We start from the raw sequence: 55,937 nt of genomic DNA, 5'->3' as shown, positions 1-55,937 counted from the left end.
AAGCTGGTGGACGAGGCGCTGGCGGCCAAGGAAAAGGAAATCATGCAGGTTTGAGGAGCCGGGGCCGACGCATGCGCGACGCTCAGGAGAGCCGCCCGGAACCGCCCGTCCACGTGGCCATCATCATGGACGGGAACGGCCGCTGGGCGAAGGCGCGGGGCCTGCCGCGCACCGCGGGGCACCGCAAGGGGGTGGACGCCGTGCGCCGCGCGGTCGAGGCGGCGCGCGAGCTCGGGCTCGGCTATCTGACCATCTTCAGCTTCTCGTCGGAGAACTGGCGCCGGCCGGACGACGAGGTGAGCGAACTGATGGGTCTGCTGCGCTACTACCTGCGCAGCGAGATCGCCGAGCTGCACAAGGCCGGGGTGCGCCTGCGCGTCGTCGGCGACCGCGCCCGGCTGGCCGCGGACATCGTCGGCCTGATCGAGAACGCCGAGGACCTGACCAGGTCCAACACCGCCCTGACGCTGGTCGTCGCCCTCAACTACGGGGCGCGGCAGGAGATCGTCGACGCCGCCCGCCGGCTGGCCGAGGACGCCGCCGCGGGGCGGCTCGACCCCGCCGCCATCGACGCCGCGGCGGTGTCGGGACGTCTCTACACCCACGACATTCCCGATCCCGACCTGATCGTCCGGACCAGCGGCGAGCAGCGGCTCAGCAACTTCCTTCTGTGGCAGTCGGCCTACGCGGAGCTGGTGTTCCTGGACACGCTCTGGCCCGATTTCACGAAGCGCGACCTGGAGGTGGCCATTGACGAGTTCCACCGGCGGGAACGCCGGTTCGGCGCCGCCACCGCCGGCTCCCGGTAAGGCCGGCGACCTCAAGGTCCGCGCCGTCTCGGCGCTGGTCCTCGGGCCGGTGGTGCTGGTCGCCGTGTGGGCCGGCGGCTGGGTGCTGAAGGCCCTGCTGGCGGCCACGGCGGTGGTGTCCCTGTGGGAATGGGTGCGCATGGTGGCGGCGGACCGGCGCGCGGTGACGGGGCCGTCCGCGGTGGCCGCGCTCGTCGCGGTGCTGGCCGTGCACGTCGCGGCCGGCCCGCTGCTGGCGCTGCTGGCCGCCTTCGCGCTGGCCGGGGTGGTGACCGCCACCGCGGGCATGGGCCGCTGGCTGGCCGGCTTCGGCGTCCCCTACGTCGCGGCGGGGGTGCTGGCGCTGGATTGGCTGCGCGACTCGCCCACCGCCGGGCTCGGCCTGTTCCTGTTCGTGCTGCTCGCGGTGTGGGCCACCGACATCGGTGCGTACGCCGCGGGCCGGGCCATCGGCGGCCCGAAGCTGGCGCCGCGGATCAGCCCGAAGAAGACCTGGGCCGGGCTGGTCGGCGGGGTGGCCGCCGCCGCCCTGGTGGGGCTGGCGGTGGCGCTGGCGGCCGGCGCGGCCGCCCCGCCGCTGGCCGCTCTGGCCGGTGGCTGCACGGCGGTCGTGGCCCAGGCCGGCGACCTGTTCGAATCCGCCGTGAAGCGACGGTTCGACGTCAAGGACAGCGGCCAGCTCATTCCCGGGCATGGCGGGCTGCTCGACCGCATCGACGGGCTCCTGGTCGCGGCCCCGGTGCTGGCGCTCTTCCATGCGACGGTGGGACTGTGGGTGCAATGGTGGTGAATCCGGCGGTGCGGCGCGATGAGCCCCGCCGCGTGACGGTCCTGGGCTCGACCGGGTCGGTGGGGACCCAGACCATCGACCTGATCGCGCGCGACCCCGACGCCTTCGCCGTCGAGGCGCTGACCGCCCATCGCAACGTCGACCTGCTGGCGCAGCAGGCGCGCCGCCTCGGCGCCCGCCTCGCCGTGGTGGCCGATCCCGACGCCTACCGGGCCTTGAAGGCGGCGCTGTCGGGCAGCGGGGTCGCGGCCGCCGCCGGGCCGGAGGCGGTGGCCGAGGCGGCGTCGCGCCCGGCCGACTGGGTGATGGCGGCGATCGTCGGCGCCGCCGGCCTGGCGCCGGTGCTGGCGGCGGTGCGGCGCGGCGCCTGCGTGGCCTTCGCCAACAAGGAGGTGCTGGTGTGCGCCGGCGCCGTGATGATGGACGAGGTGCGGGCCCACGGCGCCACCCTGCTGCCGGTCGACAGCGAGCACAACGCCATCTACCAGTGCTTCGACTTCGCCCGCCCCGACCGGGTGCGCCGGCTGATCCTCACCGCGTCGGGCGGTCCGTTCCGCACCCTGGACCGGGCGGCCATGGCGGCGGCGACCCCGGCCCAGGCGGTGGCCCACCCGACCTGGGACATGGGCGCCAAGATCTCGGTCGACAGCGCCACCATGATGAACAAGGGGCTGGAGATCGTCGAAGCCCATTTCCTGTTCGCCATGCCCGAGGAGCGCATCGACGTGCTGGTCCATCCGCAGTCGGTGATCCACTCCCTGGTGGAGTACGTGGACGGGTCGGTGCTTGCCCAGCTCGGCACGCCGGACATGCGCACGCCCATCGCCCACACCCTGGCCTGGCCCGACCGGATGGCCACGCCGGCCCGCCGACTCGACCTGGTGGAGGCGGCGACGCTCACCTTCGAAGCGCCGGATCCCCAGCGTTTCCCGGCCCTGGGGCTGGCCCGGGCGGCCTTGCAAAGCGGGGGGGCCGCTCCTACTATTCTCAGTGCCGCCAACGAGGTGGCGGTGGCGGCGTTTCTCGCGGGCCGTGTCGGCTTCCTCGACATCGCGCGGATCGTCGAGGACACGCTGGCGGCGCTGCCGCACACGGCGCCCGCCGGTCTCGCCGACGTCCTCGACGCGGACGCGCAGGCGCGGCGGTGCGCGGCCGATCGCGTGGGCGGGTGAGCGGCAGCCCTGATCGGCAACCCTGAACGGCAACCGCGGGCCCACCCCGGCGGGCCGGCGGACAAGGCGGACGGTTGATGGACTTCCTGGGCGGTTTCGGCATCTCGGTCTTCGCGTTTCTCATCGTCCTCTCGGTGCTCGTGTTCGTTCACGAGTTCGGCCACTACTACATCGCCCGGCGCAACGGGGTGCGGGTGGAGGTGTTCTCCATCGGGTTCGGTCCGGAGCTGTTCGGCTGGTTCGACCGGGCCGGCACGCGGTGGAAGTTCAGCGCGCTTCCCCTGGGCGGCTACGTGAAGATGTTCGGCGACGCCGATCCCGCCAGCACCCCCGGCGCCGACCTGCCGGCGATGACACCGGAGGAGCGGGCGGTGTCGTTCCACCACAAGCGGGTGGGGCAGCGCGCCGCGGTGGTCGCCGCCGGTCCGATGGCCAACTTCGTCTTCTCGCTGGTGGCGCTGACGATCCTGTTCGCCACCGCCGGCCAGCCCTTCACCCCGCCCGAGGTGGGCGGGGTGCAGGAGGGCAGCGCCGCCGAGGAGGCCGGGCTGCTGCCGGGCGACGTGATCGTCGCCATCGATGGCACCGGCATCCAGCGCTTCGAGGAGATCCGCCAGATCGTCTCGATCAAGCCGGACCAGCCGCTGCGGATCAGCGTCGAGCGCGACGGTGCCGAGCGCGCCGTGACCGTCACCCCCAAGGCCACCGAGCTGACCGACCGATTCGGGAACGTCCACCGCATCGGCCTGCTCGGCATCACCCGGGCGAGCACCGAGAACGTGCGCCATGATCCCGTCACCGCGGCGTGGCAGGCGGGCCGGGAGATCGTCGGCATGATCAGCGGCACCTTCACCGCGGTGGGCCAGATGATCGACGGGTCGCGGGGCACCGAGGAGCTGGGCGGTCCGCTGCGCATCGCCCAGATGTCGGGAGAGGTGGCGCAGAACGGTGGCTACGCGCTGATCTGGTTCATGGCCTTCCTGTCGGTCAACCTCGGCCTCATCAACCTCTTCCCGATCCCCATGCTGGACGGCGGCCATCTCCTGTTCTACGCCATCGAGGCGACGCGTGGCCGGCCGCTCGGTGCCCGGGCGCAAGAATACGGTTTCCGCATCGGGTTGGCTCTGGTATTAACGCTCATGGTCTTCGCCACGTGGAACGATCTGGTTCAACTCCGCGTGGTCGACTTCTTCAAGGGACTCGTTTCCTAAATAATCGTCAGAAGCCAGGGGGCGTGCTTTGCGGGTGTCGTCGAATGTTCTGGCGCTCGGCCTGATGGCCGGCTGCGCCATGACAACGGTAACTGTTGCCTTGGCGCAGACGGGGAGCACGATCACCGGTGGGCCGATGCCGGCCCCCGGTGCCCAGCCGGCCATCGAGATCGCCCAGGCCACGCCCGGCGGAACGATCCGGGAGATCCGTGTCGAGGGCAGCCAGCGCATCGAGCCCGCGACCGTGCGCTCCTACCTGACGGTGCAGCCGGGCGACCCCTTCAGCCCGGACCGCCTGGACGAGTCGCTGAAGTCGCTGTTCGCGACCGGCCTGTTCTCGGACATCCAGCTGCTGCGGCGCGGCGACTCCCTGGTCGTCCAGGTCGCGGAGAACCCGATCATCAACCGGATCGCCTTCGAGGGGAACCGGCGGGTCGAGGACGAGAACCTGCAGTCGGAGATCCAGCTCCGGCCGCGCCAGGTCTACACGCGCACCCGCGTGCAGAACGACGTGCAGCGGGTCATCGACATCTACCGGCGCCAGGGGCGGTTCGCCGCGACGGTGGAGCCGAAGATCATCGAGCTCGACCAGAACCGGGTGGATCTGGTGTTCGAGATCGAGGAGGGGCCGCGCACCGGCGTCCGCTCGATCAGCTTCGTCGGCAACGAGGCGTTCAGCGACGGCTCGCTGCGCGAGGAAGTGCTGACCAAGGAGACCGCCTTCTGGCGTTTCCTCACCTCCGACGACAACTACGATCCCGACCGCTTGACCTACGACCGCGAGCTGCTGCGGCGGTTCTACCTGCGCGAGGGCTACGCGGACTTCCGGGTGGTGTCGGCGGTGGCGGAACTGACGCCCGACCGCGAGGACTTCTTCATCACCTTCACCATCGAGGAGGGTGAGCGCTACAAGTTCGGGACCGTCGATGTCCGCACCAACCTGCGCGGACTCGATCCCGAGCAGTTGCGCGGGGTGGTGTCGACCGAGGAAGGCGAGTGGTACGACGCCGGCGAGGTCGAGAAGACCATCGCCGCCCTGAGCGACGCCGCCGGCGACCTGCAATACGCGTTCGTCGACGTCCGGCCGCGGGTGCAGCGCAATCGCGACGAGAACACCATCGATGTGGTCTACGAGATCGGCGAGGGCCCCCGCGTCTTCGTGGAGCGCGTGGACATCGCCGGCAACGTGCGCACGCTGGACAAGGTGATCCGGCGCGAGATGATGCTGGCCGAGGGGGATCCGTTCAACACCACCAAGCTGCGCCGCTCCGAGCAGCGCATCAAGGACCTCGGCTTCTTCGAGCGGGTGCAGGTGACGACCCAGCAGGGCTCGGCGCCGGACCGCTCGGTGGTGAACATCGAGGTGGCCGAGCAGTCCACCGGCGAAATCGCCATCGGCGCCGGCTTCTCGACCACCGACGGCATCCTCGGCGACTTCTCGATCCGCGAGCGCAACCTGCTGGGCCGCGGCCAGGATCTGCGCTTCGGCGCCACCTTGTCGTCGCGCCGCCAGGAGTACGACATCAGCTTCACCGAGCCGTACTTCCTCGACCGCGACCTCCAGGCCGGCATCGATCTGTTCCGCACCACCCGGGACTATCAGGACGAGGCGTCGTACGACGAGAAGAACACCGGCTTCGCGTTGCGCACCGGCTTCCCGCTGACCGAGTACCTGCGCCAGCGCGTCTATTACCAGCTCCAGTCCACGGAGATCGACGATGTCCCCAGCGACGCCTCGATCTACATCCGCGACCAGGAGGGCGCGCGCACCAACTCGCTGATCGGCCAGGAGCTGACCTACGACCGCCGCAACAGCCGGCTGACCCCGACCGACGGCTATTTCGGCCGCCTGTCCACCGACGTCTCCGGCCTTGGCGGCACCACCCGGTTCGTCCGCGCGCGGCTGGCCGGCGGCTACTATCTGCCGCTGAGCGACGACGACAAATGGGTGGTCAGCGCCACCGGCGAAATCGGCATCATCCACGACTTCAAGGACGAGGACGTGTTCCTCGCCGATCGGTTCTTCATGGGTGGCGACACGCTGCGCGGCTTCGAAACCGCCGGCGTCGGTCCGCGCGATCTGAGGACCGACGACGCGCTGGGCGGCACCCGCTACTACCGCGGGTCGCTGGAGATGACCTTCCCGCTCGGCGTGCCGGAGGAGTTCGGTCTGAAGGCCCACGCCTTCACCGATTTCGGCAGCGTCGGCGGCAGCGTCGTGGACGGCGACCCCAACGTGGCCACCGACGCCACCGTCCGCGTGTCGGTGGGTGCCGGCGTCTCCTGGCGGTCGCCCTTCGGGCCGATTCGCATCGATGTCGGCCTGCCGGTGGTCAAGGAAGAGTACGACAAGAAAGAGATCTTCCGTTTCAGCTTCGGAACCAGGTTCTAAACCCATGACCTTCAAATCCACCGCCGGCGCGACCGCCGCGGGCAAGACGATGTCGGCGCTGCTCGCCGCGACCACCATGGCCGGCGGCGTCGCCGTCGCCCTGGCGATCGCCGGCCCGGCCGCCGCCCAGCAGGCCGCGCCGGCCGCGTCCGCCGCCCCCGCGGACGCCACGGCCCCGCTGCCCACGCCCATCATCGGCGTGCTGGACGTGCAGAAGATCCTGCAGGAATCCTCGGCCGCCAAGGGCATCCAGCAGGCGGTCGAGACGCAGCGCGACACCTACCAGAAGGAGATCGCGTCGCTCGAGGAGAAGCTGCGGAACGCCGAGGCCGAGCTGCGCAAGCAGCAGACCGTGCTGGCGCCCGACGCGTTCGCCGCCAAGCGCCGGGATTTCGAGAAGCAGGTGTCGGAGGTGCAGCGCACCGTCCAGGCGCGCAAGCGCACCCTCGACACCGTGCTGAACGAGGCGATGGGGCAGGTCCAGAAGACCATGTACCAGATCATGATGGACGTCGCCGGCAACCGCGGCATCAACGTCGTGGTGCCGCGCCAGTCGGTGCTGATCTTCGAGCCCAAGCTGGATCTCACCGCGACGGTGCTGAGCCAGCTGAACGAGAAGCTGCCCAAGGTCGCGGTCAGCATTCCCAAGCAGTAAGGCGCCGTCCCCGGCGCCGGCGTGCGATGGTCAGGGCCCCGGCGCCGGCCACGGCCGTCGCCGTGGCATCGGCCGTTCCCGCGGGCCCGTGACGATTGATCCGGTGCGGGAAATGGGGCAAAAGGGGCCGGACGTCCGTGGCCGGACCGGGACGTCGGCGTGGTGAACAGCGGACGGACGGACGATGGACGTGGCGGCAGAGAACGGATCGGAAGGCGGCGCGGACAACCCCAACAAGGTTGCCGACATGGACGTCTTGCGGGTGATGCAGATGATCCCGCACCGCTACCCCATGCTGATGATCGATCGGGTGGTCGACATCGTGCTGAACGAGACCGCCGTCGGCATCAAGAACGTCACCATCAACGAGCCGTTCTTCGCCGGCCATTTCCCGTCGCGGCCGGTGATGCCGGGGGTGCTGATCATCGAGGCGATGGCCCAGACCGCCGCCGTGCTGGTGGTGTCGACCCTTGGCAGCAACGCCGAGGGCAAGCTGGTCTATTTCATGACCATCGACGAGGCGCGGTTCCGCAAGCCGGTGATGCCCGGCGACCAGCTCCACATCCACGTGGCCAAGCAGCGCAACCGCGGGAACGTGTGGAAGTTCAAGGGCGAAGCCAAGGTGAACGGCGTCCTGGTGGCGGAGGCGACCTATTCCGCCATGATCCTGGACGAGAAATGACCGTTTCCATTCACCCCAGCGCCATCGTCGACCCCGCGGCCAGCCTCGGCGCGGGCGTCAGCGTCGGTCCGTTCTGCACGGTCGGTCCCGACGTCGCGTTGGGTGACGGGGTCCGCCTGGTGTCCCACGTCGCCGTCGACGGGCGCACCCGGATCGGCGAGGGGACGGTCGTCTACCCCTTCGCCTCCATCGGCCATCCGCCCCAGGACCTCAAGTACCGCGGCGAGCCCTCGGAGCTGATCGTCGGCCGCTTCAACCAGATCCGCGAAAGCGTCACCATGAATCCCGGCACCGAGGGTGGCGGCATGGTGACCCGGGTCGGCGACCACTGCCTGTTCATGGTGGGCGCCCACGTCGCCCATGACTGCCTGGTCGGCGACCGGGTCATCATGGCCAACAACGCCACCCTGGCCGGGCATGTGGTGGTCGGCGACCACGCCATCCTGGGCGGCCTGTCGGCGATCCACCAGTTCGTGCGCATCGGCCCCCACGCCATGATCGGCGGCATGTCCGGCGTCGAGAACGACGTCATCCCCTACGGCCTGGTGATGGGCGAGCGGGCCCGGCTGGCCGGCCTGAACCTGGTGGGCCTGGAGCGGCGCGGCTTCGCCAAGGACGAGATCCGGGCCCTGCGCGGCGCCTACAAGGCCCTTTTCACCGCGACCGGCGACACCTTCGCCGGCCGCCTGGACGAGGTGGCGGCCAGCTTCGGCGAGGCCGCACTGGTCGTCCAGATGCTGGAGTTCATCCGCACCAAGGCGTCGCGCCCCCTGCTTCAGCCCCGCCAGGACGGGGCCTGACCGGCGCCGCGCGGCTCGGCCGTCATGGGCGATCCCGCTCGGACCCTCGGAATCCTGGCCGGTGGCGGAGTGCTTCCGGCGCGGTTGGCCGCCGCGGTGCGCGGTGCCGGCCGCGCGGTGTTCGTCGTCGCGTTCGAGGGGCACACGGACCCGGCGTCGGTGCACGGCGTTCCCCACCTGTGGAGCCGGTTCGGCGCGGCCGGTTCGATCATCGCCCGGCTGCGCGACGAGGGCGTCGGCGACCTGGTGTTCGCCGGCCCGGTGCGCCGCCCGTCCCTGGGCGAGCTGCTGCCGGATTGGCGGACCGCCCGCTTCCTCGCCCGGGTCGGTGCCAAGGCGTTCGGGGACGACGGGCTGTTGCGGGCGGTGACCCGGGAGCTGGAGGACGAGGGATTCCGGGTGGTCGGCCTGCACGAGATCCTCGGCGACCTGCTGACGCCGCCCGGCGCCCTCGGCGCCCGGCACCCCGACGACGACGCATGGCGCGACATCGCCCGTGGCGTGGAGGTGGCGCGGGGCCTCGGTGCCCTGGACGTCGGCCAGGGCTGCATCGTCCAGCACGGCATCGTCCTCGCCGTGGAGGCGATCGAGGGCACCGATGCGATGATCGAGCGGGCCGGCCCGTTGCATCGCAGCGGCCGCGGAGGGATTCTCGTGAAGATGCGCAAACCCCAGCAGGACCGCCGACTCGATCTGCCGACCATCGGCACGGCGACGGTTGTCAACGCGGCGTCCGCCGGCCTCGCCGGAATCGCCGTCGAAGCCGGCGGCAGCCTGGTCGTCGACCGCGCCGCGGTGGCCATTGAGGCGGACCGGCTCGGCCTCTTCGTGGTCGGCGTGGACGCGCCGCCATGACCGATGCCGCGCGGTCCGGGCCGCTGGTCTACCTCATGGCGGGTGAGCCCTCGGGCGACGCCCTGGGGGCACGCCTGATGGCCGCCCTGAAGCGTCTGACCGGCGGGCGCGTCCGCTTCGCCGGCATCGGCGGCGAGCGCATGGCCGCCGAGGGACTCGAGTCCCTGGTCCCCCAGGCGGAGCTCGCCCTGTTCGGGGTGGTGGAGCTTCTGCCGCAGCTTCCCAACCTGATGCGGCGCCTCGGCCAGACCACGGCCGACGTGCTCCGGCTGAGGCCCGACGTGGTGGTCAGCATCGACTCGCCCGGGTTCACCGTGCGCGTCGCCCAGCGGGTGCGGGCGGCGGCGCCGGCGATCCCGCTGATCCATTACGTGGCGCCCACGGTGTGGGCGTGGAAGCCGGGCCGGGCCGCCAAATACGCCGCGATCTACGACCATCTGCTGGCGATCCTCCCCTTCGAGCCGCCGTATTTCGAGCAGGCCGGGCTCGCCTGCACCTTCGTCGGCCACTCCGTCGTCGAGGGTGGCGCCGGGCGAGGCGACGCCGCGGCGTTCCGTGCCCTCCATGGGCTCGCGCCGGACGAGCGTCTGGTCTGCGTGCTGCCGGGCAGCCGGCGTGGCGAGGTCTCCCGGCTGCTGCCGGATTTTCGCGGCACGCTGGAGCGGCTGCTGCCGGCGCACCCCGGTCTGGTGGCGGTGGTGCCGACGGTCGCCAACGTGCGGGATCGGGTCGCGGCGGCGGTTGCCGACTGGCCGCTGCGCACCGTCGTGGTGGAGGGCGAGGCCGAGAAGCACGACGCCTTCGCCGCCGCGGAGGTCGCGCTGGCGGCCTCCGGCACCGTGGCGCTGGAGCTCGCCCTGGCCGGCCTGCCCGCGGTGATCGCGTACCGCCTCAACCCGCTGACGGTGGCGCTGTACCGCCGGCTGATCAAGATCAAGTATGCCAACCTGGTCAACCTGATGCTCGACCGCATGCTGGTCCCCGAGCTGTTGCAGGAGGAGTGCCGCGCCGATCGCCTGGCGGCGGCGCTCGGCCGCCTGCTCGACGATCCGGAGGCGCGGCGGGACCAGGTGGAGGGCGTGGCCGAGGTGGCCCGTTGGCTGGGCCGCGGCGGCACCCCGCCCAGCGAGCGCGCCGCCCGCGTCGTCCTCGACGTGGCGGCGAAGACCCGAAGAGAAGGAGACAGAGAATGAGCGAGGCCACCGGAGAGTTCCGGCTCCTGCACACCATGCTGCGGGTGCTCGACCTGGAGAAGTCCCTGGACTTCTACACCCGCCTGCTCGGCATGACCCTGCTGCGCAAGTCCGATTTCGAAGGCGGGCGCTTCACCCTGGCGTTCGTCGGCTATGGCCCGGAGTCCGACACGGCGGTGCTGGAGCTGACCCACAACTGGGACCAGACCGAGCCCTACGACATCGGCACCGCCTACGGCCACATCGCGCTGGGCGTTCCCGACATCCACACGACCTGCGCGCGGCTGGCGGCGGAGGGCGTGAAGATCCCGCGGCCGCCGGGTCCGATGAAGCACGGCTCCACCGTCATCGCCTTCATCGAGGACCCCGACGGCTACAAGGTGGAGCTGATCGAGCGGGCCTGATCGGGCGTCGTCCGGATCGCGCCACCGCTCCCGCATCCCCCGCGCCCGGCACGGGCCGGGGGCGCGGGTCAGTCCTCGCCGGCCTGGGGGGAGCGGGCGCCGGTGACGATGGTGCTGCGCCGGCGCGTTTCGCGCTCCAGGATGTAGAGGCCGCTGAGGGCGACGATGCCGGCGCCGATGGCCGCCGGCAGGGAGGGCAGCTCCCCCCAGATCAACCACCCGAACAGCGCCGCCCACAGCAGCGAGGTGTAGTTGAAGGGCGCGATGGTGGAGGCCGGGGCCAGCGAGTAGGCCCGTGTCAGGAAGAGCTGGGAGCACCCGCCCACCAGGCCGGTCAGCGCCAGCAGCCCGAGCTCGCCCCAGCTCGGCGTCACCCAGGCGAAGGGCAGGGTGGCGGCGGAGAACAGGGTGGTCAGCGCCGTGAAGTAGAAGACGATGGTGTTGGGCGGCTCGGTCCGGCTCAACTGGCGGATCGCCACCATCGCCAGCGCCTGGCCGAAGGCCGCGGCGATCGCCACCACCGCACCCAGCTCCAGCATGGCGCCGCTGGGCCGGAGGATGATGAGCACGCCAACGAAGCCGACGGCCACCGCGCTCCAGCGGTGGATGCCCACCTTCTCGCCCAGCAGCGGCACCGACAGGGCGGTGAGGAACAGCGGCGTGGTGAAGTTCAGGGCGGTGGCGTCGGCCAGGGGCAGCAGGGCGAACGACCAGAAGATCAGCAGCATGGCCGTCAGGCCGATGGCCGAGCGCCAGACGTGGCCCCAAGGATGCGCGGTGCGGAGCGAGCGCCAGCCGCCATTCACCGACACGGCGAGGACGACGGGGATCAGCGCGAAGGCGTTGCGGAAGAAGCTCACCTCGGTCACCGGGAAGGTGGCCGTCAGGGTCTTCACCAGCACGTTGATGATCGCGAACAGGAACACCGACGCCAGCACCATGGCGATGCCCTGGGCGGCGTTGTCGGTTCTTTGGAAGGGGGCGGTCGGGACGGTCACGGGCGGAACGTTAGCAAACGCCGCCGCCCGCGTCACCGGAGGGTGGTCGCACCGGCCATGCCGCACCGGTATGGCACCGATGCGGCGGTGCAGCAACGGGTCAGCGCAGGGTGAGCATCGCCTTGATCTCGCCCTCGGCGGCCAGCCAGTGCTCCATGTCGCGCCCCTCCGGCGAGCCGGACTGCTGCCACAGCTCGTAGGCGCGCTCCTGCACCATGCGGGTCTGCTCGCCGCGCAGCAGGCCTTCGGCGATGTGCATGTCGACGCGGGCCAGGGCGATCAGCTTGGCCGCCTCGATCTCGCCGCTGCCGGCCTCCAGCGTGGTCGAGGACGCGAACTGCGCCAGGTGGACGAGGTTGTCGCGGACCTCCTCGGGCAGGGTGCAGCGCTCGGACTGGACGATGGTCTTGATGGCGATCCAGAGCTTCAGATTGTGATCGAGGGCGAGGTTGACCTTGGCGGGTGTGTCCGCCTCGATCAGCATCGTCGCCGCCTGCATCAGCGCCAGGGCGTCCTGCTCCGGCGAGGTGAAGTTGCTGCGCAGGATGGCTTCCGCGCCGGCTTCGGTGGTGGCGGTGTCGACGGTGTCGGCGGTGGCGGTCTTGCGCTTGGCCATGTGCTGTCCCCTGCTCGTCGGCGTGGCGTCGGACCGTCCGGGGCCATCCCGGCGGACGTCGCACAATATTGCGCCCAGCAATAGACCGTGCCGTGCTTAAAAAACAGTAAAGAGGAGAGTAGTGCGGCGGCGAACACTGACGCCTCTGCCGCCCTTCACCAGCCGGTGACCGCGCCGAAGGGGAGGCGGAAGGTGAAGCTGAACACGTTGTCACCGGCCCGCGGCTCGACGCTGTCGCCGGCCGGCACGATGCGGCTGTAGCCCAGGGCGACGCGGGCGTCATTGGCGAACTCGTAGCCGAGTTCGAGCTGGGACCGCACTTGCAGGTTGCCGTCGGGCTCGGTGGGCGAGAGCGGGACGTAGCCGGCCCCGATGCTGGGCGTGAAGGTGAAGGACCCGAGCGGGACGTCGAGCAGCAGGCCGCCGGTGCTGGCCAGCTGCCCGTCGACGCCGGGTTGGGCGGTCAGCCAGGGCTTCAGCGTGGCGTAGGGGGCGAGCCAGGGAAGCAGCGCGCCGCCGATCCGGAACTTGTCGTGGAGCCCGCCGATGGCGTCGACGCGGTCCGGCGGCGCCGCCTCCGGCGACAGGCTGCCGAGGCGCCACGCGCTCCGCGTCGCGCCGCCCGCCCTCGGCACGCCATCGTCCTGCAGCGTCATCGCGTGCACCGGCGCCGCGGCCGCCACGGCGCCGCACAGCGCCGCCGCGACGAGCGCGGCGCGGGAGGACGGGGCCAGGTGAAGGGCCGGACGGCGATGACTCACGTCACGAGACTCCCGTACGCGGGGGGCGGAGCTGTCGAGCGCCCCACTATGCGCCAGAAACCTTACTACAAGTTCAACATGATAAGGGGTGCGCGTGGGACTTTCGCAAGTCCCGCCGCGCACCCCTCGGAGGTAGCAATCCCGCGCCGCGCCGCGCGGCCGCCGGACTCAGCCGAAGAAGCCGATGCGCTGGGTGAGCGCGGACCCGGTGCGCAGCACCAGCTCGGCCAGCCCGGTCATCGGCCGGAAGATCCGCTCGTTCTCCTGGCGGTAGTCCTGCCCCTCGTCGCCGACATAGGTGGCGGACTCGCCGAAGTCGTCGTCGTCCAGGGCCAGGTCGGCGGTCGCCGGGAAGATGACCTTGAGCTGCTCCACCGCCGTCGAGACGTCCAGGTGGAGGATGCGGTTCACCAGCTGGTCGCGGGTGGTCTGGTGCTGGCTGGAGAACTCCGGGATGCGGGTCGCCAGACGGAAGATCTCGTGGATCAACGCCAGCCGCACCGCGTGGAGGAGGCGCATGCCGGTGCGGGTGCGCTCGCTCACCAGCGCCGCGCAGCCCGGGCCGGTGCGCTCCAGCCCGTCGCGCAGGATGGTGAAATCGCGGTAAAGCTTGCGGTAGACGCGGAGCTGGCGCTGGTGCGTCGGGTTGTCCTCGAGATGGCCGGCGAGCTGGCGCATCTCCTCCGCCTGGGCGGCGGTGTCGGCGCGCGCCGCCAGGGTCAGCCACAGCCCGGGGTCGAGGGTGTCGATGTAGGCCTTCAGCGCCGCCGGGTCGGCGATGCCGAACCCGTACTCCACCACCCCCATCAGGCCCCGGAACCGCCGCGACCGGCCGTAGAGCGACGCGAAGTGGTCGGGGTCCTTCTCGATCGCCGCGCCGACGCCGCCGACCGTGTTGGCGGGCAGGCCGAGCTGCTGGAGGATGGCGTTGTGCGGAATCGCGCGGATCTGCGACACCGACTGCTGGTCGATGTTCTCGGCGGCGCTGTCGTACTGGCGCTTGAAGGCGCGGCTGCCCGACGGGTACAGCAGGTTGGCGCCGAACGCCGACACCAGCACCGCGTAGTTCGGGTCCTCGACCAGCGACACCTGGAATTCCTTCACCGTCGTGAAGAACTCGGTGATGTAGTCGTTGTCGTCGTAGAACGGGTCGTCGCGGCTGCCGGCGCGCTGGCCCAGCATGTATTCGACGATGCGGGTCACCGCGGTGAAGGCGGTGGTCTCGGTGGTGAAGTAGAGGAAGCCGTCGCCGCCCTGGAAGCTGGTCTCCTGCTTGAAGGACACGCCCTGGTCGGCCAGCGCCTGCAGCCAGGCCGGCGGCGCGGTGTAGGCGATGCGGTCCTCGAAGGAGCCGGGATGGGTGCCGCGGCCGATCGACTCGCCGTGGGTGTCGAAGATCACCAGCTGCACGCCGCTCAGCCCGTGCTTGCTGAACAGGCGGGCGACGCGGTTGCGCAGCCGCTCGATGGAGGCCGACGCCGGGGTTTGCCCGAGATAGCGTCCGGCGTCGGAGTAGCCGGTCTGGATGCACAGCCGGCCGCGCTTCTGGACGTAGGTCTTGAAGTGCGGGTTGTCGAGCAGGCTGTCGATCACCCGGCTGCCGACCTCCAGCGCCCGCTCCGTCTCGAACAGCGGCGAGATGTCGAGGCGGTCGTCGATGCCGAAGACCTTGGCGTAGTAGAGCGCCGTCAGCACCGTGAACGCGGTCTCGCTCTCGGCGATGAGGAAGCGGATCGGCGTCGACGCGTCGGCGTATTTCAGCATCTGCGCCACCACCATGAACAGGCGCTTGGCCGAGGTGCGCTCGACGATCAGGGAGCCGAAATTGATGGAGGTGGGCGTCACCTTGTCGAGCAGCTGCGTCAGCGCGTTGAGGTAGGACTGGCGGTAGCGCGGGTCGTCCGGCGCCGAGCTCAGCCCGACCGCCTTGCGGATGGCGTTGTGGAGCTGGGTCGAGTTGATGCGCACGTGGGTGTGGGCCTGGCCCAGCCCGTAATTGGCCATCTCGGCCCGCAGCACGCACAGCCGGACCACCAGCGGGGAGGCCTTCGGCCCCTGCTGCCCCAGCAGCCGGATCGCCCGGTTGACCCGCTCGATGAGCTGCCCGGCGTCGACCAGGCGGAACGCCTGGTCGTCGTGCATGCGCTTGGCGATGCGCTGGATGTTGCGGTAGGCGTCGGCCTGCTCGGGGTCGTGGGTGGCGAACACCTGCAGCTCGTCGGTCACCTCGTGGTTGGCCAGCACGAGGCGGGATTCGATCTGCTCCAGCGTGTGGCGAAGCTCCTCGTCCCCCGGCGCCGCGGCGCGCACCGCCTGGAGTTCGCCCAGATAGTGGCGCAGCTGCAGGGACTGCACCTTCAGGCGCTTGTGCAGGGTGTCGGTCCACTTGATGTCGGACCGCCCGTCGATGTCGTAGCCGACCCAGCTCGCCACCGTCAGCAGCTTGGGCGTCAGCTCGCACCAGCGCTCCGGGTAGACCTCCGCCGCCACGGCGAAGACGATGCCGTAGAGGCGGCGCAGGGCGCGCCCCACGTTGTCCAGCGCCATCAGCGACAGCTCGTGCTCGCGCTTCAACGAGATGCCGGCGTCGGGGCGGTGCTCGGAATCGACGATGCGGGCGACCAGCGCGGCCCGCTCGTCCAGCGTCAGCACCGTTCCCTCGGTGGTGCGGCCGGTGGCCAGGCAGGCCACCGCGTTCATCAGCGCGCCCGACAGGTTGAAGGTGGGGTGGGCCGTCATGACGATGCCGAACACCTCCCGCTCCACGGTGTCGCGGAAGGTGTCGAAGGGCACCGGCGTCTCGGCGCCGTCCGGCAGCGCCAGGGCGCGGATCAGGCCGCGCAGGCGGTCGGCGTTGGCCTCGGGGTCGGTGTCGCCCAGCTTGGCGGCGAACCGCTCGGCCCGGTCCAGCAGCCCTTCGGCCGACAGGTACTGGATGAGCTGCTCCAGCTTGCCGAAGTCCAGCGATCCCGCGGCGAGGCGGCGGGTGATCTCCAGCGACAGGTGCAGGACGGGGTTGCTGAAGGGGTCCTCGTCGCTCTCCCGGACGAAGCGGTCCAGGCACTCCGTCAGGTCGCCGGCGCACTGGGCGGCGTCGAATCCCGCGCTGCCGGGGAAGCGGGCCGCGCTGGTCAGCAGCGGCGCCACCGTCGGCAGCAGGTCGGCGGAGGTCGGCCCGGGACCGGCCGTCGGACCGGCCGTCGCACCCGCCGCACCCGTATCGGCCGCGCTCGACGCCTTGGCCGCGGCGGCGTGGCGCGCACGCGCATCACGGGGGCGGGCGGGCTTGATATCGGCGTCGGTCATAGACACGGTCCCCCAGCGGAGTGGATAAGCCCCTGGAGCATGTGATTCGTTCGCACGGGGTGTCAACCGCTGGATGGTGCAGTGCGGAACTTATCCCATTCGGCGGGATGCCCGGGCTTGCGGGTTTCCGGACGGCCGGGTGGTGGCGCGCCGGCGTGCCGTTTGCTCCTTTGCGCGGACGGCGGCGCCCGGCTACAGTCGCGGTGTCTGTCCGGGGGTGCGCATGGATCTCGAACTCTGGCTGGTGTACGTGGCCGCGGCGGTCGGGCTGGCGGTGACCCCCGGCCCCAACGGCCTGCTGTCGCTGACCCACGGCGTCCGGTTCGGCTTGGCGCGAACGGTGGCGACGGCGCTCGGCGGGGTGTGCGGCTTCCTGGTGCTGGTGGCGGCCTCCCTGGCCGGGCTGGGCGTGCTGCTGGCGGCTTCGGAGCAGGCCTTCACCGTGGTCAAGTGGCTTGGCGCCGCCTATCTGGTGTTCCTCGGGGTGCGCCTGTGGCGGGCGCCGCCGCCGGCCGTCACCGCCGCCGCCGGCGGGCGCGGGGCGGCGGACGGCGGCCACCCGCGGCGGCTGTTCGCCCAGGGCTTCCTGGTCGCCGTCTCCAACCCCAAGGCACTGATCTTCTTCGCCGCCTTTCTTCCCCAGTTCATGGACCCGGCGGCCCCGTTCTGGGTGCAGTTTGCCGTGCTCGGCGGCACCTTCGGGGTGGTCGAGTTCGCGTACGAGCTGGTGCTGGCCGGTGCGGCGCAGCGGCTGGCCCCGTGGCTCGGCCGAAACGGGCGCTGGTTCAACCGGCTGACCGGATCGACCTTCATCGGCATCGGCGGCCTGCTGGCGACCGCCAGCCGCGGCTAGGAGCACGCCGACCGTGACCAGGAGCGCGACGGACAGGAGCGAGAAGGAGAAGATGCTGGCCGGTGAGCTGTACCGGGCGGTCGGCCCGGAGATCGCCGCCGACGCCGCCCGCGCCGACCGCCTGCTGCGGGCCTACAACGCCACCGGGATGGACGAGCCCGAGCACCGCCGCCGGCTGCTGGCCGAGCTGTTCGGGGCGGTGGGCGAGGACGTGGTGATCCGGCCGCCGTTCCACTGTGACTACGGCTACAACATCCGCGTTGGGCGCGGCGTGTTCATGAACTTCGGCTGCGTCCTGCTCGACGTCGTCGGCATTGAGATCGGCGAGGGCACGCAGATCGGGCCGGCGGTGCAGATCTACACCGCCGACCACCCGCGGGATGCCGAGCTGCGCCGCCAGGGCTTCGAGAGCGGTGTGCCGGTGCGCATCGGCCGCAACGTGTGGATCGGTGGCGGGGCCATCGTGCTGCCCGGGGTCACCGTGGGCGACGACGCGGTGATCGGCGCCGGCAGCGTGGTGACCCGCGACGTTCCGGCCGGCGCCACCGTCGCCGGCAACCCGGCCCGGGTCCGCCAGCGGCCCGAGGGCGGCGCCTGACCCGGCAACGCAGGACGGAGGGGGCACCGTGATCGGCAGCGGCGGCGGCACGGGGGACGGCGCGGCCCGCGCCACGGACGACGGCGCGGCGCGCGCCACGGGGGACGGCGACCAGAGCGCCGTCCTGGCGTTTCTGGGGGACCCCGGCAGCCACGGCGGCGCGCCGGTCGACCGCATCGACACCCACGGCGCCGTCGTCTTCCTGGCCGGCCCGTTCGCCTACAAGCTGAAGCGGGCGGTGCGGTTCCCCTACATGGACTTCTCGACGCGCGCGGCCCGCCGTGCGGCCTGCGAGGCGGAGCTGCGCCTGAACCGCCGCACCGCGCCGGGGCTCTACCGCGCGGTGGAGCCGGTGGTGCGACGCGCCGACGGCACCCTGGCGCTGGGCGGTGTCGGCGAGGCGGTGGACTGGGTTGTGGTGATGCGCCGCTTCGACGGCGACGCGCTGTTCGACCGCCTGGCCGAACGCGGCGCCCTCCGGGCCGACGTGATGCGGCGCCTGGCCGAGGCGGTGGCGGCGTTCCACGGCGCCGCGGCGCCGCGGCGCGACGGCGGCGGCGCGGCGGCGATGGCGGCGGTGGTCGACGGCAACATCGCGGAGCTGGAGGGGAATCCCGGTCTGTTCGCCCCGGCCGTGGTGGCGCGGCTGGCCGGGCGGACGCGGGCGGCGCTGGACCGCCAGGCCCGGCGCCTCGACCGCCGCCGCGACGCCGGGCTGGTCCGCCACTGTCACGGCGACCTGCACCTGCGCAACATCGTCCTCGACGACGGCCGGCCGACCCTGTTCGACGGCATCGAGTTCGACGAGGGCCTGGCCGTGGTCGACGTCTTCTACGACCTCGCCTTCCTGCTGATGGATCTGGAGCACCGCGGCCTTCGCGGCCTCGCCAACACGGTGCTCAACCGCTACGTCGAGGTCACCGGCGACCTCGACGGGCTGGCGCTGCTGCCCCTGTTCGTGTCGGTGCGGGCGGCGGTGCGCGCCAAGGTCGATGCGGCGGCGGCGGCGGCCCAGGCGGACGGGGCGGGGGCCGCCGGGATGCGCGCCGCCGCCGTCTCCTATCTCGACCACGCGGTGGCGGCGCTGGCGCCGCCGCCGCCGCTGCTGGTGGCGGTGGGCGGGCTGTCCGGGACCGGGAAGACCACCGTCGCCCGCGCCCTGGCGCCCGGCCTGGGGGCGGCGCCGGGAGCGGTGGTGCTGCGCAGCGACGTGGTTCGCAAGCGCCTGTGCGGCGTGGCGGAGACGGTGCGGCTGGCGGCGGACGCCTACGCCCCGGCGGTCACCGGCCGGGTGTACGAGGCCCTCGCCCGCGACGCGGCGACGGCCCTGGCGGCGGGCCACGCGGTGCTGGCGGACGCGGTCTACGCACGGCCCGAGGAGCGGCAGGCCATCGAGGCGGTCGCCGCCGCCGCCGGGGTGCCGTTCCGCGGCGTCTGGCTGGAGGCGCCGGCGGCGGCGCGGGCGGCCCGCGTCGACGCCCGCACGGCCGACGCCTCCGACGCCACCGCCGCGGTGGTGCGGCGCCAGGACGCCTACGACGTCGGCCGCGTGGACTGGGCGCGGGTCGACGCCGGGGGTACCCCCGAGGCGGTCGTGGCGGCGGCCCGCGAAACCCTGTCCCAAGCCTTTCGCAGCGGACACCGGGCCGGCGGCGGGCGTATGATCGAGGGGAGTGATGGGGGCGCCCGGGCGCCCGGACCTGCGAGCGCAGGTGCCAACGAAGAAAGGGCCAGCCCGCGACGGCCCTGGGAGGAATGACCGTGACTCTCAAGACGATCCTGGTGCCGCTGGCCGGCGCCGACACCGATGCGGTGGCGCTGTCCATGGCGATGACGGTCGCAAAGCGCTTCGACGCCCATGTCGACGCGCTGTTCGTCAAGCTCGACCCGCGCGACGCCGTGCCGATGCTGGGTGAAGGGATGTCCGGCGCGATGGTGGACGAGATCATGCGCGCCGCCGAGGGCGAGGCGAACAGCCACCTCGCCGCCGCCCGCCGCGCCTTCGACGCGGCCGTGCAGGCCGCCGGCCTGCCGACCCGCGACGCCCCGCCGGCCGGTCCCGGCGCCTCGGCGCGCTGGCGCGAGGTGGTCGGCCGCGTCGAGGAGGAGGTGCCCCGCGAGGGCCGCCTCAGCGACCTTCTGGTGTTCGCCCACACCGTTCTGGACACCGACGGGCAGGCGCTGGCGACGGTGGAATCGGCGCTCCTGGCCTCGGCCCGTCCGTTGCTTCTGGCGCCCGCGGCACCGACCGGCCCGGTCGGTGACTCCGTGGCGCTGGCCTGGAACGGCAACACCGAGGCGGCGCGCGCCGTGGCCGGTGCGATGCCGTTCCTGCGCAAGGCCGGGACGGTCCACGTGCTGACCGCCGAAACCGCGGTCACCGACGCCGCGACGGGTCGTCGCATCAGCGAGTATTTGTCTTGGCACGGGATTTCTTCCCGTCTTACGATTGTGCCATCGGGTTCGGAACCGGTCGGCCAGTCGCTGATGAACAAGGCGGCGGAGGTCGGGGCGGACCTGATGGTCATGGGCGGGTACGGTCACAGCCGGATGCGCGAGATGATCCTCGGCGGCGTGACCCGCCACGTCCTCAACCACGCCGGCCTGCCGGTGCTGATGGCCCATTGATCCGGTCACCTCGGCCTGCGCCAAGCGGGTCATGGCCGGGCAGGCCGCCGACGAGGGGCGACAGGGACGCGGACCCCGCGTCCCACCCGCTCGGCGACCCGCGGCGCCTTTGGACGTCGCCCGTACGCGGTCGGCACGTTCCCGGGAGGAACGCTGCGATGCTGACCATCGATGACTGCATTGGTCTGAGCGGCCTGAGCGAAGCCGAGATCGACGCCATCGCCGAGCACGAGCACGTGCCGGAAATGCTGGCCGTCGAGCTGGGCTGTTGCCTCCTCGCGAGCGCGGCGGGACAGCGGTGCATCGCCGCCTTCATCCGCGACGACATCATGCGCGCCTGCCGGCACGGCGATCCCGGCCACGCGCGGGACCTGGCGGCCGTGCTGAGCGGCTTCCTGGCCGATCACCCCGGGCTGTTCGCGCGCCGGAATCCCGGTGCCTGACGGCGCGCCGGAGGGAGGAGACGGCCATGGCGTTGAAGACGATCCGCCTGGAACTGGCGCGCACCCGCGACCACCCGGCGGGCAGCGCCGAGCACGGCTACGAGTTCACCGCCCCGCTGACCGCCGACGGACGGTTCGACCCGGAGGAGTGGCGCGGCGTGCGCCAGAAATGCCTGGTCCGGCGGTTCTGGCGCGGCGAGCCGCCGGTGAGCGGTCGGCTCGTCCACCGTGGCAGCCGCTGGGCGTTCCACTACGACGGCGACGGCGACGCGGAGGAGGCGGATGAGCCGATCTTCCGATTCGACCGCCACGTCTTCTCCGTCGGCGACTATGTGACGATCACCGAGCACGACGGCGAGCAACGCACCTTCCGCGTCGCCAGCGTGCGGTAGGCCCGCGGCGCGTCAGTCCTGGGCCCGCCGGCGCACCTCCTCGCGCGCCCATTCGCCGATCGCGGCGAGGAGGCGCTCGAGGCGCGGCCGCACCTCCGCCGCCCGCTCGTCGCGGAAGCGGAAGGGCGGCGCCTCGTCCATGTAGGTGTGCTGCGCCAGTTCGAGCTGCACGGCGTGGATGCCGTCCGCCGGGCGGCCGTAGCGACGGGTGATGTAGCCGCCCTTGAAGCGGCCGTTGAGGACGCTGGTGTGGCGCTCGGAGACGCTGAGCACGTTCATCATGCGGGCGGCCAGCGTGGGGGCCGCGCTGGCGCCGTCGGCGGTGCCCACGGAGAAGTCAGGCAAGGTGCCGTCGAAGAATCGCGGGACGGCGGAACGGATGGAATGGGCCTCGAACAGAACGGCGATGCCATGCCGCTCGCGCACCGCGGCCAGCGCCCGGGCGAGCTGGTCATGGTAGGGGCGCCAGTAGAGGTCAACCCGGCGCTGCACCTCCGCGGCGTCCGGTGCCGCGCCCGGCGGGTAGAGCGGCCGGTGGTCGAAGGTGGTGAGGGGGCACAACTCCGTGTTGTCGGCGCCGTCGTACAGCGCGGTGCCGGAGGGGTCCCGGTTGAGGTCGACCACGGACCGCGAGCAGGTCGCGGTGAGATAGCCGATGCCCAGGGCGGGCGCGAAGTGATAGAGGCGGTCGAGGTGCCAATCGGTGTCCGCGAGCGCCAGCGCGCCATCCGTCATGGCCGCGGCGACGTCCGTCGGAATCCCCGTGCCGACATGGGGAATGCTGAGGAGCACCGGCGTCTCGCCGGGCTGGAACCGGAATGTCTCCATGGCGTCGACCTCGCCGCGGCCGGGTGGATGCCGCACTGCGGGACTATGGGAAGGGGACCGTTCGGCGTCAAACCATATTACGGATTTGTTATACCGCATGGCGGGAGATATGCACGTCACGGTTGATTTACCGCCAGCGCACGCCGTGGCTTGTGTGCAATGCACACACAGCTGTGGATTGATGTCATTCCTGCCCGTATAGTCCGGCCTCACGTTTCCCCTGGTGGTGTGCCGACTCGTGCCGTTCGATCCCTTGTCGCTGTCCCTGCTCGGTCTCGTTCTCCTCGTGGCCGGCGTGTGCGCCGGCGTCCTCGCCGGGTTGCTGGGCGTTGGTGGCGGGATCGTCATCGTGCCCGTGCTGTTCCATCTGCTGGGCCTCATCGGGGTCGAGGAGCAGGTGAAGATGCACCTCGCGGTGGGCACGTCCCTGGCCTCGATCATACCGACCTCCATCATGTCGGTCCGCTCCCACCTGCGGAGGGACGCGGTGGACCACGATCTGCTGCGGTCCTGGGCGCCCTGGGTGGCGGTCGGGGTGCTGGTGGGCACGGTGCTGGCCGGTTCGGTGCGCGGCACGGTGCTGACCGGGGTGTTCGCGGTGGTGGCCCTGGCGGTTGCGGTGCACATGGCCTTCACGACCGACGCGACGCGGCTGTCGGCCGACCCGCCGCGCGGCTGGCTGAAGGGGCTGACCGCCGCGGTCATCGGCACGTTCTCGGCGATGATGGGAATCGGCGGCGGCACGCTGACGGTGCCGACGCTGGTCCTGTGCAACTACCCCATCCGCCGCGCGGTCGGCACCTCCGCGGCACTTGGTCTCATCATCGCCGTGCCCGGCACCATCGGCTTCGTGGTCGCCGGGCTCGGCGTCGCGGACCGGCCACCGCTGTCGCTGGGCTATGTCAGCCTGTTGGGATTGCTGATGATCGCGCCCGTCAGCATGGCCGCGGCGCCGCTCGGCGCGCGGCTCGCGCACGCCATCGACCCGCGCTGGCTGCGCCGCGCCTTCGCCTTCTTCCTCGCCGTCACCTCGGCTCGTATGTTCTATGGCCTGTTGACGTAGGCCCCGGCGTTCGGAACAATCCCGACCAAAATCAGAACCGTCGCAGGACGGCGTGTCGGCGGACGACCGGAAGGCAAGACCCGCGGCGCAGCGGGCAGCCCCCTTCCAAGGCGTTCGTGGAACCCCGTGGGAGGCGTGTTCATGACGACCCGACGACACCTGCTCTTGCCGCTGGCGTTGGCGCCGGTCGCCGGCTGGGCCCTCTGGTCCAGCGGCTCCAGCGAGCCGACGCACCCGTTCAGCCGCTTCCATCTGCCCGTCGACGACCTCACCGCCCTGTGGCGGGAGCTGTCGCAGGTCCACATCAGCCATGCCGCCGCGGCGCCGGAGTTTCCGGCGCAGGTCCGGGAGCTCGAGGGACGGACCGTGCGGCTGCGCGGCTTCATGGTCCCCCTGGAGGAGAGCGGACGGCACAGCCGCTTCATCCTCGCCGCCAACCCCATCGGCTGCCCCGCCTGCGAACGGCCGAGCCCGGCCACCATGCTGCACGTCCGGGCCCGTCAGCCGCTGCCCGACACCCGGCAGCCGCTGGTGCTGTCCGGCACCCTCCGGCTGATGCCGACCGAGGGCATCTTCTACCACCTGGAACAGGCCGACCTCTCCTTCGCCTGAGCCGCCGCGCCCGCCGGGTCAGCCGCCGCGCCGGAGATAGGCCCGTGGCGGCGCGCCCAGCACGCGCTTGAACATGGTCGTGAACGCCGCGGGGTTGTCGTAGCCGAGGTCGAGCGCCACGGTGGTGACGGCCTCGCCCGCCACCAGGCGCGGCAGGGCTGCTGCCAGACAGGCCCGCTGCCGCCATTCGACGAAGCTGAGGCCGGTCTGCTGCCGGAAGCGGCGGGTGAAGGCGCGCCGGCTCACGCCCAGCGGCGCGCACCACTGGTCGATGGAGTGGTGGACCAGCGGATGCCCCAGGAAGCGCCGGCACCGTTCGGCCAATGCGGCGTCCGCCGGCATGGGCAGGGCCAGGGGCAGCTCGGTCAGCTGGTGCATCTCGTGACGGATGAGCGCCATCAGCGCGCCGGCGTGGCTGTCCGGCGGGTGGTCCGCCGGCACCTCCAGCGCCTTGAGGATCAGGCCGCGCAGCAGGGGCGGCAGGTCGACGACGACGCACCGGCCGGGCATGCCCCCGGCATGGGCCGGATCGAGGTAGAGGATGGCGGCGCGCACGGCACCGCTCATCCGGACCTCGTGGACGACGCCCGGGGGAATCCACAGCCCGTGCTGCGGCGGCATGATCCACCGCCCCTCCGGCGTCGCGAGCACGAGCACGCCCGTGGCGCCGAAGATGAGCTGCCCGCGGCGGTGCTGATGGGCGGACAGCACGCAGCCGTCGGGATAGTCGCGGCCCAGGGCGATGAGCGGGCGCGCCACGGAGTCGACCTCGTCGATGGGGACGTGCTGCGCCATGGCCCGATCTCGTAGGACATGGGCCCGACCGCGGTGGCGGGCCCGGATGGCCGACCGTAACCTCCGGATCCGAGAGGCGCAACGCCACCGGTGCCGGGGACGAAGACCGGCGCCGCGTGGCCCCGGCGAGAAAAGGCCCGACCCACCGTGAATCCCTCCACCACCGGCCGGCCCGCCGCCGGTCCCCCGGGGTACGCCATTCTGGCGGCCCTCGGCCTGACCCACCTGGTGAACGACCTCCTGCAATCGCTGCTGCCGGCGCTGTACCCGGTGCTGAAGGACGGGATGGGCCTCAGCTTCGCGCAGCTCGGCCTGCTCACCCTCGCGTACCAGTGCACGGCATGCGTGCTGCAGCCGGTGATCGGTCATCTTGCCGACCGCCGGCCGACACCGGGCTGGCTGCCCCTGGGGATGCTGGCGTCGCTGTTCGGCCTGCTGGCCCTGGCCGCCGCGCCGGGATTCCCGGCGCTGCTGGCCGGCGCCGTGCTGCTCGGTTTCGGATCGGCCGTCTTCCATCCCGAGGCCTCGCGGCTGGTGCGCCGGGCGGCGGGCGGCGCCCAGGGGCTGGCCCAGTCGCTGTTCCAGGTCGGGGGCAACGCCGGAGCGGCGCTCGGTCCGCTGGCCGCCGCGCTGGTGGTCGCGCCCTTCGGCAAGGGCAGCGTCGCCTGGTTCGGCCTGGCGGCGCTGGCCGCCGCCCTGGCCCTGGTGGCGCTGGCCCGCGGCCCGGCGGCGGCGGCCGGCGGCAGGGGGGGCGGCAGGGGGGGCGGCAGGAATGGCGGGAGGGGCGCCACCCCGGCCGCCGGGCACCCCGTCCGGCGCCGCCGGCCGGGGGGCGGTCGGGCGATGACCGTGCTGACGGTGCTGATCTTCTCGAAATACGTCTATCTCGCCAGCATCGGCAGCTACTACACCTTCTTCCTGATCGACCGTTTCGCGCTGGACACCGGCGCGGCGCAGATGTGTCTGTTCGTCTTCTTCGCCGCGGTGGCGTCGGGCACGGTGCTCGGCGGTGCGCTCGGCGACCGGATCGGACGGCGCCGGGTGATCTGGGTCTCGATCCTCGGCGTGCTCCCGTTCACCGTGGCGCTGCCCCATGTCGGCCTGGCGGCGACGGTGGCGCTCAGCGCCGTCGTCGGGCTGGCTCTGGCCTCCGCCTTTCCGGCCATCGTGGTCTACGCCCAGGACCTCATGCCGGACCGGGTCGGCATGGTGTCCGGTCTGTTCTTCGGCCTGGCCTTCGGCGCCGGCGGCATCGGCGCCGCCGGTCTCGGCCTGCTGGCCGACCGGCTGGGGATCGAGGCGGTGTTCGCCGTCTGCTCGGTGCTGCCGGCGCTGGGCCTGCTGGCCGCCCTGCTGCCCGACGAGGACGGCGCCGTGGCCTGGGCGATGCCGGGGCCGTCCTAAGCGGGTGTTCCGACCTCCGCCCACCCATGGGCGGGCTCGGAACACCTGCAAAACCATGGAGTCCGCAGGTTTCGCCGGGCCGGGCCAGTGGCCCGATCCGGCGAAACCGGCTTAGCGCGGGGTGGCGATGCGGCCGGAGCGGTTGAGCACCTTGGCCAGGGACTCCAGCCGCCGCTGCACGACCTCGCCGTCCAGGGTGCCGGCGTCGTCGGGCAGGGTCAGCACCAGCGCCTCGTCGGACAGCCGCAGCGTCGTCCGCTGCAGCAGCGCGGCCGCCCCGCCGGTCAGGGTGTGGGCCAGGCGCAGCGACAGGCCCAGCACATGGGCCTTGAGGGCCTGGGCGTCGGACAGCAGGCCGCGCACCGCGCCGGCACCGGCCGGCAGCTCCAGCGATCCGACGTAGCGGGCGTACACGGCCAGGGCCATGAACACCCGTTCGGCGTGGTCGATGCCGGGGAAGGGAAAGCGCAGGATGCGCAGGAACGCGTGCTCGGCCCGGTAGTCCGGGTGCTCGGCCCAGCCCAGGTCCGACAGCAGGCAGGCGGCGTGGCGCAGGCGCTGGGCCCCCTGGTCCTCGCCGGCGAACAGGCCGGCGGTCCAGCTCGCCAGCAGGGCGGCGTCGCCGAACCGGCCGTAGCGGAGCGACCAGTCCTCGCAGGCGGCGAGCAGGGGATCCCGGCGCTGCACGTCGGGGGCCAGCAGGCCGTAGAGGTGCCCCTCGCGCAGGCCGTAGGCCGAGAACACCACCGCGCCCGGCGTCACCGCGCGCAAGAGCCGCTCGAACACCAGGGCGGCGTAGGGCAGGGTGTCGATTCGCCGCCGCGACCCGGTGCTCATCTTCTCCAGCGACGACCGGCTCTGGCGCGCGATCAGCGCGGCGAAGTCGCGCATCTCGTCGCCGGCGACGGTGTAGTGATGGATGATGTGCAGGGGATGGCCGGTCTGCTCCATGTGGAGCTTGGCCAGGGCCCGCCAGCTGCCGCCCACCGGGTGGAATGTGCGGCCCTTGACCGTGGGCAGCCACTCCAGGCCGTCGAGGTGCTGGTCGATGGTCCGGGTCAGGCCGCCGTTGCGCCCGGTCGTGCTCTCCATCAGCCGCAACGGACCGAGCGGCAGCGTGACCTGGCGGCCCATCACGCCGGCGTCGAGCCCGACCAGCTCCAGGCTGCCGCCGCCGAGGTCGCCGACCAGCCCGTCGGCCGCCGGCGTGCCCGAGAGCACGCCCATGGCCGCGGTGCGGGCCTCCTCCTCGCCGCTGATGACCCGCATCGCCAGGCCGGTGCGCTCGCGCACGGCGTCCACGAAGGCCGGGCCGTCGGACGCGTCGCGCACCGCGGCGGTGGCGATCACGTCGAGCCGGCCGACGTGCATGCCGCGGGCGAGCTGGTGGAAGCGCAGCAGGTTCTGCAGCGCCTGGGTGACGCCCGCGGGGTTGAGGCGCCCCGTCTTCTCCACCCCGCGGCCGAGGCCGCACAGGACCTTCTCGTTGAAGATCGGCAGCGGCGTCCGCTTCAGCCCGTCGTAGACGACGAGCCGGATGGAGTTCGAGCCGATGTCGATGACGGCGATGCGGTCCGACCCGTCGGCCGCAGCGTCGTCACCCGTGCCAATGGTCATGCGTCAGGACACCGTCTTGAGACGCAGGCGCGGCGGCGTGCGCTTGGCGGTCAGCGCTGAGCCGCGGCCCGACATGCTGGGGTTGGTCATGAAGTAGTTGTGGACGTTGAAGGCGTCCGGCCCCGCCTCGGCGCGGGTGTACACGCCGTCGGGCCCCAGCGTCCAGGACTGCGCGTCGTCCTTGAGGTTGGCCACCATGATCTGGTCGAGGACCTGTTCGTGCACCGTCGGGTTCTCCAGGGGCACCAGGGTCTCGATGCGGCGGTCGAGGTTGCGGGGCATCCAGTCGGCCGAGGAGATGTAGACCTTGGCGTGCGGGCTGGGCAGGGCGTGGCCGTTGGCGAAGCAGACGATGCGGCTGTGCTCCAGGAAGCGGCCGATGATGCTGCGCACGCGGATGTTCTCCGACAGGCCCTTGATTCCCGGGCGCAGGCAGCAGATGCCGCGGATCACCAGATCCACCTGCACGCCCTTGCGCGAGGCGTCGTAGAGCTTGTCGATGATCTCCGGGTCGACCAGGGAGTTCAGCTTGACCCAAATCTGCGCGGGCCGGCCGGCCTCGGCGTGGGCGATCTCGGCGTTGATGTGGCGCATGAGCTGCTGGCGCAGGGTGATCGGCGCGATGGCGATCTTCTCCAGCACCTTCGGCGTGGCGTATCCCGTCATGAAGTTGAACATCACGCCCGCGTCGTGGCACAGCGCCGGGTCGCAGGTGAAGAAGGACAGGTCGGTGTAGATCTTGGCCGTGATCGGGTGGTAGTTGCCGGTGCCGAAATGCACGTAGGAGCGCAGCGCCTTGTTCTCGCGGCGCACCACCAGCGACACCTTGGCATGGGTCTTGAGGTCGACGAAGCCGTAGACGACCTGGGCGCCGGCGCGTTCCAGCGCGCGGGCCCAGGAGATGTTGGCCTCCTCGTCGAAGCGGGCCTTCAGCTCCACCAGCGCGGTGACCGACTTCCCGGCTTCCGCCGCCTCCACCAGCGCGGCGACGATCGGCGAGTCCTTGCTGGTGCGGTAGAGCGTCTGCTTGATCGCCACCACCTGGGGGTCGCGCGCCGCCTGGCGCAGGAACTGCACCACCACGTCGAAGCTCTCGTAGGGGTGATGCACCACGATGTCCTTGTGGCGGATCGCCGCGAAGCAATCGCCGCCGAAGTCGCGGATGCGCTCGGGGAAGCGGGCGTTGAAGGGCCTGAACACCAGATCGGGCCGCTCGTCGACGATCAGCTGCTTGGTGTCGGACAGGCCGATCAGCCCGTCCAGCACGAACACGTCGTCGGTGTTGACGTGGAGCTGGTTGCGCAGGAACTCGCGCAGGTCGGCGGCCATGCCGTTGTCCACGGCGAGCCGGATCACGCTGCCGCGGCGCCGGCGCTTCAGCGCGCTCTCGAAGGTGCGGACCAGGTCCTCGGCCTCTTCCTCGATCTCGATCTCGCTGTCGCGCAGGATGCGGAACACGCCGTTGGCCTTGAGCTGGAACGGCGGGAACAGGCGGTCGATGTAGGTGAGGACCGTCTTCTCGAGCTGGATGAAGCGGATGTCCGAGCCGGGCAGGCGGATGAACCGCTCGAGCTGGGACGGCAGCGGAAGCAGCGCATCGAGGTGGGTGCCCTTGACCGGGTCGTGCAGCTGCAGCGCCAGCGAGAATCCCAGATTGGGGATGAAGGGGAAGGGGTGGGCCGGGTCGACGGCGATCGGCGTGAGGATCGGGAAGATGTCGTCGAGGAACTTGGCTTCCAGCCAGTCGCGCTCGGCGTCGGTCAGCTCGTCCGGTTCGACGACGGCGATGCCGGCCTCGCGCAGCGCCTCGCGCAGGACGCGCCACATGGACTGCTGGTCCTGCATCAGGTCGATGATGCGCTGGTTGACGGCGTTGAGCTGCTGCGCCGGCGTCAGCCCCTCTGGGGTCGGCGAGGTGACGCCTGCGGCGACCTGCCCCTTCAGGCCGGCGACGCGGACCATGTAGAACTCGTCGAGGTTGCTGGCCGAGATCGAGAGGAAACGCAGGCGTTCCAGAATCGGGTGATTGGGGTTGGCCGCCTCCCCAAGGACCCGCTGGTTGAAGGCGAGCCACGAGATCTCGCGATTGATGAAGCGGTCGGCCGAGGTCGGCTCGATCTGCGGCGCGTCGATGTCCTGGAGGGCGGTCACGGCAGCCTCGCTGCTGGTTCGGAAATGGGATATGCGTCGGAACGGGCGCGGATGTTAACCCATGTCCGTGACGTTTTGGGGACTCCCGTGCTGCCCCCGCGTGGTGACGCGCGCATGCGCCACACCCGCACCGATCCGGAGCGCCGACCATGAAGACCCTCTACCTCCTGCGCCACGCGAAATCCTCCTGGGACGAGCCGGGCCTGGCCGACCACGACCGTCCGCTGGCGCCACGCGGGCGCATGGCGGCGCCGCTGGTCGGCCGCCACCTGCAGGGCCGCGCCATGCGTCCGGAGCGGATTCTGTGCTCGACCGCCCGGCGCGCCGTCGAGACGGCGGAGCTCGTCGCCGGGGCGCTCGGCGGCGACCTGCCGCTCGACCTGGAACATGGGCTGTATCTCTGTGGTTCCCAGGCCTTGCTGGACCGGCTGCGGACCGTTCCGACGGGGACGGCGTCGCTGATGCTGGTGGCCCACAACCCCGACCTGCACGCGCTGGCGACCCTGCTGGCCGGCTCCGGCGCGGCCGCCGACATGGCCGCGCTGCGGGACAAGTTCCCGACCGCGGCGTGCGCCGCCCTTGCCCTGGACGTCCCGGACTGGGCCGCGCTGGAGGGCGGGACCGGGCGATTGATTGCGTTCGTACGGCCGCGCACGCTGGCCTGAGCCGGCGGAGTGGAGTATGTGAGCCCGTGTGTTGCCGGCGACCGAGGAGACCGCCTTGTCGAGCGATCCGATCTCGAGCGCTCCCCCGTCGGGCGAATCCGTGCCGACCGAGCCCGTGGCGGGCGCGGTGGCCGCGGCGAACGTCCGGACCGGGGAGACCGGCCGGCCACCCGGCGCGGTGGCCCGGGAGGTCGAGCTGAGGCTGCTCCTCGACCCCGCCGACCTGCCCCGCGTCGCCACCCTTGCGCTGCTGCGGGACGGTGCCGAGGGGCCGCCGGCCACCCGGCGCCTGCGCACCGTCTACTTCGACACCGCCGACCACCGCCTGTTCGAGCGCGGCATCGCCTTGCGGGTGCGCGACGAGGACGGGTGCCGCATCCAGGGGCTGAAGACCGTGAACGCCGGCGGCCCCGGCGACTCCGCGGCCATCGCCGTGCGCCGCGAGTGGGAGTGGCCGTTGGACCCCCGGGGCGCGGGGCCGGACCTCGGCCTGCTGTCCACCGGGGACGCCGCGACGCTGGTGCCGGCCGACGCCCGCACCGGGCTGCGCCCGCTCTTCGAGACCGACGTCCGGCGCACCGTGTTCGTGCTGCGCCCCGATCCGCTGACCGCCGTGGAGGTCGCCATCGACGACGGGGCGATCCGCGCCGAGCGGGGCGACATCGCGATCAGCGAGGTCGAACTGGAGCTGCGCTCCGGTCCGGTCGGACGCCTGTTCGACCTGGCGCTGCGGTTGCAGGCCGCCGTGCCCGTGCGCATCGCCACCGAGAGCAAGGCCGAGCTGGGCTACCGCCTGGTCGCCGGGCGGCGACCGGCGGCGGCCGAGGAGGAGCCCCTGGCGCTCTCGCCCCTGACGACCGTCGGCGACGCCTTCCGCCATGTCGTTCGCCATGCCCTGCGCCAGATCCTCGCCAACGAGGCGTGCGCCCTTGCCGACGCCGACCCGGTCGCGGTGCACCGCATCCGGGTCGCCCTGCGGCGGCTGCGCACGGCGCTGCGGCTGTTTTCCGGAGTCATCGCATCGGGCGAGGAGGCGCGGCTGCGCGCCGAGACGCGCTGGCTGTCCGACCACCTTCGGGACCTGCGGGCGTGGGACGTGGCGCTGGGCTGCGCCGTCGTCCCCCTGGCGGCGGCCGACCGCCCGCCGCCAGGGCTGGCGGCGCTGGAGGCGGCGGTGCGCGCGGCGCGCCGCGGGCCGGTGGAGAAGGCTGCCGCGGCGTTGCTCGCGCCGCGCAGCACGGCGCTCGTCCTGGCGCTCGGGGCGTGGCTGGAGGAGGGGCGCTGGCACGGCGCCGCCGACGCCGCGGGCCGCGCCGCGCTGGAGCGGCCGATGGCGGATCTGGCCGGCCCCTGGCTGGGCGCCCGGCACGAACGGGCCCGCAAGGCCGGCAAGGGCGCCGACCCGTCGTCCGGGGTGGCCGGGGAACGCCTGCGCCGCCGGCTGCGGCGGCTGCGCTACACCGTCGGCTTCTTCCGCGGCCTCTACGCCGCGCCCGCGGTCCGTGCCTACGCCGAGCCCCTGGACGCCGTCCTCGCCGCCCTCGACGCCCGCCACGACGCGGCGGTGGCCCGCAAGGTGCTCTCCCGTCTTGCCCCGGGCCGTGAGGCGGACGACGCGCTCGCGGCGGCGGTGCGCCGTCTCGACCGGGACTCGGCGCGCCAGCGCAAGGGGTTCGCCGTGGTGTGGAAGGCGTTCCGGGAGGCGCCGGCGTTCTGGGGGTGACACCCCCCGTCCGACGCGCCGCGCCGGGCGGCGCTCCAGCCCGACGCGCCGGGCGGCGCGTCAGCCCGCCTTGAGCCGCCGCGCGGCGTCGAGCGCGGCGTAGGTCAGCACCGCGTCGGCGCCGGCGCGCTTGAACCCCACCAGGGTTTCCATCATCGCCGCCTCGTAGTCCAGCCAGCCGTTGGCGGCCGCGGCCCTGAGCATCGCGTACTCGCCCGACGTGTGGTAGGCGAAGGTCGGCGCGGCGAAGCTCTCCTTCACCCGCCGGACGATGTCGAGATAGGGAAGCCCCGGCTTCACCATGACCATGTCCGCCCCTTCCTGGAGGTCGAGCATCACCTCGCGGAGCGCCTCGTCGCTGTTGCCGGCGTCCATCTGGTAGGTGCGCTTGTCGCCTTTCAGGAATCCGCCGGAGTTCACCGCGTCGCGGAACGGCCCGTAGAAGGCCGAGGCGTATTTGGCGGCGTAGGCGCAGATCCGGACGAGGTCGTGCCCCTGGGCGTCGAGGTGGTCGCGGATGGCGCCGATGCGGCCGTCCATCATGTCGGAGGGGGCGACGATGTCGGCCCCGGCCTCGGCCTGGGACAGCGCCTGGCGCGCCAGCACCTCGACCGTGTCGTCGTTGACGATGCGGCCGTCGCGCAGCAGGCCGTCGTGGCCATGGCTGGTGTAGGGGTCGAGGGCGACGTCGCCCAGCACCCCGACCCCCGGCACCGCCGCCTTCACGGCGCGGATCGCCCGGTTCATGAGGTTCCCGGGGTTGTAGGATTCCGCGCCGTCCAGCGACTTCTTCGTCGCCGGCACCACCGGGAACAGGGCGACGCACGGGATGCCCAGGTCACCGGCCTGGGCGACCGCCTCGACCAGGCGGTCGATGGTCATCCGCTCGACGCCGGGCATCGAGGCGACCGGCTCGCGGCGGTTCTCGCCCTCGATCGCGAAGACCGGCCAGATCAGGTCGTCGACGCTCAGGCGGTGTTCGGCGACGAGGCGGCGGGTCCAGGCGTCGGCGCGGTTGCGGCGCAGGCGGGCGCGCGGGAAGGCGCCGGTCGTCGGATGGGCGGGGGAGGTCATCGTGCGGGCTTCGTCGGCTGCGGAAATGAAGTGGCCGGATCCTACGCCCATTGCCCGCGTCGGCTCAAGGCGCTGCGGCCCTGCGGAATCCCGTGTCCTGCGCCGTCAGAACCCAGCGGAGCCCGTCGCGCCGGTAGCGGCTGAGCAGGCCGCCGGTGAAGGCCGCACCCTCCCAGGAGCGCACCTCGAAGGCGATGTCCGGCGGGTCGATGGCGATCAGGTTGTAGGCGTTGGCCTCGTTGCGCAGACGGGTGGAGGTGGCGGTCGACGCCTGCGCCACCAGGATCGAGCGCGCCACCTGGGTGTGGAAACTCATGATGTCGCCCGAATAGGCGCGGTGGAGATGGCCGGCCAGCATCAGGTCGACGCCGCTGGCCTCGAGGGTCGAGAGGGCGAGACGGTGGCGGCCGACCAGCCGGGTGCCCGGGGCGTCGGGCGGCGGCAGGAACGGGTGGTGGGTGAAGAGGACCTTGAACACCGACGGGGGAAGGTCGCGGAACACCTCGTCGACCCGGGCGATCTGCGCCTTGTTGACGCGGCCATGCGAGAAGTCGAGGATCACCGAGCGCGCCGTGTTGAGGCCGAGCACGGCGATCTCGTCGTCGACGTGCAGCGGGCTGAGATCATGGGAGATGTACCGCTTGTAGTAGCGGAACGGATCGGTGAAGCGTCGAAGCACGTTGTACACGGGAATGTCATGGTTTCCCGGCACCACCAGATAGGGGAACGGCAGGCGCTGCAGGAACGTCCGGGCCTCCTCGAAATGACGGCGCTGCGCGCGCTGCACCAGGTCGCCGGAGATCACGACCAGGTCCGGCTTCTGCTCCATCAGGTCGCCGATCAGGCCGTCGACGACCGCCGGGTTGATGCGGCCGAAGTGCAGGTCGGAAATGTGGGCCAGGATCTTCATGACGGGCGTCCTCGGCGGCTCGTTGGCGTGGGCAGGGCGGTGGCGTCTGCCGGAGCCGCCACGGTTCCGTTCCTGGGCATCACAACTCGCCGGGCCGCCGGCGGTTCCCGGCGCAAGCGCGGCCGTACCGGCGGGAGCGGAGCGGTGGCGCCGTGCCTGGGAAGATGTGCGCGGCCGGTCGGCACGGCAAGCAACCGTGCGCGCGCCGGAGTCGGGGCGCCGAATCCTCCCGATTCGCCCGGTCATGCCACCAGGACAGGACATGACGAAACCGAAACGTTCGTAAGCCTCGATGGGTTTGGCGGTTCTCGGCCGGGATCGCCGCGGGGAATGGGCAGCATTATGTCCAATGGGTGACACATGGTCACAGAAAGCGGCTTTTTTCGGCATTAATGGGATGATTGCCGGCCAATGATCGGTTAATCTGTTCTTAAGGTGCCCGCATGGCCCCCTCACGGGGCTTGCCTACGGCGTGGGGGCCTTAGGTACGAGCCAAAGGAGACCGCGGTGCGCAAACCCTATTACGAGAGCATTCTTCTGATCGAGCGGCTTCACCGCCACTTTCTCGAGGTGTTGAAGACGGAATTGGATCGCCTGGGCATCCAGGATATCAACAACGTGCAGAGCCTCATCCTCTACAACATCGGTGAGGACGAGATGACCGTCGGCGAGTTGACGGCGCGAGGCTATTATCTCGGTTCCAACGTGTCATACAACGTGAAGAAGATGGTCGAGAACGGCTATCTCGGTCAGGAGCGCTCGCCCCACGACCGCCGGTCGGTGCGGGTCCGCCTGTCCGACAAGGGCCTCGACCTGCGCGAGAAGATCAGCCAGATGTTCGAGCGCCACCTCCAGGCGCTGGAGAAGGCCGGTTTCTCCGACGAGGAGCTGGTCAAGGCCAACGATACGATGCGCAAGCTCGAGCGCTTCTGGTCGGCGTCGCTCGACTACAGCGGGTTTCCGCTGACCTCCGCCGCCTGACGGCGGCCCGAAACCCGGTCTCCTTATCTCCGCCCGGCCGCATCATCGCCGGTTCCCCGCGCGCGCCACGGGCGGCGCGGGGATGGCTCGCCAGACGGCGGCAGTCATCAGACCGCGTTGGACGTGGAGAACCCCGTCCCCTTCCGGCTCTCCGGCCGTCCCTCACCCGTCCACCACCCCGCCTGCTCCCCGCCCCGCCGGTCGACCGCCGCGTCCCGGGCAAGAGTCCCGTCCGCTCTGCCGGTGGCGTGCCGTTCGGCGCCACCCGGCCGCCGGCGACGGATGGCCCGGCCGCATGACTTGTTGATCGGTCTGCTGAACAGTATAGAATACAAACTGTGGAGGGGGCCTCGATCGGCGGCGCGCGCGGTGCCGCCGGGCGTGTGGTGGGCCGATGGGACCGGACGCAGCGTTCGGGGAGGGCGATGGCCGACGACGTCATCCTGGAGACGCGGGCGCTGACGAAGGAGTTCCGCGGCTTCGTTGCGGTGCGCAACGTGGACCTGCGGGTGCGGCGCGGCACCATCCATGCCTTGATCGGCCCCAACGGGGCCGGCAAGACGACCGTTTTCAACCTTCTGACCAAGTTCCTCCAGCCGACCGGCGGGCGCATCGTCTATCGCGGCCGCGACATCACGGCCATGCGGCCGGCCGACGTGGCGCGCCTGGGGATCGTCCGCTCGTTCCAGATCTCCGCGGTGTTCGCCCATCTCACGCTGCTGGAGAACGTGCGGGTGGCGCTGCAGCGGCCGCTCGGCACCTCGTTCCATTTCTGGACCCCGGAGCGGGCGCTGACCGCGCTCGACGGGCGCGCGCTGGAGCTGCTCGACGCGGTCGGCCTGGCGGACCATGCCGGGTCCCTGGCGGCCGAGCTGCCCTACGGGCGCAAGCGGGCCCTGGAGATCGCGACGACGCTGGCCCTGGAGCCGGAGATGCTGCTGCTGGACGAGCCGATGGCGGGCATGGGGCACGAAGACATCGGGCGGATCGCCGCGCTGGTCCGGGCGGTGGCGCGCGACCGCACCATTCTGATGGTCGAGCACAACCTGAGCGTCGTCGCCGACCTGTCCGACACCATCACCGTGCTGGCGCGCGGCGAGGTCCTGGCGGAGGGACCCTACGCCGTGGTGTCCCGCGATCCCCGGGTGATGGAGGCCTACATGGGGACCGACGCCGCCAGCTCCCCCGCCGCCAGTTCGCCCACCGCCGGCCCCGACGCAGGGGAGGCGGCCCGTGCCTGATGCCGTCCGGGACTCCGCCGCGGTGACCGGGGAGGCGATGCTGGAGGTGGCGGACCTCCACGCATGGTATGGCGAATCCCACGTCCTGCACGGCGTCAGCCTGGCCATTCCCCGGGGTGAGGTGGTGACCCTTCTGGGGCGGAACGGCGCCGGCAAGACCACCGCGTTGCGCTCGATCATGGGCATCGTTCCCCGCCGCCAGGGGACGATCCGGATGGAGGGCCGGGAAACCATCGCCCTGCCGCCGCACCGCATCGCCCGCCTCGGCCTCGGCTTCGTGCCGGAGGAGCGCGGCATCTTCGCCAGCCTGGACGTGGAGGAGAACCTGCTGCTGCCGCCCAGGCTGCGCGACGGCGGCATGGACCTGGAGGAGATCCTCGGGCTGTTTCCCAATCTGCGCGAACGCCGCCGCAGCCAGGGCACGCGCCTGTCCGGTGGCGAGCAGCAGATGCTGGCGATCGCGCGCATCCTGCGCACCGGGGCGACCCTGCTTCTGCTCGACGAGCCGACCGAAGGATTGGCCCCGGTGATCGTCCAGCAGATCGGCGCCCTCATCCGCGCGCTCAAGGCGAAGGGATTCACCATTCTCCTGGTCGAACAGAACTTCCGTTTCGCCGCGACGCTGGCCGACCGCCACTACGTCATGGAGGACGGGCGCATCGTCGACATGATCCCGAACGACGCGCTGGCGGCCAACATGGGCCGCCTGCACGAGCGCCTCGGGGTGTGAGGGCCGCGCCGGCCGGGACGCGACCCCGGGGCACCCGGGTCGACGCCAGCCGGATCGGCGCCAACAGATCAACGGCACGCACGCCAACAGGATTCAGGGAGGACAGGACATGATCGCACGCATACTGGCGGGGGCCGCGCTGGCCGCGCTGTCGGCCGGCGCCGCTCAGGCGCAGGTGTCCGGAGACGTGGTGAGGATCGGCGTGCTGAACGACCGCTCCGGCCTCTACGCCGACCTGGGCGGCGAAGGGTCGGCGGTGGCCGCCCGCATGGCCGCGGAGGAGATGGGCGGCAAGGTCGCCGGCAAGCCGGTGGAGGTGGTGGTCGCCGACCATCAGAACAAGGCCGACATCGGGTCCAACATCGCCCGGCAATGGATCGACCGCGACGGGGTGGACGTCATCGCCGACGTCCCCAACTCCGGCGTCGCCCTCGCGGTGCAGGAAGTCACCCGGGACAAGAAGCGGATCTTCCTGGTGTCCGGCGCGGCCACCGCGGCGCTGTCCGGCAAGTCCTGCTCGCCCTACGGCTTCCACTGGGCCTACGACACCACCGCGCTGGCCCGCGGCACCGGCAACGCCATGGTCAAGGAAGGCGGCAAGACCTGGTTCTTCCTGACCGCCGACTACGCCTTCGGCCATCAGCTCGAGGCCGACACGGCGGCCGTGGTGACGGCCAACGGGGGCGAGGTCGTGGGCACCGTGCGCCACCCGCTGAGCACCCAGGACTTCTCCTCCTTCCTCCTCCAGGCGCAGGGGTCGGGCGCCAACGTGATCGGCCTCGCCAACGCCGGCGGCGACACCATCAACTCGATCAAGCAGGCCTCGGAATTCGGCATCACCCAGGCCGGCCAGCAGCTCGCCGGCCTGCTCCTCTTCCTCACCGACGTCCACGCGCTGAGCCTGGAGAAGGCGCAGGGGCTGATGCTCACCACCGGGTTCTACTGGGACATGGACGACCAGACCCGGGCGTGGTCGACCAAGTTCGAGGCGACGACCGGCGCCAAGCCGACCATGGTGCAGGCCGGCGTCTATTCCGCGGTCAAACACTACCTGAAGGCCGTGGAGGCCGCCGGAACCGACGACGCCGACGCCGTCGCCAAGCAGATGCGGACGCTGCCGGTCAGCGACATGTTCGCCCGCAACGCCAAGATCCTGCCCAACGGGCGGATGATCCACGACATGTATCTGGCCCGGGTGAAGGCGCCCTCGGCCTCCACGGGGGCCTGGGACTACTACGAGATCGTCCGCACCATCCCCGGCGCGGACGCCTACGCCTCGGCCGCCGAAAGCGGCTGCCCGCTGGTCGCCGGCGCCCAATAGGCCGCCTGTTCCCCCGCATCCGGCCGGCCGGCCGGATGCGGGGCTCCTTCATGACCCGGGGAGGCGCCGACCGTGTTCGCCCAGATCTTCGGCATTCCGCCGCAGGTGCTGTTCGGGCAGCTTCTGCTCGGGCTCATCAACGGCTCGTTCTACGCCCTGCTGAGCCTCGGGCTGGCGGTCATCTTCGGCATGCTGAACGTCATCAACTTCGCCCATGGCGCCCTCTACATGCTGGGCGCCTTCGTGGCGTGGCTGTTGCTGACCTACGCCGGGATCGGCTATTGGCCCTCGCTCCTGCTGGCCCCGCTCATCGTCGGCGCCTTCGGCATTGTCCTGGAAAAGACGATGCTGAGCCGGCTCTACAAGCTCGACCACCTCTACGGCCTGCTGCTGACCTTCGGGCTGGCACTGATCGTCGAGGGCATGTTCCGCCACTGGTACGGCGTGTCGGGGCAGCCGTATCCGATTCCCGCCGCCCTCCAGGGCGGGCAGAACCTCGGCTTCATGTTCCTGCCCAACTACCGCGCCTGGGTGGTGGTGGCCTCGGCGCTGGTCTGCCTGGGCACCTGGTTCGTGATCGAGCGCACCCGACTCGGCGCCTATCTGCGCGCCGCCACCGAGAACCCGGTGCTGGTCCAGGCCTTCGGCATCAACGTGCCGGTGATGATCACCCTGACCTACGGCTTCGGGGTGGCGCTGGCCGGCTTCGCCGGGGTCCTGGCGGCGCCGATCTATTCGGTCAACCCGCTGATGGGGGCCAACCTCATCATCGTTGTCTTCGCCGTGGTGGTGATCGGCGGCATGGGCTCGATCCTGGGTGCCGTGGTCACCGGGTTCGGCCTCGGCATCCTGGAGGGCCTGACCAAGGTCTTCTACCCCGAGGCCTCCAACATCGTCATCTTCGTGGTGATGATCGTCGTCCTGCTGATCCGCCCGGCGGGACTGTTCGGACGCGAGAGGTAGCATGGTGACCCAGACCGAAGCGGTGCAGCGGATGGCCGGCGGGCGCAGGGCGGCGGGGCCGGCGCTGCGCTGGCTGGGCGGGGCGGCGCTGCTGGCGCTGCTGCTGGCGGCCCCGTTCCTGCTCTACCCCGTGTTCGTGATGAAGGTGCTGTGCTTCGCGCTGTTCGCCTGCGCCTTCAACCTGCTGATCGGCTTCGCCGGGCTGCTGTCCTTCGGCCATGCGGCGTTCTTCGGCGGGGCGGCCTACGTCAGCGCCCACGCCGTGAAGGTGTGGGGTCTGACGCCGGAGCTGGGCATCCTGCTGGGCACGGCGGCGGCGGCGGCGTTGGGGCTGGTGTTCGGCTGGATCGCCATCCGCCGTCAGGGCATCTATTTCGCCATGATCACCCTGGCGCTGGCCCAGATGGTCTTCTTCCTGGCCCTTCAGCTTCCGTTCACCGGCGGCGAGGACGGCATCCAGGCGGTGCCGCGTGGCCATCTGTTCGGGGTGATCGACCTCAACGCGCCGCTGGCCATGTACTACACGGTGCTGGCGGTGTTCCTGACCGGCTTTGCGGTGGTGTGGCGCACCGTTCACTCGCCCTTCGGCCAGGTGCTCAAGGCGATCCGCGAGAACGAGGCCCGGGCGGTGTCGCTGGGCTATCGGGTGGAGCAGCACAAGCTCCTGGCCTTCGTGCTCTCGGCGGCCCTGGCCGGGCTGGCCGGGGCCACCAAGGCGCTGGTGTTCCAGCTGGCCAGCCTGACCGACGTGACGTGGCAGATGTCGGGCGAGGTGGTGCTGATGACCCTGCTGGGCGGCATGGGCACGCTGTTCGGGCCGGCGGTCGGCGCGACCCTGGTGGTCACGCTGCAGAACTACCTCGCGGCGACCCAATGGCCGGTCACCGTGGTGATCGGCGCCATCTTCGTGGTCTGCGTGCTGCTGTTCCGCCGCGGCATCGTCGGTGAGATCGCCCACCGGCTGGGGGCGCGAACGACGTGAGGGCGGCGCCGCGTCACCGCGCCGCGGTGTCCGCGCACAAGGTGGCGATGGCCCGGTGCAGATCGGCGTAGTGGCGGAACACGGCGCGCTCGGCGTCGCTCGCCGCCGGCTCGGGGGCGTAGAGCACGCACCGGATGCCGGCGGCGGTCGCCGCCTGCAGGCCGACGTCGCTGTCCTCCACCACCACGCAGTCGCCGGGGCTGACGCCCATGCCGGCGGCGGCGGCCAGGAACAGGGCGGGGTCCGGCTTCCACCTGCCGACCTCGTAGGCGCTGTAGACGCGGTCGCCGAAGTGGTGGCGCAGCCCCGTCGACTCCAGCGCCGCCTCGATCTTGGTGCGCGGCGCGTTGGAGGCGACGCACACCGGGACCGCCATCGCCTCCAGGGCTTCGGCGACTCCCTCGAAGGCCCGCAGCTCGGTCCGGTAGAGCTCGGCCACATGGCTGCGGTAGGCCGGGACGAAGCCGTCGGGCACGGCGATGCCGTAGCGCTCGCCGAGTTCCTTCACCACGGCGTCGAGCCGCCAGCCGCGGTAGGCACGCCGCATCTCGTCGCTGGTCAGGTGCAGCGTGTCCAGCAGCTCGCAGAACCCGCGCGCGTTCAGCACCTCGCTGTCGACGAGCGTGCCGTCCAGGTCGAAGATGACGCAGCGGGGCAGGGGGGGTGGTGTCATGGGCCGTTCGCCGGTTGCGGAATCGGTGGACGGCCGCGGCCGTCCGTCTGCGGTATGGTGATCCCGGCCCGGCTTGTCAAACCCTGTCCGGTCAGGTCAGCTCCGAGCGCAGCAGGTTGCGGCCGACCTGCTCCAGGTGGGCGCGCATCCGGCGGCGGGCCTGGTCGGCGTCGCGGTCGGCGATGGCGGCGACGATGCCGTCGTGCTCGGCGAAGCTGTGATGGTCGGCCGGCGGCCGGTCGCGGCCGGCCCGCAGGCGCCCCCAGGTGACGGCGCGGCGCACCGCGTTCAGGGTGTCGAGCAGCGCCAGCAGCAGGCCGTTCTGGGTCGCCTCGGCGATGGCGCGGTGGAAGCGGTTGTCCAGGTTCTCGTACTGGCGCCAGGTCGCGGCCGAGCGGGCGCGGGCCAGGCAGGTGCGCATCTCCGCGACATGGGCGGGCGAGGCCATGATCGCCGCCTGGGCGGCGACCTCCGGCTCCAGCAGCAGGCGGGTGCGCATGACCTCCGCCGGGCTGGTGTGGCGGGCCATCGCGGCGACGTCGGCGTGGTTGTCGAGCGGCCGGTTGCCGACGAAGGTTCCCTTGCCGACGTGGCGCCAGATCTGGCCTTCCTGCTCCAGCACCGCCAGCGCCTTGCGCAGCGCCGGGCGCGGCACGCCCAGCCGCTCGCTGAGCTCGCGCTCCGGCGGCAGGCGGCTGTCGAACGGCAGCTCGACGGCCGCGAGGAAGGCCCGCAGCTGGACCAGGGCGGCGTTCTCACCGTTGCTCATCTGCGCGCACCATCGTGGACCAATCACAAAATTGGTTATGCTCAAGTTCGCGGCGACGCGCAAGAGCCACGTGGCGGATCCTCGCCAAACTGTGTTGTAGGCCAATCGTTGGCTTGACCGACGATCGAATCTGCTCCATACCAATATCAAATTGGTACGGATTGGCGCCCGGCCGCGAGGCGGGCGACCAACGCCGCCGGGGCCGAACCGGGCCGCACATGGGGAGGAGAGATCATGTTCGCATCAGCCGTCCGCCGCGCGACGCGGCGCAGCCTGTTCCGCCGCGCGCTCGTCATGGGCGCGGCCGTCGCCGTGGCGGCCAGCGTCGGCCTGGCGCCGGGCGCCGCCACGGCCGCCGGCACCGTGCGGGTCGCCTTCGGCGACATCGCCTCGGTGGAATCCCTGCACTTCCTCATCGCGCTGGAGCGCGCCAAGGAGCGGGGCGTCGACGTGGCGGTGACCTACTTCAAGTCCGAGGACATCGCCGCCCAGGCGGTGGTGGGCGGCCAGGCCGACATCGGCGTCGGCGCGCCCTACGCCCTGGTGCAGAAGGTGAAGGCGCCGATCCGCTTCTTCTACCAGATGAGCACGCTGAACTTCTATCCCATCGTCAACACCGCCAAGTACAAGGAGTGGAAGGATCTCGACGGGCAGGAGATCACGGTGCACTCGCGCGGCTCCGGCACCGAGGCGATCATGCGCCTGATGGCCGACAAGCACGGCATCGCCTACAAGAACATCAGCTACGTGCCGGGGTCGGAGGTGCGGGCCGGGGCGATGCTGCAAGGCACGATCGACGCCACCATCGTCGACAGCACCAACCGCCGGATCCTGATGGACAAGGCGCCGGACACCTTCGCCGTGCTGCCGATGGACGGCGTCAGCGCCACCGACGAGGCCCTCTACGCCAACACCGACTATCTCACCCGCGAGATGGACGTGGTGGAGATCCTGGTGGAGAGCCTGCTGACCACCTGGCGGGAGGTCAACGCCGCGCCGGATTCGGTGGCGGGGCTGCGGACCAAGCACAACCTGCTGCCCGACCTGCCCAAGGAGCTGGTGGCCGACATCCAGCCCTATTACCGCGAGGCGGCGGAGAGCGGCATGCTGCCGTTGAACGGCGGCGGCGCGGCGGCGGTGCAGGACGATTTCGCCTTCTACACCCTGTCGGGCCAGCTTCAGGGGGAGGCCGGCGCCCTCGCGGTCGCCGATTTCTGGGACCTGCGGCCGCTCGACGCCGTGCTGGCCAAGATCGGACGGAAGTAGCCGGCCATGAGCTCCACCGTGCACGACCCGGGAGCGGCGCCGTTCGCCGCCTCCCGGATGGGGCGCGCGGTCGCGGCGGGCGCCGCCGCCGGCGGCGCGCTCGCCTGGCGCCTCGCCTCCATCGCCCTGTTCTGCCTGGTCTGGGAGGTCGCCGGCCGCATCCCCGTCAGCTACGCCTTTCCCACCGTCACCGCCACCGCCGGCGCCTTCGCCGCCATGGTGGCCGACGGCAGCCTGCCCGCCGCCTTCGCCACCACCCTGCTGCCCCTGGTCATCGGCGTCGCCATCTCCGCCGTGCTCGGGGTGAGCGTCGGCGTGCTGATGGGGCTGCGCCGTGGCGCCGAGTGGATCGGCGCGCCGGTGTTCATCGTCCTGCAGGCCGCCCCGATGGCCGCCCTGATCCCGCTGGTGACCTTCGTCTACGGCATCGGCCTGACCGCCAAGGTGCTGGCGGTCTGCCTGATGGCCCTGCCGGTGATCGCCCTGAACGGCTACAAGGCGGTGCGCAACGTCAACCCGTCCCTGCTGGCGATGGCCCGCTCGTTCCTCGCCTCCCCCTGGCGGCGGGTGGTGCGCATCGTCATCCCCGACGCCAGCCCGGTGATCTTCGCCGGTCTGCGCCTCGGCGTCTCGGCCGGCTTCATCGGCGTGATCCTGGCGGAGCTGCTGATCACCCCGACCGGCGTCGGCGACCTCATCACCTATCACCGCTCGATCGCCAACTACGCGGAAATGTACGCGTCCATCGCCTCGATCATCGTCTTCTCCGCGGTCACGCTGGCCGTGCTGCAGCGGGTCGAGGTGGCGCTCTTCCGTCCGGAAAAGAAGGGAATCTGAGCCCATGGGAGCGGTCCGCCGCATCGACCCGGCCCGCGCCGGGCGCCCGCACGCCGCCGCCGCCGACGCCGTCGTCCAGGTCCGCGGCATCACCAAGCGCTACGGCGGCTCCATCGAGGCGCTGAAGGACATCGACCTCGACATCGCCCGCGGCAAGCTGACGACGCTGCTCGGCCCCAGCGGCTGCGGCAAGACGACCTTGCTGAAGATCATCGCCGGCCTGCTGGAGCCGACGGCGGGGGAGGTGCTGGTCAACGGCCGTGCGGTGCGCGGCCCGGGGCCGGAGCGCGCCTTCGTCTTCCAGGACTTCGCCCTGATGCCCTGGGCCACCGTCATCGCCAACGTGGCCTTCGGGCTGGAGATGCGCGGCGTGGCCAAGGCGGAACGCCATGACACGGCGCGCCACTGGATCCAGGAGGTCGGGCTCGCCGGCTTCGAGGAGCGCTACCCGCATGAGCTGTCGGGCGGCATGCGCCAGCGCGTCGGCCTGGCCCGTGCGCTGGCGGTCAGCGCCGAGGTGCTGCTGCTCGACGAGCCGTTCTCGGCCGTGGACGAGCAGACCCGCCGCAAGTTCCAGGAGGACCTGCTGCGCCTGCGCCACCAGGAGAACAAGACCTTCCTGTTCGTCACCCACTCCATCGAGGAGGCGGTCTACCTGTCGGACGCCATCGTCATGCTGTCGCGCCGCCCGGGTCGCATCAACCAGGTGATCGAACCGGCGATCGACCGCGCCGGCTCGCCCGACGAGATCCGCCGCGACCAGCACTACCTCGACACCGTCGAGGAGATCTGGCACAGCCTGCGCGACTTCGTGGAATGAGGGGGGCGTCATGACCGTGCTGGGAGTGCGCGTGCCGATGATGGCCTCGCTCATCGTCTGGTGCGCCCTGTGGGAGGTGGTCGGCCGGCTCGACCTGATTTTCCTGGTCCCGCCCTTCACCGGCGTGCTGGCCGCCACCTGGGAGCTGGTGAACACCGCCACCTTCCAGAGCGCGACGGTCACCACCTTGTGGGCGTTCGCCCTCGGCATGGGGCTGGCGGTGTCCATCGGCGTGCCGCTCGGGCTGCTGATGGGGCGGGTGCCGGCGGCCGACCGGCTGCTCGGCATGTGGGTCAACGTGTTCGTCTCGGCGCCCCTGTCGGCGCTGGTGCCGGTGCTGATGATCCTGTTCGGGATGGGCGAGACGACGGTGGTGGCCACCGTGTTCCTGTTCGCGGTGTGGATCATCGTGCTGGACACCCGGGCGGGCGTGCAGCACGTTCCGCCCTCGCTGGTGGAGATGGCCCGCAGCTACGGCGCCAGCCGCCGCCAGCTCCTGATGCGGGTGGTGGTGCTGTCGGCCCTGCCGGAGATCCTCGCCGGCATCCGGCTGGGCATGATCCGCGGCGTCAAGGGGGTCGTCATCGGCCAGCTTCTCATCTCGATCATCGGCTATGGCGAGCTGTTCGAGCTGTATTCCCGCAACTTCCTGATGGAGAAGTTCTGGGCGCTGACCATCCTGATCTTCGCCTTCGCGATGCTGGTCGCCGAAGGGGTTGGACTGCTTGAAAAGAAAATCGAATACTACGCTGGAGTGAGACAATGACCGTCATGGACAAGGCCGTCGCCTACGTCGTCGAGCCGCAGCCGCTGCCGGCGCTGCCGGTGCAGGGCGAGGCCGGGCTGTTCCCGGTGCACCGCATCTACTGCGTCGGCCGCAACTACGCCGACCACGCGATCGAGATGGGGCACGACCCGAACCGCGAGCCGCCCTTCTTCTTCCAGAAGAACCCGGACAACCTGCTGCTGGGGGCCGAGTTCCCCTATCCCGACGCCACCAAGGACGTCCACTACGAGATCGAGATGGTGGTGGCCCTGGGCACGGGCGGCCGCGACATCCCGGTGGACCAGGCCATGGCCTGCGTCTACGGCTACGGCGTCGGCCTCGACATGACCCGGCGCGACCTGCAGGGCGAGATGAAGAAGCTCGGCCGGCCGTGGGAGATCGGCAAGGCGTTCGAGCACTCCGCCCCGTGCTCGCCGCTGGTGCCGGCCTCGGCCATCGGCCACCCCGAGAGCGCGGCGGTGTGGCTGGACGTCAATGGGACGCGCCGCCAGACCGGCGACATCAACCAGATGATCTGGAAGGTGCCGGAGATGATCTCCTACCTGTCCGGCCTGTTCGAGCTGCGCCCCGGTGACCTCATCATGACCGGAACCCCGGCCGGTGTGGGCGCCGTGCAGCGCGGCGACGTCATGACCGGCGGCGTGGCGGGGGTGGGCGAGCTGACCGTCACGGTGGTGTGAGCCGGGACCGCCCCCCGGGTCCGGCGGTCGGCCGGGCCGGGGGGCGCGGGTCCGTGACGTCCTGGACGCCGGCGACGGCACCCCCGCCAAGGTCGGGACCGCCGTCAAGCGGCGGTTCGGCATCCCGCCCACGGGCGTGCGTCCCCGCGCGCCGCGCCGTACCATGCCCGCCTGACCGGGGACCGGCGGGCGCGAAAGGGGGAAGGGGTGGATGCGGATGCGGATGCGGATGCGGTGATTCTCTACGCCGCTGGCAGCCTGGCGGCGGCGCTGGGCGCGCTGGCCGACCTGCACCGCCGGGCGACGGGCGAGGCGGTGGCGGCCCGATTCGGGCCGTCGGGCACCCTGAAGGCGCGGCTCGCCGCGGGGGAGCGGGCGGACCTCTTCGCCTCCGCCGACCTGGAGCATCCGGCGTCCCTCCACGCGGCCGGGCGGGCCGGGCCGGTGCGTCCGTTCGCCGGCAACGCGCTCTGCGCCCTGGTGCGGCCGGCCCTGGCGGTGACGCCGGAGACGCTCTTGGACCGGATGCTCGACCCGGCCGTGCGCGTGGGGATCTCCACCCCGGGCAGCGATCCGGCCGGCGACTACGCCTGGGCGCTGTTCGGCCGCGCCGACGCGGTGCGGCCCGGCAGCGCCGACGCCCTGCGCCGCAAGGCCCGGGCGGTGGCCGGCGGGCCGGGCTGCGCGCCGCCGCCGCCCGGCCGCTGCGTCTACGCCTGGCTGCTGGAGCGCGGGACGGTCGACCTGCTTCTCACCTACCGGACCAACGCCGCGCTGGCGGTCGCCGAGGCGCCCGGGCTGGGCGTCGTGGCGCCGCCGCCCGCCCTCGCCGTCGGCGCCACCTACGGGCTGGTGGTGCTGACGCCCCGCGGCGAGGCCCTGGCGCGGCGCATCCTCGGTCCCGACGGGCAGGCGGTGCTGCGGCGGTACGGCTTCGCGGCAGCCTGACGGCGCGGCTCAGCGGGCGTAGGCGGCCGGGGCATGGCCGTCCTGGAACGCGGCCAGCGCAATCGCGGCGCAGGCCTCGGCGTCGGACAGGGCGTCGTGGTGGTTCAGGCGGATGCACAGGTGGCGGCAGACGTCGGGCAGCCGGGTCGGCCGGAGGTCCCAGGCGGCGCGCGCCATGCGCACGGTGCAGGCGAAGCGGTGCGGCGGCGGCGCCAGCCCATGGGCGGCGCAGCAGGCGTGGAGGACGCCGCGGTCGAAGGGCGCGTTGTGGGCGACCAGCACCTCGGCGCGCGCGAGCAGCGGAAGAAGGTCCGGCCAGACCCCGGCGAAATCGGGCGCGGCGCGGCAGTCCTCCCAGGTCAGGCCATGGATGTGGGTGAACAGGAAGCGGGAGCGGGGAGGGCGGATCAGGCGCGACACGCGCTGCGCGATCCGTCCCTCCTCGACCAGCACCACCGCCACCGCGCACGCGCTGTCGCGGCCCTGGTCGGCGGTCTCGAAATCGATGGCGGCGAAGGTGATCATCGCCGCCACCCTACACCGGGCGGTGCCGCCCTGTCCCGCTTACGACGGTGCCCGGCGGCGCAGCTTCAGGGGGCCTTCCGGCTCGCTCTGCATGTAGGCGGTCAGCAGGCGGCCCAGGCACTCCAGGGCGTCGACGTGGGTGCGCTCGTAGCCGTGCGAGGCGTCGACGCCGAAGCACACCAGGGCGGTGCGGATGTCGTTGCCGGCCTCGATCGCCGCCGCGCTGTCGCAGCGGTAGTGGCGGAAGACGTCGCGCTGGTGGTCGATGTCGTGGTCCCGGCACAGCCGCAGCAGGGCGTGGGTCAGGGCGTAGTCGAACGGCCCGGTGGAATCGGCCATGGCGATGGTCACGCCGGTCTCGCGGCTGTTCTGGCCGGGGGCGGGCGTGCCGTTGTCGACGGTCACCATCTCGGCCACGTCCTGGTGCAGCACGTTGGAGGCGCCGGACCCGACCTCCTCGGAGATGGTGAACAGCACGTGGCAGTCTACGGGAAGGCTGACCCCGGCGTCGACCACCGCCTTGACCGCCGCCAGCACCGTGGCGGCGCCGGCCTTGTCGTCGAGGTGGCGGGACACCAGGTAGCCGCTGTCCATGAACTCCGGCTGGGGGTCGATGGCGACGATGTCGCCGACGTTGACGCCCAGCGCCGCGAGGTCGGCAGCGGTGTCGGCGCGCTCGTCGACCCGCAGCTCGATGTTCTGCCAGTTGGTGGGCTGCTCGTCGATCTCGTCGCCGTAGGTGTGGCCCGACGCCTTCAGGGGCAGGATGGTGCCGCGGCAGCGGCCGGTGTCGGTGAACACCGTGCACCGCGCCCCCTCGGCGAAGCGCGAGGACCAGTGGCCGATCGGCACCACCGCCAGCCGGCCGTTCTCCTTCAGCGCCTTGACCTGGGCGCCCAGGGTGTCGACATGGGCCACGATGGCCCGGTCGGGCGAGTACTGGCGCCCGGACAGGTTGGCGCGGATCGCGCCGCGCCGGGTCATCTCGAAGGGAACCTTCAGCCGCTCGAGCTGGCCGCAGACGTACCGCACCGCCTCGTCGGTGTACCCGGTCGGGCTGGGGATCGACAACAGGTCGCGCAGGGACGCCAGCAGGTAGTCCTTGTCGATCGGCAACGGCTGCGGCATCAGGTCATACCTCGTGTCTGTGGAAACAGCAGGTCGACGAACCGCTCCGCGGTGGGCTGCGGTTCGTGGTTGGCGAGCCCGGGGCGTTCGTTGGCCTCGATGAACACATAGGTCGGTTTGTAGGGCGCGTCGACCAGCAGGTCGAAGCCGACCACCGGGATCGCCAGCGCCCGTGCCCCCGCCACCGCGACCTCCACCAGCTCCGGATGCAGGCGGTCGGTGACGTCGTGGATGGTGCCGCCGGTGTGCAGGTTGGCGGTCTTGCGCACCGGCAGGACCTCGCCCTCCGGAAGGACGTCGTCGAGCGTGTAACCCGCGGCGCGGACGCAGCGTTCCGTCTCCGCATCCTGGGGGATGTGGCTCTCGCCGCCGGTGGCGGCGGCACGGCGGCGGCTTTGCGCCTCGATCAGCGCCTTGACCGTGTGCTGCCCGGTGCCCGTCACCTCGGCCGGGCGGCGCACCGCGGCGGCCACCACCTTGTAGTCGATGACGATGATGCGCAGGTCCTGGCCCGCGCAGAACCGCTCCAGCAGCACGATGTCGCAGTGCTGGCGCGCCTCGGCGATGGCGCGCTCCATGCTGTCGGCGTCGCGGACATCGACCGTGATGCCGCGCCCCTGCTCGCCGCGCGCCGGCTTCACCACCACGCTGGCGTGCTTGGCCAGGAAGGCGGCGTTGCTGTCGGCGTCCGCCGCGGGCTGCTGGTCCGGCACCGACAGCTCGGCCCGCTCCAGCACGCGGCGGGTCACCGCCTTGTCGTCGCAGCGGCTCATCGCCACCGCCGTGGTCAGCTCCGACAGGCTTTCACGGCAGACGATCGACCGGCCGCCCGCCGACAGGCAGAAATAGCCGGCCTCGGCGTCCAGCACGTCGACGTTGATGCCGCGCCGGCGCGCCTCGTTGACGATGATGGTGGCGTAGGGGTTCAGGCGCTGTTCCGGCGGCGGGCCCATGAAGAGGTGCTCGTTGATGGAATTCTTGGTCTTCAGCGCGAAGGCGGGGATGCGGCGGAAGCCCAGCTTCTCGTAGAGCGCGATGGCGTTCGCGTTGTCGTGCAGGACGGAGAGGTCCATGAACGAGCGGCCACGCGCCTGGAAATGCTCGGCCAGCGTGCGCACCAGCGTCTCGCCGACTCCGGGGTAGGCGGCCTGGGGGTCGACCGCCAGGCACCACAGGGAGCTGCCGTGCTCCGGGTCGCCGAAGGCGCGGCGATGGTCGACGCCCATCACCGACCCGATCACCGCACCGGCCTGGTCGGTGGCGATGAACATGGTCAGCGTGCGGCTGTTGCGGCTGTTGACGATGAAGGAGGGATCGACCTGCACCATCCGGCGGCTGCCGTAGATCCGCAGCACCCCCTCGGCGTCCTCCCGGGTGCGCAGGCGGCGCACCGTGTACCCCTTGGGCCGCCGCCGGCTGGGCCGGTACTCGTTCAGCCACAGGCGGAAGGTGTGGGAGGGGTCGAGGAACAGCTCCTGGGGTGCGCGCGACAGGGCCACGTGGGGGTCCTGCAGGTAGAGCCCGATGTCCCGCCGCCCTGGCTCCTCGGCCCGCAGCGTGGTCACGAGGTGGTCGAGATCCGCGAAGGTGTGGGCGAAGATCAGGCGGCCCCAGCCGCAATCGACGACCGCGTTGGCCTGGTACTCGGCCTCGGCGTCCTCGACCACCGTTCGGCCGCGGCGCAGCCGGTTGAGGGTCGGGCTGGCGTTGCGCTCCAGACGGTGCTGGTGGGCACGGACGAGAGACATGGCGGGCCTCCTCGGCGGATTCTCAGACACGGTGTTCCTGGAGCCAGAGTTCCAGCAGGGCGACCTGCCACAGCTTCGACCCGCGCAGCGGGGTGATGTGCTGCTCGGGGTTGGTCAGCAGGCGGCCCAGATAGTCCGGCCGGAACAGCGCGCGCTCGCGCGCCGCCTGGGTGTTGAGCGTGTCGCGGACGAGGTCGAGGAAGGGGCCGCGCAGGTACTTCAGCGCCGGCACCGGGAAATAGCCCTTGGGGCGGTCGATCACCTCGTTGGGGATGACCCGCCGCGCCCCCTCCTTCAGCACGTACTTGCCGCCGTCGGCCACCTTCAGCTCGGCCGGCACGCGCCCGGCCAGCTCCACCAGCTCGTGGTCGAGGAACGGCACGCGGGCCTCCAGGCCCGCCGCCATGGTCATGTTGTCGACCCGCTTGACCGGGTCGTCCACCAGCATCACCGTGGTGTCGAGGCGCAGCGCCTTGTCCACGGCGCGCTCCGCGCCGGGCCGGGCGAAGGCGTCCTCGACGAACGCGCGGGCGTGGTCCTCGCCGACGAAGCGGGGGTCGAGCGCCTCCGCCATCTCCGCGTGGTCGCGGTCGAAGAAGACCCGGGCGTAGTCGGCCACGGGATCGCGACTCTCCAGCAGCGGCGGGTACCAGTGGTAGCCGCCGAACACCTCGTCGGCGCCCTGGCCCGACTGGACCACCTTCACGTGCTTGGCCACCTCCTGCGACAGCAGGAAGAATCCGATGTTGTCGTGGCTGACCATCGGCTCCGACATCGCGCGGATGCAGTTGGCCAGCTCCGGCAGGGCGCGGGTGCTGTCGACGAAGATGCGGTGGTGGTCGGTGCCGAAGCGCTCGGCCACGATGTCGGAGTACTGGAACTCGTCGCCGCGCTCGTCGCCGACCGTCTCGAAGCCGATGGAGAAGGTCTTGAGGCCGGTCTGTCCGGCCTCCGCCAGCAGGCCGGTGATCAACGAGCTGTCGAGGCCGCCGGACAGCAGCACGCCGACCGGCACGTCGGCCACCAGGCGGCGCTCCACGGCGCGGCGCAGCGCCGCCAGCACCGCGTCCTGCCAGTCCACCGCGGTCATTCCGGCGTCCTCGGGCCGCGGGCCGAACACCGGGCGCCAATAGGTGGTCTCGCGGCGCGTGCCGTCGGGCTCCACCGTCATCAGGGTCGCCGGCGGCAGCTTGCGCACGCCCTTGAGGATGGTGCGGGGCGCCGGCACCACGGCGTGGAAGCTCATGTAGTGGTGCAGCGCCACCGGATCGATGTCGGTGTCGATGCCCCCCGCGGCCAGCAGCGCCGGCACCGAGGACGCGAAGCGCAGCGCCCCGTCCACCTCGGCCAGATAGAGCGGCTTGATGCCCAGCCGGTCGCGGCCGAACAGCACCCGGCCGCTGTCGCGCTCGGCGATGGCGAAGGCGAACATGCCGTTCAGGCGCTGCACGAAATCCGCGCCCCACGCATGGTAGGCCTTCAGCAGCACCTCGGTGTCGCCGCCGGAGAAGAAGCGGTAGCCGAGGCCGATCAGTTCGTCGCGCAGGTCGCGGTGATTGTAGATGCAGCCGTTGAAGACGATGGCGAGGCCGAGGACGCTGTCGACCATCGGCTGCTGCGAGGCCTCGGACAGGTCGATGATCTTCAGCCGTCTGTGGCCGAACGCGACGCGCCCTTGCGCGAACACGCCGTGCCCGTCGGGACCACGCGCCGCCATGCGCGCGCACATCGCCTCGACCGCGGACACGCTGGGGGCGTGCCCGTTGCGAAGCGAAATCTCACCGCTGATACCACACATCGGCTGTCGAGCCTCCTCGTTGGTTTAGGACGAAGGGGCGCTCGACCCGGAATTGGGCCAAACACCTGGGCAGGAACAACAACGTTCCATGCCGCGGGTGAGCGACGGCGGGGCGAAAAAAAAGAGCCGGACGGCTCGTGTCGGCCCCGCGCGGCCACAGGGCATGTCGCTCGGTCGCCCTTCGCGATGGCGAAAGGCCCGGCTAAAATAGGCGTAGAAGCCTCCGACGTCCACCGATCTGAGGTAGTGAAATCCCGCTCCGTGCGACGCCGGCTCTCCGGACGGGGTGGCCGGGTACACAAAAGGACATGGCTTGCCGACAAAATAGGCTAAAATGCATAATTGCTCACAAAATGAGCACATCGATAACCCGGTGACCAGACAGGCCGGCCCGCGGCGGCGGCGCGCGACGGCGCCGCGGCCCTGGTGTGACGGGAGTTGCCACGAGTCGCCGCTCCACCGATCCGAAGTTGGCACCAAGTTTGCGTTTTACCCCCCGTCCGAGACATCCACCCGGTAAGAGGGGACAAAACATGAGCATGAAGGCGCTGGGGCTGAGGGGGTTGGCGCTGGGCGGCGTCGTTGCCGCCGCACTGACGGCGGGCGTCGCCACGGCGGCGGAGCCGATCAAGATCGGCGTCCTGCACTCGCTGTCCGGCACGATGGCGATCAGCGAGACGACGCTGAAGGACACCGTCTTGATGATGGTCGACGACCTGAACAAGAAGGGTGGTCTGCTCGGCCGTCCGGTCGAGGCGGTGGTGGTCGACCCCGCGTCCAACTGGCCGCTGTTCGCCGAGAAGGCGCGCGAGCTGATCCAGAAGGAGAACGTCGCGGCGGTGTTCGGCTGCTGGACCTCGGTGAGCCGCAAGTCGGTTCTGCCGGTGTTCGAGGAGCTGAACGGAATGCTGTTCTACCCCGTGCAGTACGAGGGCGAGGAGTCCTCGCGCAACGTCTTCTACACCGGCGCCGCGCCGAACCAGCAGGCGATCCCGGCGGTGGAGTACCTGATGGGCGAGGACGGCGGCAGCGTGAAGCGCTGGGTGCTGGCCGGCACCGACTACGTCTACCCGCGCACCACCAACAAGATCCTTGAGGCCTTCCTCATTTCCAAGGGGGTGCCCAAGGACGACATCATGATCAACTACACGCCGTTCGGCCATGCCGATTGGCAGACCATCGTCGCCGACATCAAGCGCTTCGCCTCGGCCGGCAAGAAGACGGCGGTGGTCTCGACCATCAACGGCGACGCCAACGTCCCCTTCTACAAGGAACTGGCGAACCAGGGCATCAAGGCCACCGACATCCCGGTCGTCGCCTTCTCCGTCGGCGAGGAGGAGCTGGCCGGCATCGACACCACCAACCTGGTCGGCCACCTCGCCGCCTGGAACTACTTCATGTCGGTCGACACCCCGGAGAACGACGCCTTCATCAAGAGCTGGCACGGCTTCATCAAGGACGAGAAGCGCGTGACCAACGACCCGATGGAGGCCACCTACATCGGCTTCAAGATGTGGAGCCAGGCCGTGATGCAGGCCGGGACCACCGATGTCGACGCGGTGCGCCAGGCCATGTACGGGCAGGAGGTGCGCTCGCCGTCGGGCTACGACGTGGTGATGAACACCAATCACCACCTCTCCAAGCCGGTGATGATCGGCGAGATCCAGGGCGACGGTCAGTTCCAGATCGTCTCCCAGACGGACGAGGCCATCAAGGCCGCGGCCTGGTCGCCCTTCATCCCGGAGAGCGCCAAGCTGACCGCCGACTGGACCTTCCCGTGGGTCTGCGGCAACTGCGCCGAGCCGAAATACGCGAACTGACGCCCGGCTGACGGGATGCGCCGGGTTCCCCCAGGGACCCGGCGCGTCCATCGTCGGCGGCGATGCCCACGACGCTCCATTCGTTTGTCCATATCTTCCGTTCTGTTCGAGGACCCCATGCCGAGACTCGCCGCCCTGTGCGTCGCGCTGGTTCTGGCGCTTGCCGCCGTGGCGCCGGCCCGGGCCGCCGACGACGCGGCGTTCGCCCAGGCCGTCGCTGCGCTGGCCGACGGCGGCTTCGCCGAGAAGGGCGCCGCCGCCGAGGCGCTGGCCGCCACCGGCGACCCCCGTGCCCTGCCGGTGCTGCGCGCCATGGCCGACGGCACCCTCTACGTCCGCAAGGCCGACGGCGCCGTGGTGATCGGCGAGCGGTCGGGACGCGAGTACGCCCTGACCGACCCGGTGGCCGGCACCGCGGCGGGCACCGCCGGCAGCCGCGACCTGTCCAAGATCATCGTCAACAACCTGCTGCGCACCACGCTCGCCGCGGCCATCGGGCGGATGGAGATCACCGACCCCGACCCGGCGCGGCGCCTCTCGGCGGCCGCCAGCATCGCCCGCGACCCGGCACCCGGCGCCGTCGCCACCCTGCGCGGCGCCCTGGAGCGGGAGACCGACGCGCGCGTGCGCACCGCCATGGAACAGGCGCTGGCGCGCATGACCCTGGCCAGCCCGGACGCCGCGGTGCGCCTGTCGGCGGTGGAATCCCTGGCCGGCGGCTCCCTGACGCCGCAGGTGCGGGCGCTGGTGGCCCCGCTCGCCGAGGATCCGGATCCGCGGGTGCAGGCCGCCGCCAGGGACCTGGTGGAGCGCATCGAGACCCAGCTGATGGTGGTCGACGCCACCCTCAACCTGTTCCAGGGCCTCAGCCTCGGCTCGGTGCTGCTGCTGGCGGCGATCGGCCTGGCCATCACCTTCGGCGTGATGGGGGTGATCAACATGGCCCATGGCGAGATGATCATGCTGGGCGCCTACACCACCTTCGTGGTGCAGGAGGCGTTCCGCGCGTCCCTGCCGGAGAGCGTCTTCGGCCTCTACCTCGTGGTGTCGATCCCCGCCGCCTTCCTGGTCGCCGGCGCCGTCGGCGTGGCGCTGGAGCGTGGCGTCATCCGCTTCCTCTACGGCCGGCCGCTGGAGACCCTGCTGGCCACCTGGGGCATCTCCTTGATGCTGCAGCAGGTGGTGCGCAGCCTGTTCGGCGCCCCCAACAAGGAGGTCGCCAACCCCGGCTGGATGACCGGCGCGTGGGAAGCCCTGCCGGGGCTGGTGCTGACCTACAACCGCATCGCCATCATCCTGTTCTCCCTGGCCGTTCTGGCGGCGGTGGCGCTGGCCCTGCGCTACACCTCGTTCGGGCTGCAGATGCGCGCGGTCACCCAGAACCGGCCGATGGCGGCGGGCATGGGCATCCGCACCGGCTGGGTCGACGCGCTGACCTTCGGCCTGGGCTCGGGCATCGCCGGGGTCGCCGGGGTGGCGCTGTCCCAGGTCGGCAACGTCAGCCCCAACCTGGGCCAGGG

At 71.4% G+C, this 55,937-nt stretch carries 53 protein-coding genes (2 of these 53 running past the window's edge); 37 read left to right on the top strand and 16 right to left on the bottom strand.

Annotation, left to right across the window (positions count from 1 at the left end; translation table 11 throughout):
• The 12 genes from frr to gloA all read left to right on the top strand — a co-directional run.
• On the top strand, positions 1–54 hold the 3' end of the coding sequence (frr, locus tag AC6H2I_RS11365; RefSeq protein WP_497500741.1) for a ribosome recycling factor. 504 nt of this gene lie to the left of the window's left edge; only the last 54 of its 558 coding nucleotides appear in the window; the start codon falls outside the window, past its left edge; the stop codon is at positions 52–54.
• A gap of 17 nt (positions 55–71) precedes the next feature.
• Entirely contained in the window at positions 72–809 is a 738-nt protein-coding gene (locus AC6H2I_RS11360) for an isoprenyl transferase (RefSeq protein ID WP_497500740.1), read from the top strand.
• Entirely contained in the window at positions 751–1,599 is an 849-nt protein-coding gene (locus AC6H2I_RS11355; RefSeq protein WP_497500739.1) for a phosphatidate cytidylyltransferase, read from the top strand. The genes AC6H2I_RS11360 and AC6H2I_RS11355 overlap by 59 nt, the downstream gene beginning before the upstream one ends.
• Positions 1,590–2,771, top strand: a complete 1,182-nt coding sequence (locus AC6H2I_RS11350) for a 1-deoxy-D-xylulose-5-phosphate reductoisomerase (RefSeq protein ID WP_497500738.1) — start codon at positions 1,590–1,592, stop codon at positions 2,769–2,771. The genes AC6H2I_RS11355 and AC6H2I_RS11350 overlap by 10 nt, the downstream gene beginning before the upstream one ends.
• A 77-nt stretch (positions 2,772–2,848) precedes the next feature.
• Positions 2,849–3,982, top strand: coding sequence for an RIP metalloprotease RseP (gene rseP, locus AC6H2I_RS11345; RefSeq protein ID WP_497500737.1), 1,134 nt, complete (start codon positions 2,849–2,851; stop codon positions 3,980–3,982).
• 79 nt (positions 3,983–4,061) lie between these two features.
• Positions 4,062–6,374 (top strand): outer membrane protein assembly factor BamA, encoded by a 2,313-nt coding sequence (bamA, locus tag AC6H2I_RS11340; RefSeq protein ID WP_497500797.1) that lies wholly within the window; start codon positions 4,062–4,064, stop codon positions 6,372–6,374.
• Between the two features lie 4 nt (positions 6,375–6,378).
• Positions 6,379–7,029, top strand: coding sequence for an OmpH/Skp family outer membrane protein (locus AC6H2I_RS11335; protein ID WP_497500736.1), 651 nt, complete (start codon positions 6,379–6,381; stop codon positions 7,027–7,029).
• 184 nt (positions 7,030–7,213) lie between these two features.
• Positions 7,214–7,711 carry a 3-hydroxyacyl-ACP dehydratase FabZ gene (gene fabZ, locus AC6H2I_RS11330; RefSeq protein WP_497500735.1) on the top strand — a complete coding sequence of 166 codons (498 nt, stop codon included), beginning with the start codon at positions 7,214–7,216 and terminating at the stop codon, positions 7,709–7,711.
• Positions 7,708–8,511: an acyl-ACP--UDP-N-acetylglucosamine O-acyltransferase gene (lpxA, locus tag AC6H2I_RS11325; protein WP_497500734.1), complete on the top strand. Its 804-nt coding sequence runs from the start codon at positions 7,708–7,710 to the stop codon at positions 8,509–8,511. Before fabZ ends, lpxA begins: the two co-directional genes overlap by 4 nt.
• Before the next feature lie 24 nt (positions 8,512–8,535).
• Entirely contained in the window at positions 8,536–9,366 is an 831-nt protein-coding gene (locus AC6H2I_RS11320; protein ID WP_497500733.1) for an LpxI family protein, read from the top strand.
• Entirely contained in the window at positions 9,363–10,559 is a 1,197-nt protein-coding gene (gene lpxB, locus AC6H2I_RS11315) for a lipid-A-disaccharide synthase (RefSeq protein WP_497500732.1), read from the top strand. Before AC6H2I_RS11320 ends, lpxB begins: the two co-directional genes overlap by 4 nt.
• Positions 10,556–10,963: a lactoylglutathione lyase gene (gene gloA, locus AC6H2I_RS11310; RefSeq protein WP_497500731.1), complete on the top strand. Its 408-nt coding sequence runs from the start codon at positions 10,556–10,558 to the stop codon at positions 10,961–10,963. Before lpxB ends, gloA begins: the two co-directional genes overlap by 4 nt.
• Positions 10,964–11,031: 68 nt before the next feature.
• On the opposite strand, the gene AC6H2I_RS11305 is transcribed toward gloA, so the two are convergent.
• The 4 genes from AC6H2I_RS11305 to AC6H2I_RS11290 all read right to left on the bottom strand — a co-directional run bounded on the left by AC6H2I_RS11305 (position 11,032) and on the right by AC6H2I_RS11290 (position 16,644).
• Positions 11,032–11,961, bottom strand: coding sequence for a DMT family transporter (locus tag AC6H2I_RS11305; RefSeq protein ID WP_497500730.1), 930 nt, complete (start codon positions 11,959–11,961; stop codon positions 11,032–11,034).
• A gap of 100 nt (positions 11,962–12,061) precedes the next feature.
• Positions 12,062–12,577, bottom strand: coding sequence for a DUF2934 domain-containing protein (locus AC6H2I_RS11300; RefSeq protein ID WP_497500729.1), 516 nt, complete (start codon positions 12,575–12,577; stop codon positions 12,062–12,064).
• Between the two features lie 155 nt (positions 12,578–12,732).
• Complete coding sequence (locus AC6H2I_RS11295) at positions 12,733–13,338, bottom strand: hypothetical protein (protein ID WP_497500728.1); 606 nt, start codon at positions 13,336–13,338, stop codon at positions 12,733–12,735.
• 168 nt (positions 13,339–13,506) lie between these two features.
• Entirely contained in the window at positions 13,507–16,644 is a 3,138-nt protein-coding gene (locus AC6H2I_RS11290; RefSeq protein WP_497500727.1) for a phosphoenolpyruvate carboxylase, read from the bottom strand.
• Between the two features lie 223 nt (positions 16,645–16,867).
• On the opposite strand from AC6H2I_RS11290, the gene AC6H2I_RS11285 reads away from it, so the two are divergent.
• From AC6H2I_RS11285 to AC6H2I_RS11260, 6 genes are all read left to right on the top strand, one after another.
• A complete protein-coding gene (locus AC6H2I_RS11285) occupies positions 16,868–17,497 on the top strand; it encodes a LysE family translocator (protein WP_497500726.1) in 630 nt (209 codons plus the stop codon).
• A 13-nt stretch (positions 17,498–17,510) separates the two neighbouring features.
• Positions 17,511–18,095, top strand: a complete 585-nt coding sequence (locus AC6H2I_RS11280) for a sugar O-acetyltransferase (RefSeq protein ID WP_497500725.1) — start codon at positions 17,511–17,513, stop codon at positions 18,093–18,095.
• 28 nt (positions 18,096–18,123) lie between these two features.
• Positions 18,124–19,854 (top strand): bifunctional aminoglycoside phosphotransferase/ATP-binding protein, encoded by a 1,731-nt coding sequence (locus AC6H2I_RS11275; RefSeq protein WP_497500724.1) that lies wholly within the window; start codon positions 18,124–18,126, stop codon positions 19,852–19,854.
• A 2-nt stretch (positions 19,855–19,856) separates the two neighbouring features.
• Positions 19,857–20,723 carry a universal stress protein gene (locus AC6H2I_RS11270; protein ID WP_497500723.1) on the top strand — a complete coding sequence of 289 codons (867 nt, stop codon included), beginning with the start codon at positions 19,857–19,859 and terminating at the stop codon, positions 20,721–20,723.
• 158 nt (positions 20,724–20,881) lie between these two features.
• On the top strand, positions 20,882–21,166 hold the full coding sequence (locus tag AC6H2I_RS11265; protein WP_497500722.1) for a hypothetical protein: 285 nt from the start codon (positions 20,882–20,884) through the stop codon (positions 21,164–21,166).
• A 26-nt stretch (positions 21,167–21,192) separates the two neighbouring features.
• Positions 21,193–21,558 carry a hypothetical protein gene (locus AC6H2I_RS11260; RefSeq protein WP_497500721.1) on the top strand — a complete coding sequence of 122 codons (366 nt, stop codon included), beginning with the start codon at positions 21,193–21,195 and terminating at the stop codon, positions 21,556–21,558.
• Positions 21,559–21,570: 12 nt separating this feature from the next.
• Here the strand turns inward: AC6H2I_RS11260 and hutG are convergent, their stop codons facing one another.
• Positions 21,571–22,386 (bottom strand): N-formylglutamate deformylase, encoded by an 816-nt coding sequence (gene hutG, locus AC6H2I_RS11255; protein ID WP_497500720.1) that lies wholly within the window; start codon positions 22,384–22,386, stop codon positions 21,571–21,573.
• A 238-nt stretch (positions 22,387–22,624) separates the two neighbouring features.
• Here hutG and AC6H2I_RS11250 point away from each other — a divergent pair, with 238 nt between their 5' ends.
• Both AC6H2I_RS11250 and AC6H2I_RS11245 read left to right on the top strand, forming a co-directional pair.
• Positions 22,625–23,449: a sulfite exporter TauE/SafE family protein gene (locus tag AC6H2I_RS11250; protein WP_497500719.1), complete on the top strand. Its 825-nt coding sequence runs from the start codon at positions 22,625–22,627 to the stop codon at positions 23,447–23,449.
• Between the two features lie 141 nt (positions 23,450–23,590).
• Positions 23,591–24,061: a DUF3299 domain-containing protein gene (locus tag AC6H2I_RS11245; protein WP_497500718.1), complete on the top strand. Its 471-nt coding sequence runs from the start codon at positions 23,591–23,593 to the stop codon at positions 24,059–24,061.
• A gap of 18 nt (positions 24,062–24,079) precedes the next feature.
• Here the strand turns inward: AC6H2I_RS11245 and AC6H2I_RS11240 are convergent, their stop codons facing one another.
• Positions 24,080–24,856 carry an AraC family transcriptional regulator gene (locus AC6H2I_RS11240; RefSeq protein WP_497500717.1) on the bottom strand — a complete coding sequence of 259 codons (777 nt, stop codon included), beginning with the start codon at positions 24,854–24,856 and terminating at the stop codon, positions 24,080–24,082.
• 147 nt (positions 24,857–25,003) lie between these two features.
• Between AC6H2I_RS11240 and AC6H2I_RS11235 the strand changes: the two genes are divergently transcribed.
• Complete coding sequence (locus AC6H2I_RS11235; protein ID WP_497500716.1) at positions 25,004–26,260, top strand: MFS transporter; 1,257 nt, start codon at positions 25,004–25,006, stop codon at positions 26,258–26,260.
• Positions 26,261–26,371: 111 nt separating this feature from the next.
• On the opposite strand, the gene AC6H2I_RS11230 is transcribed toward AC6H2I_RS11235, so the two are convergent.
• Together AC6H2I_RS11230 and AC6H2I_RS11225 are read right to left on the bottom strand one after the other, a co-directional pair.
• Positions 26,372–27,877 carry a Ppx/GppA phosphatase family protein gene (locus tag AC6H2I_RS11230; RefSeq protein ID WP_497500715.1) on the bottom strand — a complete coding sequence of 502 codons (1,506 nt, stop codon included), beginning with the start codon at positions 27,875–27,877 and terminating at the stop codon, positions 26,372–26,374.
• Between the two features lie 3 nt (positions 27,878–27,880).
• Positions 27,881–30,028: an RNA degradosome polyphosphate kinase gene (locus AC6H2I_RS11225; RefSeq protein WP_497500714.1), complete on the bottom strand. Its 2,148-nt coding sequence runs from the start codon at positions 30,026–30,028 to the stop codon at positions 27,881–27,883.
• 149 nt (positions 30,029–30,177) lie between these two features.
• Here AC6H2I_RS11225 and AC6H2I_RS11220 point away from each other — a divergent pair, with 149 nt between their 5' ends.
• A complete protein-coding gene (locus tag AC6H2I_RS11220) occupies positions 30,178–30,693 on the top strand; it encodes a SixA phosphatase family protein (RefSeq protein ID WP_497500713.1) in 516 nt (171 codons plus the stop codon).
• Between the two features lie 100 nt (positions 30,694–30,793).
• A complete protein-coding gene (locus AC6H2I_RS11215; RefSeq protein WP_497500712.1) occupies positions 30,794–32,416 on the top strand; it encodes a CYTH and CHAD domain-containing protein in 1,623 nt (540 codons plus the stop codon).
• A 60-nt stretch (positions 32,417–32,476) separates the two neighbouring features.
• Here AC6H2I_RS11215 and hemB read toward each other — a convergent pair whose 3' ends face one another.
• Together hemB and AC6H2I_RS11205 are read right to left on the bottom strand one after the other, a co-directional pair.
• Entirely contained in the window at positions 32,477–33,490 is a 1,014-nt protein-coding gene (gene hemB, locus AC6H2I_RS11210; protein ID WP_497500711.1) for a porphobilinogen synthase, read from the bottom strand.
• 64 nt (positions 33,491–33,554) lie between these two features.
• Entirely contained in the window at positions 33,555–34,400 is an 846-nt protein-coding gene (locus AC6H2I_RS11205) for a metallophosphoesterase family protein (RefSeq protein WP_497500710.1), read from the bottom strand.
• Positions 34,401–34,907: 507 nt separating this feature from the next.
• Here AC6H2I_RS11205 and AC6H2I_RS11200 point away from each other — a divergent pair.
• The 6 genes from AC6H2I_RS11200 to AC6H2I_RS11175 all read left to right on the top strand — a co-directional run bounded on the left by AC6H2I_RS11200 (position 34,908) and on the right by AC6H2I_RS11175 (position 40,618).
• Entirely contained in the window at positions 34,908–35,381 is a 474-nt protein-coding gene (locus tag AC6H2I_RS11200; RefSeq protein WP_497500709.1) for a MarR family winged helix-turn-helix transcriptional regulator, read from the top strand.
• 425 nt (positions 35,382–35,806) lie between these two features.
• Positions 35,807–36,622: an ABC transporter ATP-binding protein gene (locus tag AC6H2I_RS11195; protein ID WP_497500708.1), complete on the top strand. Its 816-nt coding sequence runs from the start codon at positions 35,807–35,809 to the stop codon at positions 36,620–36,622.
• A gap of 37 nt (positions 36,623–36,659) precedes the next feature.
• Positions 36,660–37,352, top strand: a complete 693-nt coding sequence (locus tag AC6H2I_RS11190; RefSeq protein ID WP_497500796.1) for an ABC transporter ATP-binding protein — start codon at positions 36,660–36,662, stop codon at positions 37,350–37,352.
• A 109-nt stretch (positions 37,353–37,461) separates the two neighbouring features.
• Positions 37,462–38,673: an ABC transporter substrate-binding protein gene (locus AC6H2I_RS11185; protein WP_497500707.1), complete on the top strand. Its 1,212-nt coding sequence runs from the start codon at positions 37,462–37,464 to the stop codon at positions 38,671–38,673.
• 72 nt (positions 38,674–38,745) lie between these two features.
• Positions 38,746–39,636, top strand: coding sequence for a branched-chain amino acid ABC transporter permease (locus AC6H2I_RS11180; RefSeq protein WP_497500706.1), 891 nt, complete (start codon positions 38,746–38,748; stop codon positions 39,634–39,636).
• Positions 39,637–39,667: 31 nt separating this feature from the next.
• Entirely contained in the window at positions 39,668–40,618 is a 951-nt protein-coding gene (locus AC6H2I_RS11175) for a branched-chain amino acid ABC transporter permease (protein ID WP_497500795.1), read from the top strand.
• 13 nt (positions 40,619–40,631) lie between these two features.
• Here AC6H2I_RS11175 and AC6H2I_RS11170 read toward each other — a convergent pair whose 3' ends face one another.
• A complete protein-coding gene (locus tag AC6H2I_RS11170; protein ID WP_497500705.1) occupies positions 40,632–41,291 on the bottom strand; it encodes an HAD-IA family hydrolase in 660 nt (219 codons plus the stop codon).
• A 91-nt stretch (positions 41,292–41,382) separates the two neighbouring features.
• Complete coding sequence (locus AC6H2I_RS11165) at positions 41,383–42,060, bottom strand: FadR/GntR family transcriptional regulator (protein WP_497500704.1); 678 nt, start codon at positions 42,058–42,060, stop codon at positions 41,383–41,385.
• Between the two features lie 234 nt (positions 42,061–42,294).
• Between AC6H2I_RS11165 and AC6H2I_RS11160 the strand changes: the two genes are divergently transcribed.
• From AC6H2I_RS11160 to AC6H2I_RS11135, 6 genes are all read left to right on the top strand, one after another.
• Entirely contained in the window at positions 42,295–43,326 is a 1,032-nt protein-coding gene (locus tag AC6H2I_RS11160) for an ABC transporter substrate-binding protein (RefSeq protein ID WP_497500703.1), read from the top strand.
• Positions 43,327–43,332: 6 nt separating this feature from the next.
• Entirely contained in the window at positions 43,333–44,163 is an 831-nt protein-coding gene (locus tag AC6H2I_RS11155) for an ABC transporter permease (protein WP_497500702.1), read from the top strand.
• Between the two features lie 4 nt (positions 44,164–44,167).
• Positions 44,168–44,983: an ABC transporter ATP-binding protein gene (locus AC6H2I_RS11150; protein ID WP_497500701.1), complete on the top strand. Its 816-nt coding sequence runs from the start codon at positions 44,168–44,170 to the stop codon at positions 44,981–44,983.
• A gap of 10 nt (positions 44,984–44,993) precedes the next feature.
• Positions 44,994–45,749, top strand: coding sequence for an ABC transporter permease (locus AC6H2I_RS11145; RefSeq protein WP_497500700.1), 756 nt, complete (start codon positions 44,994–44,996; stop codon positions 45,747–45,749).
• Positions 45,746–46,450: a fumarylacetoacetate hydrolase family protein gene (locus AC6H2I_RS11140; RefSeq protein WP_497500699.1), complete on the top strand. Its 705-nt coding sequence runs from the start codon at positions 45,746–45,748 to the stop codon at positions 46,448–46,450. Before AC6H2I_RS11145 ends, AC6H2I_RS11140 begins: the two co-directional genes overlap by 4 nt.
• Before the next feature lie 234 nt (positions 46,451–46,684).
• The gene (locus AC6H2I_RS11135; protein ID WP_497500698.1) at positions 46,685–47,398 is read left to right on the top strand and encodes a substrate-binding domain-containing protein; all 714 of its coding nucleotides are present in this window, start codon (positions 46,685–46,687) and stop codon (positions 47,396–47,398) included.
• 9 nt (positions 47,399–47,407) lie between these two features.
• Here the strand turns inward: AC6H2I_RS11135 and AC6H2I_RS11130 are convergent, their stop codons facing one another.
• From AC6H2I_RS11130 to AC6H2I_RS11115, 4 genes are read right to left on the bottom strand one after another with little or no spacing between them, the layout of a single operon-like run.
• A complete protein-coding gene (locus tag AC6H2I_RS11130; RefSeq protein ID WP_497500697.1) occupies positions 47,408–47,923 on the bottom strand; it encodes an exonuclease domain-containing protein in 516 nt (171 codons plus the stop codon).
• 39 nt (positions 47,924–47,962) lie between these two features.
• Positions 47,963–49,051 carry an osmoprotectant NAGGN system M42 family peptidase gene (locus AC6H2I_RS11125; protein ID WP_497500696.1) on the bottom strand — a complete coding sequence of 363 codons (1,089 nt, stop codon included), beginning with the start codon at positions 49,049–49,051 and terminating at the stop codon, positions 47,963–47,965.
• Positions 49,051–50,799, bottom strand: coding sequence for an N-acetylglutaminylglutamine synthetase (gene ngg / locus AC6H2I_RS11120; RefSeq protein ID WP_497500695.1), 1,749 nt, complete (start codon positions 50,797–50,799; stop codon positions 49,051–49,053). Before ngg ends, AC6H2I_RS11125 begins: the two co-directional genes overlap by 1 nt.
• Positions 50,800–50,821: 22 nt before the next feature.
• On the bottom strand, positions 50,822–52,597 hold the full coding sequence (locus AC6H2I_RS11115) for an N-acetylglutaminylglutamine amidotransferase (protein ID WP_497500694.1): 1,776 nt from the start codon (positions 52,595–52,597) through the stop codon (positions 50,822–50,824).
• A 533-nt stretch (positions 52,598–53,130) separates the two neighbouring features.
• Between AC6H2I_RS11115 and urtA the strand changes: the two genes are divergently transcribed.
• Positions 53,131–54,417 carry an urea ABC transporter substrate-binding protein gene (gene urtA, locus AC6H2I_RS11110; protein ID WP_497500693.1) on the top strand — a complete coding sequence of 429 codons (1,287 nt, stop codon included), beginning with the start codon at positions 53,131–53,133 and terminating at the stop codon, positions 54,415–54,417.
• 117 nt (positions 54,418–54,534) lie between these two features.
• Positions 54,535–55,937, top strand: the 5' portion of a protein-coding gene (gene urtB / locus AC6H2I_RS11105) for an urea ABC transporter permease subunit UrtB (protein ID WP_497500692.1). It continues 220 nt past the right edge of the window; the window shows 1,403 of its 1,623 coding nt (coding positions 1–1,403); the start codon lies at positions 54,535–54,537; its stop codon lies off the right edge, out of view.

The organism is Azospirillum sp. NS33 (genome assembly GCF_059703765.1).
This window is presented reverse-complemented; position numbering and strand designations above follow the sequence as displayed.

Bases quoted from the DNA above. Each gene is read 5' to 3' on its own strand.
- AC6H2I_RS11245 (WP_497500718.1), top strand. From the start codon at position 23,591: ATGACGACCCGACGACACCTGCTCTTGCCGCTGGCGTTGGCGCCGGTC.
- AC6H2I_RS11265 (WP_497500722.1), top strand. From the start codon at position 20,882: ATGCTGACCATCGATGACTGCATTGGTCTGAGCGGCCTGAGCGAAGCC.
- hutG (WP_497500720.1), bottom strand. From the start codon at position 22,386: ATGGAGACATTCCGGTTCCAGCCCGGCGAGACGCCGGTGCTCCTCAGC.
- bamA (WP_497500797.1), top strand. From the start codon at position 4,062: ATGACAACGGTAACTGTTGCCTTGGCGCAGACGGGGAGCACGATCACC.
- lpxA (WP_497500734.1), top strand. From the start codon at position 7,708: ATGACCGTTTCCATTCACCCCAGCGCCATCGTCGACCCCGCGGCCAGC.
- AC6H2I_RS11190 (WP_497500796.1), top strand. From the start codon at position 36,660: ATGCTGGAGGTGGCGGACCTCCACGCATGGTATGGCGAATCCCACGTC.
- lpxB (WP_497500732.1), top strand. From the start codon at position 9,363: ATGACCGATGCCGCGCGGTCCGGGCCGCTGGTCTACCTCATGGCGGGT.
- AC6H2I_RS11230 (WP_497500715.1), bottom strand. From the start codon at position 27,877: ATGACCATTGGCACGGGTGACGACGCTGCGGCCGACGGGTCGGACCGC.
- AC6H2I_RS11130 (WP_497500697.1), bottom strand. From the start codon at position 47,923: ATGATCACCTTCGCCGCCATCGATTTCGAGACCGCCGACCAGGGCCGC.
- AC6H2I_RS11335 (WP_497500736.1), top strand. From the start codon at position 6,379: ATGACCTTCAAATCCACCGCCGGCGCGACCGCCGCGGGCAAGACGATG.
- AC6H2I_RS11220 (WP_497500713.1), top strand. From the start codon at position 30,178: ATGAAGACCCTCTACCTCCTGCGCCACGCGAAATCCTCCTGGGACGAG.
- AC6H2I_RS11320 (WP_497500733.1), top strand. From the start codon at position 8,536: ATGGGCGATCCCGCTCGGACCCTCGGAATCCTGGCCGGTGGCGGAGTG.
- rseP (WP_497500737.1), top strand. From the start codon at position 2,849: ATGGACTTCCTGGGCGGTTTCGGCATCTCGGTCTTCGCGTTTCTCATC.
- AC6H2I_RS11285 (WP_497500726.1), top strand. From the start codon at position 16,868: ATGGATCTCGAACTCTGGCTGGTGTACGTGGCCGCGGCGGTCGGGCTG.
- AC6H2I_RS11165 (WP_497500704.1), bottom strand. From the start codon at position 42,060: ATGAGCAACGGTGAGAACGCCGCCCTGGTCCAGCTGCGGGCCTTCCTC.
- AC6H2I_RS11155 (WP_497500702.1), top strand. From the start codon at position 43,333: ATGAGCTCCACCGTGCACGACCCGGGAGCGGCGCCGTTCGCCGCCTCC.
- AC6H2I_RS11170 (WP_497500705.1), bottom strand. From the start codon at position 41,291: ATGACACCACCCCCCCTGCCCCGCTGCGTCATCTTCGACCTGGACGGC.
- gloA (WP_497500731.1), top strand. From the start codon at position 10,556: ATGAGCGAGGCCACCGGAGAGTTCCGGCTCCTGCACACCATGCTGCGG.
- AC6H2I_RS11360 (WP_497500740.1), top strand. From the start codon at position 72: ATGCGCGACGCTCAGGAGAGCCGCCCGGAACCGCCCGTCCACGTGGCC.
- AC6H2I_RS11300 (WP_497500729.1), bottom strand. From the start codon at position 12,577: ATGGCCAAGCGCAAGACCGCCACCGCCGACACCGTCGACACCGCCACC.
- AC6H2I_RS11150 (WP_497500701.1), top strand. From the start codon at position 44,168: ATGGGAGCGGTCCGCCGCATCGACCCGGCCCGCGCCGGGCGCCCGCAC.
- AC6H2I_RS11160 (WP_497500703.1), top strand. From the start codon at position 42,295: ATGTTCGCATCAGCCGTCCGCCGCGCGACGCGGCGCAGCCTGTTCCGC.
- AC6H2I_RS11260 (WP_497500721.1), top strand. From the start codon at position 21,193: ATGGCGTTGAAGACGATCCGCCTGGAACTGGCGCGCACCCGCGACCAC.
- AC6H2I_RS11140 (WP_497500699.1), top strand. From the start codon at position 45,746: ATGACCGTCATGGACAAGGCCGTCGCCTACGTCGTCGAGCCGCAGCCG.
- AC6H2I_RS11185 (WP_497500707.1), top strand. From the start codon at position 37,462: ATGATCGCACGCATACTGGCGGGGGCCGCGCTGGCCGCGCTGTCGGCC.
- AC6H2I_RS11175 (WP_497500795.1), top strand. From the start codon at position 39,668: ATGGCCGGCGGGCGCAGGGCGGCGGGGCCGGCGCTGCGCTGGCTGGGC.
- AC6H2I_RS11240 (WP_497500717.1), bottom strand. From the start codon at position 24,856: ATGGCGCAGCACGTCCCCATCGACGAGGTCGACTCCGTGGCGCGCCCG.
- AC6H2I_RS11115 (WP_497500694.1), bottom strand. From the start codon at position 52,597: ATGTGTGGTATCAGCGGTGAGATTTCGCTTCGCAACGGGCACGCCCCC.
- AC6H2I_RS11350 (WP_497500738.1), top strand. From the start codon at position 1,590: ATGGTGGTGAATCCGGCGGTGCGGCGCGATGAGCCCCGCCGCGTGACG.
- hemB (WP_497500711.1), bottom strand. From the start codon at position 33,490: ATGACCTCCCCCGCCCATCCGACGACCGGCGCCTTCCCGCGCGCCCGC.
- AC6H2I_RS11125 (WP_497500696.1), bottom strand. From the start codon at position 49,051: ATGCCGCAGCCGTTGCCGATCGACAAGGACTACCTGCTGGCGTCCCTG.
- AC6H2I_RS11290 (WP_497500727.1), bottom strand. From the start codon at position 16,644: ATGACCGACGCCGATATCAAGCCCGCCCGCCCCCGTGATGCGCGTGCG.
- AC6H2I_RS11195 (WP_497500708.1), top strand. From the start codon at position 35,807: ATGGCCGACGACGTCATCCTGGAGACGCGGGCGCTGACGAAGGAGTTC.
- AC6H2I_RS11145 (WP_497500700.1), top strand. From the start codon at position 44,994: ATGACCGTGCTGGGAGTGCGCGTGCCGATGATGGCCTCGCTCATCGTC.
- ngg (WP_497500695.1), bottom strand. From the start codon at position 50,799: ATGTCTCTCGTCCGTGCCCACCAGCACCGTCTGGAGCGCAACGCCAGC.
- urtA (WP_497500693.1), top strand. From the start codon at position 53,131: ATGAGCATGAAGGCGCTGGGGCTGAGGGGGTTGGCGCTGGGCGGCGTC.
- fabZ (WP_497500735.1), top strand. From the start codon at position 7,214: ATGGACGTGGCGGCAGAGAACGGATCGGAAGGCGGCGCGGACAACCCC.
- AC6H2I_RS11205 (WP_497500710.1), bottom strand. From the start codon at position 34,400: ATGAAGATCCTGGCCCACATTTCCGACCTGCACTTCGGCCGCATCAAC.